This is a genomic window from Aurantimonas marianensis (assembly GCF_024195285.1).
Taxonomy (GTDB): Bacteria; Pseudomonadota; Alphaproteobacteria; order Rhizobiales; family Rhizobiaceae; genus Aurantimonas; species Aurantimonas marianensis.
Genome location: NZ_JALHBS010000069.1, coordinates 1 through 57671, shown reverse-complemented (window position 1 = coordinate 57671; position 57671 = coordinate 1). Strand labels below are relative to the sequence as shown.

Annotated in this window: 51 protein-coding genes and 2 pseudogenes (1 of these 53 running past the window's edge); 26 read left to right on the top strand and 27 right to left on the bottom strand. The window is 61.7% G+C overall.

All coding sequences use genetic code 11. The features are described from left to right. From MJ956_RS11800 to MJ956_RS11765, 8 genes are all read left to right on the top strand, one after another. On the top strand, nucleotides 1-374 hold the final stretch of the coding sequence (locus MJ956_RS11800; RefSeq protein WP_253964654.1) for a LacI family DNA-binding transcriptional regulator. Its footprint begins 652 nt before the window's first position; only the last 374 of its 1026 coding nucleotides appear in the window; its start codon lies beyond the left edge, outside the window; its stop codon occupies nucleotides 372-374. A gap of 130 nt (nucleotides 375-504) precedes the next feature. After that, nucleotides 505-1809 carry an ABC transporter substrate-binding protein gene (locus MJ956_RS11795; protein WP_253964653.1) on the top strand — a complete coding sequence of 435 codons (1305 nt, stop codon included), beginning with the start codon at nucleotides 505-507 and terminating at the stop codon, nucleotides 1807-1809. A 131-nt stretch (nucleotides 1810-1940) separates the two neighbouring features. Then, a complete protein-coding gene (locus MJ956_RS11790) occupies nucleotides 1941-2807 on the top strand; it encodes a carbohydrate ABC transporter permease (protein WP_253964652.1) in 867 nt (288 codons plus the stop codon). Between the two features lie 14 nt (nucleotides 2808-2821). Then, nucleotides 2822-3652 (top strand): carbohydrate ABC transporter permease, encoded by an 831-nt coding sequence (locus MJ956_RS11785; protein ID WP_206456278.1) that lies wholly within the window; start codon nucleotides 2822-2824, stop codon nucleotides 3650-3652. 9 nt (nucleotides 3653-3661) lie between these two features. After that, on the top strand, nucleotides 3662-4666 hold the full coding sequence (locus MJ956_RS11780) for an ABC transporter ATP-binding protein (RefSeq protein WP_253964651.1): 1005 nt from the start codon (nucleotides 3662-3664) through the stop codon (nucleotides 4664-4666). Further along, the gene (locus MJ956_RS11775; protein ID WP_253964650.1) at nucleotides 4663-5436 is read left to right on the top strand and encodes an L-iditol 2-dehydrogenase; all 774 of its coding nucleotides are present in this window, start codon (nucleotides 4663-4665) and stop codon (nucleotides 5434-5436) included. The genes MJ956_RS11780 and MJ956_RS11775 overlap by 4 nt, the downstream gene beginning before the upstream one ends. Nucleotides 5437-5493: 57 nt before the next feature. After that, nucleotides 5494-6978, top strand: coding sequence for a mannitol dehydrogenase family protein (locus MJ956_RS11770; protein WP_253964697.1), 1485 nt, complete (start codon nucleotides 5494-5496; stop codon nucleotides 6976-6978). Nucleotides 6979-6980: 2 nt separating this feature from the next. Further along, entirely contained in the window at nucleotides 6981-7979 is a 999-nt protein-coding gene (locus tag MJ956_RS11765; RefSeq protein ID WP_253964649.1) for a zinc-dependent alcohol dehydrogenase family protein, read from the top strand. Between the two features lie 231 nt (nucleotides 7980-8210). Here the strand turns inward: MJ956_RS11765 and MJ956_RS11760 are convergent, their stop codons facing one another. The 6 genes from MJ956_RS11760 to MJ956_RS11735 form a co-directional block, all read right to left on the bottom strand. Continuing rightward, the gene (locus MJ956_RS11760) at nucleotides 8211-9536 is read right to left on the bottom strand and encodes a TRAP transporter large permease (protein ID WP_253964648.1); all 1326 of its coding nucleotides are present in this window, start codon (nucleotides 9534-9536) and stop codon (nucleotides 8211-8213) included. After that, complete coding sequence (locus MJ956_RS11755; RefSeq protein ID WP_253964647.1) at nucleotides 9533-10087, bottom strand: TRAP transporter small permease subunit; 555 nt, start codon at nucleotides 10085-10087, stop codon at nucleotides 9533-9535. Before MJ956_RS11755 ends, MJ956_RS11760 begins: the two co-directional genes overlap by 4 nt. A gap of 142 nt (nucleotides 10088-10229) precedes the next feature. Continuing rightward, nucleotides 10230-11297 (bottom strand): C4-dicarboxylate TRAP transporter substrate-binding protein, encoded by a 1068-nt coding sequence (locus MJ956_RS11750; protein ID WP_253964646.1) that lies wholly within the window; start codon nucleotides 11295-11297, stop codon nucleotides 10230-10232. A 44-nt stretch (nucleotides 11298-11341) separates the two neighbouring features. After that, a complete protein-coding gene (locus tag MJ956_RS11745; RefSeq protein ID WP_253964645.1) occupies nucleotides 11342-13729 on the bottom strand; it encodes a xanthine dehydrogenase family protein molybdopterin-binding subunit in 2388 nt (795 codons plus the stop codon). Then, entirely contained in the window at nucleotides 13726-14241 is a 516-nt protein-coding gene (locus MJ956_RS11740) for a (2Fe-2S)-binding protein (RefSeq protein WP_253964696.1), read from the bottom strand. Before MJ956_RS11740 ends, MJ956_RS11745 begins: the two co-directional genes overlap by 4 nt. Nucleotides 14242-14246: 5 nt before the next feature. Continuing rightward, nucleotides 14247-15098, bottom strand: coding sequence for an FAD binding domain-containing protein (locus tag MJ956_RS11735; RefSeq protein ID WP_253964644.1), 852 nt, complete (start codon nucleotides 15096-15098; stop codon nucleotides 14247-14249). Between the two features lie 195 nt (nucleotides 15099-15293). Here MJ956_RS11735 and MJ956_RS11730 point away from each other — a divergent pair, with 195 nt between their 5' ends. The 7 genes from MJ956_RS11730 (at nucleotide 15294) to MJ956_RS11700 (ending at nucleotide 22555) form a co-directional block, all read left to right on the top strand. Then, nucleotides 15294-15908 (top strand): TetR/AcrR family transcriptional regulator, encoded by a 615-nt coding sequence (locus MJ956_RS11730; protein WP_253964643.1) that lies wholly within the window; start codon nucleotides 15294-15296, stop codon nucleotides 15906-15908. 345 nt (nucleotides 15909-16253) lie between these two features. Further along, nucleotides 16254-16637: a hypothetical protein gene (locus tag MJ956_RS11725; protein ID WP_253964642.1), complete on the top strand. Its 384-nt coding sequence runs from the start codon at nucleotides 16254-16256 to the stop codon at nucleotides 16635-16637. 447 nt (nucleotides 16638-17084) lie between these two features. Beyond that, a complete protein-coding gene (locus MJ956_RS11720) occupies nucleotides 17085-18542 on the top strand; it encodes a TolC family protein (RefSeq protein ID WP_253964641.1) in 1458 nt (485 codons plus the stop codon). Nucleotides 18543-18560: 18 nt separating this feature from the next. Then, nucleotides 18561-19949, top strand: coding sequence for a multicopper oxidase family protein (locus MJ956_RS11715; RefSeq protein ID WP_253964640.1), 1389 nt, complete (start codon nucleotides 18561-18563; stop codon nucleotides 19947-19949). A 51-nt stretch (nucleotides 19950-20000) separates the two neighbouring features. After that, nucleotides 20001-20489, top strand: a complete 489-nt coding sequence (locus tag MJ956_RS11710; RefSeq protein ID WP_253964639.1) for a cupredoxin domain-containing protein — start codon at nucleotides 20001-20003, stop codon at nucleotides 20487-20489. Nucleotides 20490-20536: 47 nt separating this feature from the next. Continuing rightward, entirely contained in the window at nucleotides 20537-20821 is a 285-nt protein-coding gene (locus MJ956_RS11705) for a copper-binding protein (protein ID WP_253964638.1), read from the top strand. A 459-nt stretch (nucleotides 20822-21280) separates the two neighbouring features. Then, the gene (locus MJ956_RS11700; RefSeq protein ID WP_253964637.1) at nucleotides 21281-22555 is read left to right on the top strand and encodes an adenylate/guanylate cyclase domain-containing protein; all 1275 of its coding nucleotides are present in this window, start codon (nucleotides 21281-21283) and stop codon (nucleotides 22553-22555) included. Nucleotides 22556-22613: 58 nt separating this feature from the next. Here the strand turns inward: MJ956_RS11700 and MJ956_RS11695 are convergent, their stop codons facing one another. The 8 genes from MJ956_RS11695 to MJ956_RS11660 all read right to left on the bottom strand — a co-directional run bounded on the left by MJ956_RS11695 (nucleotide 22614) and on the right by MJ956_RS11660 (nucleotide 30964). Then, nucleotides 22614-24023, bottom strand: a complete 1410-nt coding sequence (locus tag MJ956_RS11695) for an NADH-quinone oxidoreductase subunit N (RefSeq protein WP_253964636.1) — start codon at nucleotides 24021-24023, stop codon at nucleotides 22614-22616. Nucleotide 24024: 1 nt separating this feature from the next. Beyond that, on the bottom strand, nucleotides 24025-25521 hold the full coding sequence (locus tag MJ956_RS11690) for a complex I subunit 4 family protein (protein WP_253964635.1): 1497 nt from the start codon (nucleotides 25519-25521) through the stop codon (nucleotides 24025-24027). A gap of 3 nt (nucleotides 25522-25524) precedes the next feature. Further along, nucleotides 25525-27450 (bottom strand): NADH-quinone oxidoreductase subunit 5 family protein, encoded by a 1926-nt coding sequence (locus MJ956_RS11685; RefSeq protein WP_253964634.1) that lies wholly within the window; start codon nucleotides 27448-27450, stop codon nucleotides 25525-25527. Then, nucleotides 27450-27755: an NADH-quinone oxidoreductase subunit NuoK gene (nuoK, locus tag MJ956_RS11680; protein WP_187389396.1), complete on the bottom strand. Its 306-nt coding sequence runs from the start codon at nucleotides 27753-27755 to the stop codon at nucleotides 27450-27452. The genes MJ956_RS11685 and nuoK overlap by 1 nt, the downstream gene beginning before the upstream one ends. Continuing rightward, complete coding sequence (locus MJ956_RS11675) at nucleotides 27752-28513, bottom strand: NADH-quinone oxidoreductase subunit J family protein (protein WP_253964633.1); 762 nt, start codon at nucleotides 28511-28513, stop codon at nucleotides 27752-27754. The genes nuoK and MJ956_RS11675 overlap by 4 nt, the downstream gene beginning before the upstream one ends. Further along, nucleotides 28504-29427: an NADH-quinone oxidoreductase subunit H gene (locus tag MJ956_RS11670; RefSeq protein ID WP_253964632.1), complete on the bottom strand. Its 924-nt coding sequence runs from the start codon at nucleotides 29425-29427 to the stop codon at nucleotides 28504-28506. Before MJ956_RS11670 ends, MJ956_RS11675 begins: the two co-directional genes overlap by 10 nt. Then, complete coding sequence (locus MJ956_RS11665) at nucleotides 29424-30491, bottom strand: hypothetical protein (protein WP_253964631.1); 1068 nt, start codon at nucleotides 30489-30491, stop codon at nucleotides 29424-29426. Before MJ956_RS11665 ends, MJ956_RS11670 begins: the two co-directional genes overlap by 4 nt. A gap of 62 nt (nucleotides 30492-30553) precedes the next feature. Then, on the bottom strand, nucleotides 30554-30964 hold the full coding sequence (locus tag MJ956_RS11660) for an NADH-quinone oxidoreductase subunit A (protein WP_253964630.1): 411 nt from the start codon (nucleotides 30962-30964) through the stop codon (nucleotides 30554-30556). Nucleotides 30965-31199: 235 nt separating this feature from the next. Here MJ956_RS11660 and MJ956_RS19005 point away from each other — a divergent pair, with 235 nt between their 5' ends. The 5 genes and pseudogenes from MJ956_RS19005 (at nucleotide 31200) to MJ956_RS11635 (ending at nucleotide 37030) form a co-directional block, all read left to right on the top strand. Continuing rightward, nucleotides 31200-31466: a transposase gene (locus MJ956_RS19005; RefSeq protein WP_423724847.1), complete on the top strand. Its 267-nt coding sequence runs from the start codon at nucleotides 31200-31202 to the stop codon at nucleotides 31464-31466. Nucleotides 31467-31591: 125 nt separating this feature from the next. Further along, a pseudogene (locus MJ956_RS11650) lies at nucleotides 31592-31786 on the top strand (integrase core domain-containing protein); the annotation flags it as partial. Between the two features lie 467 nt (nucleotides 31787-32253). Continuing rightward, on the top strand, nucleotides 32254-32598 hold the full coding sequence (locus tag MJ956_RS11645) for a hypothetical protein (RefSeq protein ID WP_253964629.1): 345 nt from the start codon (nucleotides 32254-32256) through the stop codon (nucleotides 32596-32598). Then, nucleotides 32595-33899 (top strand): efflux RND transporter periplasmic adaptor subunit, encoded by a 1305-nt coding sequence (locus MJ956_RS11640; RefSeq protein ID WP_253964628.1) that lies wholly within the window; start codon nucleotides 32595-32597, stop codon nucleotides 33897-33899. Before MJ956_RS11645 ends, MJ956_RS11640 begins: the two co-directional genes overlap by 4 nt. Further along, nucleotides 33896-37030: an efflux RND transporter permease subunit gene (locus tag MJ956_RS11635; RefSeq protein WP_253964627.1), complete on the top strand. Its 3135-nt coding sequence runs from the start codon at nucleotides 33896-33898 to the stop codon at nucleotides 37028-37030. Before MJ956_RS11640 ends, MJ956_RS11635 begins: the two co-directional genes overlap by 4 nt. A 195-nt stretch (nucleotides 37031-37225) precedes the next feature. Here the strand turns inward: MJ956_RS11635 and MJ956_RS11630 are convergent, their stop codons facing one another. Then, nucleotides 37226-37687, bottom strand: coding sequence for a poly-beta-hydroxybutyrate polymerase N-terminal domain-containing protein (locus MJ956_RS11630; RefSeq protein ID WP_253964626.1), 462 nt, complete (start codon nucleotides 37685-37687; stop codon nucleotides 37226-37228). A gap of 155 nt (nucleotides 37688-37842) precedes the next feature. On the opposite strand from MJ956_RS11630, the gene MJ956_RS11625 reads away from it, so the two are divergent. Genes MJ956_RS11625 through MJ956_RS11605 form a run of 5 tightly spaced genes read left to right on the top strand, consistent with a single transcriptional unit; the run spans nucleotide 37843 to nucleotide 40590 of the window. Continuing rightward, on the top strand, nucleotides 37843-38250 hold the full coding sequence (locus MJ956_RS11625) for a hypothetical protein (protein ID WP_253964625.1): 408 nt from the start codon (nucleotides 37843-37845) through the stop codon (nucleotides 38248-38250). Beyond that, nucleotides 38247-38876, top strand: coding sequence for a TetR/AcrR family transcriptional regulator (locus tag MJ956_RS11620; RefSeq protein WP_253964624.1), 630 nt, complete (start codon nucleotides 38247-38249; stop codon nucleotides 38874-38876). The genes MJ956_RS11625 and MJ956_RS11620 overlap by 4 nt, the downstream gene beginning before the upstream one ends. Before the next feature lies 1 nt (nucleotide 38877). After that, a complete protein-coding gene (locus tag MJ956_RS11615) occupies nucleotides 38878-39804 on the top strand; it encodes an integrator complex subunit 9 (protein ID WP_253964623.1) in 927 nt (308 codons plus the stop codon). Between the two features lie 37 nt (nucleotides 39805-39841). Next, complete coding sequence (locus MJ956_RS11610; RefSeq protein WP_253964695.1) at nucleotides 39842-40051, top strand: hypervirulence associated TUDOR domain-containing protein; 210 nt, start codon at nucleotides 39842-39844, stop codon at nucleotides 40049-40051. Beyond that, nucleotides 40051-40590 carry a DUF488 domain-containing protein gene (locus MJ956_RS11605; RefSeq protein WP_253964622.1) on the top strand — a complete coding sequence of 180 codons (540 nt, stop codon included), beginning with the start codon at nucleotides 40051-40053 and terminating at the stop codon, nucleotides 40588-40590. The genes MJ956_RS11610 and MJ956_RS11605 overlap by 1 nt, the downstream gene beginning before the upstream one ends. Before the next feature lie 116 nt (nucleotides 40591-40706). Here the strand turns inward: MJ956_RS11605 and MJ956_RS11600 are convergent. Next, nucleotides 40707-40987: pseudogene (locus tag MJ956_RS11600) on the bottom strand (pirin-like C-terminal cupin domain-containing protein); the annotation flags it as partial. Nucleotides 40988-41528: 541 nt separating this feature from the next. Between MJ956_RS11600 and MJ956_RS11595 the strand changes: the two are divergent. Next, on the top strand, nucleotides 41529-42851 hold the full coding sequence (locus tag MJ956_RS11595) for a tyrosine-type recombinase/integrase (RefSeq protein ID WP_253964621.1): 1323 nt from the start codon (nucleotides 41529-41531) through the stop codon (nucleotides 42849-42851). Between the two features lie 30 nt (nucleotides 42852-42881). Here the strand turns inward: MJ956_RS11595 and MJ956_RS11590 are convergent, their stop codons facing one another. The 11 genes from MJ956_RS11590 to MJ956_RS11540 form a co-directional block, all read right to left on the bottom strand. Then, the gene (locus MJ956_RS11590) at nucleotides 42882-44279 is read right to left on the bottom strand and encodes a hypothetical protein (RefSeq protein ID WP_253964620.1); all 1398 of its coding nucleotides are present in this window, start codon (nucleotides 44277-44279) and stop codon (nucleotides 42882-42884) included. 14 nt (nucleotides 44280-44293) lie between these two features. Further along, nucleotides 44294-44815, bottom strand: a complete 522-nt coding sequence (locus tag MJ956_RS11585) for a hypothetical protein (protein ID WP_253964619.1) — start codon at nucleotides 44813-44815, stop codon at nucleotides 44294-44296. Beyond that, complete coding sequence (locus tag MJ956_RS11580) at nucleotides 44763-45236, bottom strand: DUF7665 family protein (protein ID WP_253964618.1); 474 nt, start codon at nucleotides 45234-45236, stop codon at nucleotides 44763-44765. The genes MJ956_RS11585 and MJ956_RS11580 overlap by 53 nt, the downstream gene beginning before the upstream one ends. Beyond that, nucleotides 45233-45742, bottom strand: a complete 510-nt coding sequence (locus tag MJ956_RS11575; protein WP_253964617.1) for a hypothetical protein — start codon at nucleotides 45740-45742, stop codon at nucleotides 45233-45235. The genes MJ956_RS11580 and MJ956_RS11575 overlap by 4 nt, the downstream gene beginning before the upstream one ends. 108 nt (nucleotides 45743-45850) lie before the next feature. Next, nucleotides 45851-49285 carry a UvrD-helicase domain-containing protein gene (locus MJ956_RS11570; RefSeq protein WP_253964616.1) on the bottom strand — a complete coding sequence of 1145 codons (3435 nt, stop codon included), beginning with the start codon at nucleotides 49283-49285 and terminating at the stop codon, nucleotides 45851-45853. 4 nt (nucleotides 49286-49289) lie between these two features. Continuing rightward, nucleotides 49290-49946 (bottom strand): hypothetical protein, encoded by a 657-nt coding sequence (locus tag MJ956_RS11565; RefSeq protein ID WP_253964615.1) that lies wholly within the window; start codon nucleotides 49944-49946, stop codon nucleotides 49290-49292. Further along, entirely contained in the window at nucleotides 49943-50722 is a 780-nt protein-coding gene (locus MJ956_RS11560; RefSeq protein ID WP_253964614.1) for a hypothetical protein, read from the bottom strand. The genes MJ956_RS11565 and MJ956_RS11560 overlap by 4 nt, the downstream gene beginning before the upstream one ends. A gap of 449 nt (nucleotides 50723-51171) precedes the next feature. Continuing rightward, a complete protein-coding gene (locus MJ956_RS11555; protein WP_253964613.1) occupies nucleotides 51172-51927 on the bottom strand; it encodes an HNH endonuclease in 756 nt (251 codons plus the stop codon). A gap of 13 nt (nucleotides 51928-51940) precedes the next feature. Then, entirely contained in the window at nucleotides 51941-52309 is a 369-nt protein-coding gene (locus MJ956_RS11550) for a DUF2326 domain-containing protein (RefSeq protein WP_253964612.1), read from the bottom strand. After that, the gene (locus tag MJ956_RS11545; protein ID WP_253964611.1) at nucleotides 52300-53916 is read right to left on the bottom strand and encodes a chromosome segregation protein SMC; all 1617 of its coding nucleotides are present in this window, start codon (nucleotides 53914-53916) and stop codon (nucleotides 52300-52302) included. The genes MJ956_RS11550 and MJ956_RS11545 overlap by 10 nt, the downstream gene beginning before the upstream one ends. After that, the coding region (locus MJ956_RS11540; RefSeq protein ID WP_253964610.1) for an Eco57I restriction-modification methylase domain-containing protein at nucleotides 53900-57671 on the bottom strand (3772 nt) is incomplete at its 5' end. The genes MJ956_RS11540 and MJ956_RS11545, both read right to left, overlap by 17 nt.

The window sequence follows — 57671 nt, the reverse complement described above, 5'->3', positions numbered from 1 at the left end:
TCGGGGAACATGGATGGGAGTTTGAGCAGGTCGGCCTGAATGAAGGAAAGCGGCTGATTTCCGAGCGCAAACTCCCGTCGAACACCGTGCTGTGCAGTAACGATCGGATCGCAATCGGCCTTTTGGCCGCCGCATATGAAATGGGGTTGCGCGTCGGGCGCGGATCAGGGTGCGCGATGCGGGTGGCCGGTCATGACGACCATCCCTGGTCGCGCTTTACTTGCCCGGCGCTGACAACCGTGTCGCAGGATTACTCGGCGATCGTCGACACCAGTGTGGAGAAATTGTTCGAAATCATGCATTCGGGCAGCAAGCAGGATTCACGTGAAGAGACGCTCTTCGAGGGCAAATTGATTCTGCGCTCGTCGGCCTAGCTGCCGGAATCCGGTGCATGACCGACGGTTCTCGAGAAAAGTTTACGCGCGATAAGTTTCTTGTTGACTCGCGACCGCGAAGATTTAGTGTTTCTGTTGCAGCTCGCAAAATTCAAGGGAGGAATCTGGGATGAAACTAGCTAAAAATCTGTTCGCGGCGACCGCGCTCTCGCTCGTGGCCGTTCCGGCCGTGTCTGCCGAGGAAATCACCATCGCGACCGTGAATAACGGCGACATGATCACCATGCAGGGTCTGATGGGTGACTTCAACGCCAAGCACCCTGACATCACCGTTGAGTGGGTGACGCTGGAAGAAAACGTCCTGCGGCAGAATGTGACGACCGACATCTCGACCGGCGGCGGCGCCTACGACATCCTGACAATCGGGACATACGAAGTGCCGATCTGGGGCAAGAACGGCTGGCTCGTGTCCTTGAACGATCTGCCCGCTGACTACCAGGTTGACGACCTGATCCCCGCGATCCGTGGTGGTCTGTCGGTCGATGGCGAGCTTTACGCCGCTCCGTTTTACGCCGAGTCTTCCTTCACCATGTACCGCAAGGACTTGATGGAAAAAGCCGGTCTGGAAATGCCCGAAGCGCCGACGTGGGAATTCATTCGCGAAGCGGCGAAGAAAATGACCGACCGTGCCAATGACATCAACGGCATCTGCCTGCGCGGCAAGGCCGGTTGGGGCGAGAACATGGCGCTTATTACCGCTATGTCCAACTCGTTCGGCGCACGCTGGTTCGATGAAGAGTGGAATGCACAGTTCGACACTGAGCCATGGTCCGACACGCTCAACTTCTACCTTGGGATGATGGAAGAATCGGGCCCGGCCGGTGCGGCCAACAACGGCTTCAACGAAAACCTCACGCTGTTCCAGCAGGGCAAGTGCGGTATCTGGATCGACGCGACATCCGCCGGCCAGTTCGTGGTGAACGACGACTCGACGGTTGCCGATCAGGTCGGCTTTGCGCTGGCACCCGACACGGGTCTGGGCAAACGCGGCAATTGGCTATGGGCGTGGTCCTTGGCGATCCCGACTTCTTCCGAGAAGCAGGAGGCCGCCAAGACCTTCATCAACTGGGCGACTGGCCCCGAATATTCCGCGCTCGTCGCTGAAAGCAAGGGCTGGGTCGCGGTTCCTCCGGGCACACGCACGTCGCTCTACGAGAACGAAGACTACCTGAATGCGGCGCCGTTCGCTGCGATGACCAAGGTGTCGATGGGCACAGCCGATCCGACCAACCCGACGGTTGATCCGGTTCCCTATACCGGCGTCCAGTTCGTTGCGATCCCCGAGTTTGCCGGCATCGCCACGCAGGTTGGTCAGCAATTCGCCTCGGCTCTGGCCGGTCAGCAATCTGCTGAAGAGGCTCTCTCCAGGTCGCAAGAAATAACCACCGAGGAAATGGAAGCCGCAGGTTACTGAGTCTGGACTTCGAAGGGCGGACCGATCGGTCCGCCCTTCACGGTTCCGGTCCGCGTCCCGATCTTGCGCAGACCCTGGCAGGGTTTTCGCAAGCTCAGGTCCGCATTCCAACCGCTGACAGGAGGTTCGTTGTGGCAACTCAGCAATCAAAAGCCGCTGCCCGCATCATGATCGCGCCCGCCGTGTTCGTCCTGCTGGTGTGGATGCTGGTCCCGCTCTGCATGACGCTGTACTTCTCGTTCGCCGACTACCGCCCCCTGCGCGGTGTGTTCGACGCCTGGATCGGCTTCAGGAACTACGAATCCTTCGTGACATCGTCGTCTTTCCTGAGTGCGGTGGGCACGACGCTGTGGATGGTCGCCGGCATCCTGTTGATCACCCTCGTGGGAGGCATTCTCCTTGCCTTGCTGCTGGACCAGCCGATGTTCGGGCAAGGGATTGTGCGCATCCTGGTGATCGCGCCGTTCTTCATCATGCCGACCGTGTCGGCGCTGGTCTGGAAGAACATGTTTTTCAACGTGGACAACGGACTTTTCTCTTATCTCTACAAATTTCTGGGCCTGCAGCCTTATGACTTCCTCAGTCAATCGTCGCTGTTCTCGATTATCGTGATCGTGGCCTGGCAATGGCTGCCTTTCGCCACGCTGATCCTGCTGACCGCGGTCCAGTCCTTGTCGAGCGAACAGCTTGAGGCCGCGGAGATGGACGGAGCGCCCGCGCTTAGCCGTTTCTGGTACATCATCCTGCCGCATCTCAGCCGCGCCATCACGGTTGTGATCCTGATCCAGACGATCTTTCTGCTATCGATCTTCGCCGAGATCTTCGTGACCACCAACGGCGCCTTCGGCACCCGAACGCTGACCTACCTTGTGTATCAGCGCGTGCTGGAAAGCCAGAACATCGGTCTGGGGTCCGCGGGCGGCATCATCGCCGTCATCCTTGCCAACATCGTCGCGATCTTCCTGATGCGGATCGTCGGCAAGAACCTGGATAAATAGAGGAGGATCGGAACATGGCTCGCGCAGTTACTCCTCGCAAGAAAATCATGTGGACGGCCTTGGCCTGGAGCCTGGGGCTACTGATCTTCTTTCCGATCATGTGGACATTCCTGACCAGCTTCAAGTCAGAGGCGACGGCGATTTCGGATCCGCCGGTGTGGTTCTTCTTCAACTGGACCACGGAGAATTACAGCGCGGTGCTGGAGCGGTCGAACTATCCGCTGGCATTGACGAACTCGATCATCATCGCCGTGGGGTCTACCCTTCTCGGCATCCTGATTGCCGTCCCGGCCGCCTGGGCCATGGCCTTCGTTCCCGGAAAACGAACCAAGGACGTCCTGCTGTGGATGCTGTCGACCAAGATGCTGCCCGCTGTCGGTGTGCTTTATCCGCTGGTGCTGATCGCAAAATGGCTGGGTGTGATGGACAGTCGGATCCTGCTGATCGTGGTGCTGATGCTGATCAATCTGCCGATCATCGTCTGGATGCTGTACACTTACTTCCGCGAGATTCCCGGCGAGATCCTCGAAGCCGCGCGCATGGATGGCGCCTCGCTGAAGTCCGAAATCCTGTATGTGCTGACGCCCATGGCCTTGCCCGGCATCGCGTCGACGATCCTGCTGAACATTATCCTGGCCTGGAACGAGGCGTTCTGGACCATCCTGCTGACGACTGTGGACGCGGCGCCGCTGACAAAGTTCATCTCCAGTTTTTCAGCGCCCGAGGGCCTGTTTTACGCCAAGCTCAGCGCCGCTTCGGTTATGGCCATTGCGCCAATTCTGATCATGGGCTGGTTCAGCCAGAAGCAACTTGTCCGGGGTCTGACCTTCGGCGCTGTGAAGTGAGGAGTTGATATGGGACGCATACGGCTAAAGCAGGTCAAGAAATCCTTCGGCGACATCACGGTCATCCCGCCGCTGGACTTGGAAATTGATGACGGCGAATTCGTGGTCTTTGTCGGCCCATCGGGCTGTGGCAAGTCCACCCTGCTGCGGTTGATCGCGGGGCTTGAGGACACCACCGCCGGCAATATCGAGATCGACGGCAAGGACGCCACCGGCCTGCCGCCGGCCAAGCGCGGGCTGGCGATGGTGTTCCAGTCCTATGCGCTGTACCCGCATATGACCGTCAGGAAGAACATCGCCTTCCCGATGAAGATGGCCGGGATGGAGCAGGCCGAGCAGGACAAGCGCATCGCCCAGGCGGCAGCCGCGCTGAACCTGACCGATTATCTCGACCGTCGCCCCGGGCAGCTTTCGGGCGGGCAGCGGCAGCGTGTCGCCATCGGCCGCGCTATTGTGCGCGAACCCGCCGCCTTCCTGTTCGACGAGCCGCTGTCCAATCTTGACGCCGCCCTGCGGGTCGGCATGCGGATGGAGATCTCGGAACTGCACAAGAAGCTCGACACCACGATGGTCTACGTAACCCACGACCAGGTCGAGGCGATGACCATGGCCGACAAGATCGTCGTGCTACAGGCCGGCGTGATCGAGCAGGTGGGCAGCCCGCTGGAGCTGTATCGCACGCCGCGCAACAAGTTCGTCGCCGGCTTCATCGGCTCGCCCAAGATGAACCAGCTGGACGGACCGGAAGCCGCCAAGCATGGCGTGCATACGATCGGCATCCGGCCCGAGCATATCGACATCTCCAAGACCGAAGGCACCTGGCAGGGCACGGTTGGCGTCGCGGAACATCTTGGTTCGGACACCTTCATGCATATCCACGGCATTCCCGGTTGCGATCCCTTGACGGTGCGCGCCGGCGGCGAGGGTGACGTGAAGCATGGCGACACCGTCTACCTGACGCCGCAGATGGAACACCTTCACAAATTCGACACTCAAGGACTTCGCGTCGCGTGAAACGCCTTGAAGGAAAATCCGCTCTCATCACCGGCTCCGCGCGCGGTATTGGCCGAGGCTTCGCCGAAGCCTACGTCCGCGAAGGCGCAATTGTTGCCATCGCCGACATCAACCTAGATGCAGCGAAGAAAACCGCGGCAGAAATCGGCGATGCGGCCTATGCCGTACAGATCGACGTGAGCAACCAGGACAGCATCGACGCGGCCATCGCCGCCGTCGTGGCGAAGGCCGGCAAGCTCGATATCCTGATCAACAACGCCGCGCTGTTCGATGCTGCCGAAACCGTGGACATCACCCGCGCCAGCTACGACAAGCTATATGCCGTCAATGTCGGCGGCACCCTTTTCACCATGCAGGCTGCCGCCAGGCAAATGATCAAGCAGGGTCATGGCGGCAAGATCATCAACATGGCGTCGCAGGCCGGGCGACGCGGCGAGAGCCTTGTGCTGATCTATTGCTCGACCAAAGCGGCTGTCATATCGATGACCCAGTCGGCGGGGCTGAACCTGATCAAGCATGGCATCAACGTCAACGCCATCGCCCCGGGGGTCGTCGATGGCGAACACTGGGCGCATGTGGATGCGATGTTCGCCAAGCTGGAAGGCAAGAAGCCTGGCCAGAAGAAAGCCGAAGTTGCGGCTGGCGTGCCTGCCGGCCGCTTTGCCACTCCTGACGATCTGACCGGCATGGCGATCTTTCTCGCCTCGTCCGAAGCCGACTACATCTTGTCGCAAACCTACAATGTCGATGGCGGCCAGTGGATGAGCTGAGGGCACAAACGCTCTTCCTGCGCCGACGCGAGCGAGTAACATGGATCGAGAGTGGCGATGGCGACGAAATTGTCTCTAGAGAACCTGGACGAGATCGGCGCGAGGGTGGCAATACCGTCCTATTCCCGCGAACAGCTTTCGCCCGGGATCGTCCATATCGGCATCGGCAACTTTCACCGGGCGCATCAGGCGACATATCTTGACCGGCTATTCTCCATGGGCCTGGGCCATGATTGGGCGATTGTCGGCGCGGGCGTGCTGGAGGGCGACCGACGCGCGCGCGAGGTCCTGCGCGCGCAGGACTGGTTGACCACCATTGTCGAACAGGAGGCCGATCGCAGCGATGCGCATGTCATCGGCTCGATGATAGACTATATCGAGCCGGCCAATCCGGACGCGATCATCGCCGGTCTCGCCGATCCCAGGACCCGCATTGTTTCTCTGACGATCACCGAGGGTGGTTATTTCCTGGATGCGAACGACAATTTCGATCCGAGCCATCCGGCAATCGTGGCGGATGCGGAAAACCCCGCCTCGCCGAGGACCGTTTTCGGCCTTGCCATAGCTGGCCTGAAAAAGCGTCGTGATGCAGGAACTCCGCCCTTTACGGTCATGTGTTGCGATAACATTCCCCACAATGGCAAGGTGACCCGCAACACGCTTTGCAGCCTTGCCGCCATGTCTGATCAGGCGATGTCCGACTGGATTGCGGAAAACGTCGCATTCCCCAATTCCATGGTCGACCGCATCACGCCGGCAACGTCCCACCGCGAGCGTGAAATCTGCCGGGACGAACACGGCATTGACGACGGCTGGCCCGTCTTTTGTGAGGGGTTCACCCAATGGGTCATGGAAGACAATTTTCCTCTCGGCCGCCCGCCGTTGGAAGAAGTCGGCGTTCAGTTCGTCTCCGATGTCATGCCTTTCGAGCTGATGAAGCTTCGCATGCTCAATGGCGGCCACGCGATCATCGCCTATCCTGCCGGGCTCATGGACATCCGTTTCGTCCACGAGGCGATGGAGCATCCGGTTATCCGCGCATATCTGCGCAGGGTCGAAGAGACCGAGGTCGTGCCGCGGGTGCCGCCGGTTCCCGGTACTGATCCGTTCGAATATTTTGACCTTATCGAGCGACGTTTCTCCAACCCGAAGATCGCCGACACCGTGCAGCGCCTTTGCCTTGACGGCTATAACCGCCAGCCGAAATTCGTCGTGCCCGTTCTGCGCGAGGCCTTGAAGCTGGGCGGCAAGTTCGATGGGCTGGCGCTCGAATGTGCGCTGTGGTGCCGCTATTGTTACGGCGTCACGGAGAGCGGCGCCGAAATTGCGCCGAACGATTCCCATTGGGACCGCCTCGTGGCGCTGTCGCGAAAGGCAAAAGAAAATCCGGCCGAATGGCTGACGCTTTCAGACGTCTATGGCGATGTCGCGGGCAATGAAGATTTCCGCGCACGGTTCACCTACTGGCTCAACATGCTTTGGCAGAACGGGACATCAAATACGCTGGAGGCCTATTTATCGGCGGGCCAACGGAGGAACTGAATATGGATGCGGTTACCTACGAGGCTTTGGACAAGGCAGAATATGCAAGCATCGCGGATCCCGAGCCCGCCGCAGACGATCTGATCATTCGTATGAAAGCCAGTGGTATATGCCACACGGATATCGACATCCTTCATGGCAGATACGGCAGCTCCAGATTTCCGCTCGTTCCCGGTCATGAATATGCCGGCGAGATCGTCGCAAAGGGCGTCGCCGTAGACGGGTTTGCGATTGGCGATCACGTGGTGGTCGATCCGAATTTTCACTGCGGAACCTGCCGGCCATGCCGAAAAGGCCTGACCAATCTCTGCGAAAATCTCGGCGCCTATGGGGTCACCAGAAATGGTGGATTCGCCGATTACAGCGCTGTCAATCAGAAAAATATCGTTGGGATCGGGAGCCTTTCTTTCGAGGTCGCCGCCCTGGCGGAGCCGGTTGGCTGCGTTCTCAACGGGCTTGGTGCAGTCGACATCGACAGAATAGAGAACACGTTGATATTCGGCGCGGGCCCGATCGGACTGTTGATGGCACTGACGCTGCGAACCCGCGGGATTGCCGACATTACGATGGTCGATCTCGATGAAAGCCGACTTGCGCTGGCCGAGACATTTCAGTTGAACGCGATCGCTGCGGGATCGCGTGATCTGGAGAAGTATTCGCGGTCGATGGATTTGGTCGTTGACGCTACAGGTGTGATCGCCGTGGCTCAGGGAATGATTGATTACGCCGCGAACGGCGGGAATGTTTTATTTTTTGGCGTTTGTCCGCCCGGTAAGACCATACAGGTCTCGCCCCAGGAAATCTTTCGTCGTCAGCTGCGGTTGGCAGGGGCACATTCCCTCAATCACAACATCCCCGAGGCTCTCGAAACTATCGCTGCCATCGGACCTGGGATTTCCCGACTGATTTCGCATCGGCTGCCTTTGCGCGATATCGTTCCGTTTCTCGGTCACGAACGCCCATCCGGGTCACTCAAAGTCATGGCGGTCAATGACGAATGACTTATGCGCGCGAGGAGTTCGGAGCAGACTTGCCCTGTATGGTAAGAATTCTCTCCGAACGTCCTCTTGTGCAAGCGGCAATCGACGGTGATCGCCTCCGAGGCGGTCGAGGACCAGCAGGCCCGCGCCTCGATGCGTCTTGCCAATGCAGCCGACGCTCCCGCACCGTTGCCGACCTTCCGCAAAGTCGGCCGCAATGATCCATACCCCTTCGAGCGTGAAGGGCGTGGTTCAGACGAGAGCGAGCGTCAGGGCAGGCACGGTCGCAACCGAAAGAAGCGTCAACAGCATGACAACAATATAGGGCATGGCGCCAAGGAAGATGGTCTCGACGCCGACATCCGGGTCGTCGAGTGTCGTGTGGACCGTAAAGACGGATATCCCGAAAGGTGGTGTCAGAAGACCGATCTCAACCGCGAGCACCGTCACCACACCGAACTGGATCAGGTCGAAACCGAAGGTTTTCGCGATCGGCGCCGCGATCGGAACCAGGATCAAGAGGATAGAGGTCGAATCGAGGATCATCCCCATCAGGAGGACGATGATGACGTAGAGCAGAATGAAGCCCCAGGCGCCAAGACCGCCAGCTGCGACAAGCTCGCCGATAGCATTGGGGATGCCGGCAACGGCGAGCATGCGGCTGTAGAAGCCGGCGGCGATCAGCAAGACGAGGATCGACACGGAAACAACGCCGGTCTGCTTCAACACCTGCCACATCTTGGCGCGGTCCAGCTTGCGGCGGACAAGCGCGATGACGAGCGCGCCGAAGGCGCCGACGCCACCCGCTTCGGTCGGCGTGAAGAAGCCCGTGTAAAGACCGCCGAGGACGAGAACCACAAGGGCGAGAATCGGCACGAGCTTCAACGTCATCTCGCCAATGGTGAGCACAGTCTCGGCCTCGCCGCGCCGCTCCTTCGCGTGGGCCGGATCGGTAAAGACGCTCGCGGGCCGGAATCTCGCCATCAACAAGATCGCGGCGACGAAGCCGAGCGCGAGGACGATGCCAGGAATGATGCCGGCGATGAACATCGCGCCGATCGACACCTCGGCGAGCACGCCGTAGATGATCATCAAGAGGCTCGGCGGGATCAGCATTCCAAGAATTGACGAACCCGCGACGGTGCCGGCGGAAAAGCCCGCAGTATAGCCGTGTCGCCGCATCTCGGGGACCGCGATCTTGGTGAAGACGGCGGCCGAGGCAATCGATACGCCGGTAACGGCGGCGAAGACCGTGTTGGCCGCGACCGTCGCGATGCCAAGGCCGCCGAGCAGGCGCCGCAGAAGCGTTTCGGCGACTTGGAAAGTATCCTTGCCGACATCGGAGACGCTGACGATCAGTCCCATCAGAACGAAGAGCGGAATCGTGGCGAACAGGAAATCGGAGACACCACTATAGGCGGCGAGCGATAACAGCCGCATCGCCAGTTCGAAATTCTCGCGGATGATCCAGATGCCCGCGAAACCGGCGGCGAAAAGCGCGATCGCGATCTCCATGCCGAGAAGTACCAGCAGAACCAGCGCGCCGATAAGCAGGAAGCCGATGGTGAGGGTGGTCATGCGGCACCGGCCGGCGCCCGGCGCATTTCCATGAGGGCGACCTTCAGGTAAGCGATCAAGGTGATCGCCGATCCCGCGACGATCAGCGCCCAGAATGGGAAAGTCGGCAGCGTGAAGACACCCTGAACACCGAAAAACTCGTCATTTTGCCAAGCGCGCACCATCCCTGGCCAAGTCGCATAGATGATCGCGCCGAAAATTGCCGCGCCGGTCAGCGCAAAGAGCGTGTCGATCCCCTTCACCAGCTCAGGCGAGCGTGTGCGCAGCATGCGGGAAAGGAAGTCCGCCCGGGTCATGCGGCGCGCCAGAACCGCGGCTGACATCTGCAGGAAGACGATCGCAACCACCGAATGGGCGGAGAACTCCGCGACGCCGGTAATCGGATGATTGAAGAAGTTGCGGCCGAGCACGTCGGCGACGACGAGCAGCATTAAACCGAAGATCCAGAGTGTGCCGATCGCGGCGAAGACCGAGACGATCAATCCCAAAAGCCCTCTGTCGCTCCGACGGGTCTCTGCTATCGGCGGTTCCGGCCGCGTTTCGTCCGTCACGCTTTTCTCCAACGGCATGGTTGAAAATTGATTGCGCGCACAGGGCCCCCGGCGGCGTGACGCGGGCCGAGAATGTCACATACGTGACCCTGGCGGCGATGGCATGACCGCCGCCGGGGCGACCGCGGATGTCCGGCCTGGCTCAGCGGTCGGCGTCCCAGTCGCGCAACGGCTTGGCTCCGCGTTCGCGAAGCGCGTCGAAATAGGCTTTCAGCACGGTCTTGCCCGCTTCGCCGGTCTGGTCGAGCCAAGGCTGGACGATATCGGGAAGCTTTTCCACCCAGGCTGTCTTCTCGGCGTCCGGCAATTCGGTGATCGCAAGGCCCGCCTTCTGCATTTCGTCGATCGCGGTCGTGGCTTTCTCGGTGACGTATTCGCCGTGGCGCTTCGAGGTGATCTTGCCGGCCTCGCGAAATGCCGCCTGGACCGCTTCCGGCTGGCTGTCGAAGAAGTCCTTGTTGACCGCGATGCCCCCGAAATACATCGATCCGATGCCGACGCGGGTCAGCTTCGGCGCGACTTCGTAGACGCGGGTCGGCAGGATGCCGCTGGCAAAGGACAGGGCGCCTTCCGAGACGCCGGTCTGTATGTCGGTGTAGTAAGTCGTCAGCGCGCCATCGAGCGGCGTCGCTCCGGTATCGGCGAGCCAATTCGCCGAGGTGCCCGGCGCGTTGATGCGATGATTGGCGAGATCGGCGAGCGTGTCGATCTCGAAATTGGCGTAGACGTCGTAGCTGTCGGTAATCAGCGAGGAGAGGTGAACCATGTTTTGGGCCGCCCAGCTGTCGCGCAGTTCGGGCAGCTCATCGGAGAGCTTGTCGAAGATGTCGATGATCATCGTGTGATCGGACGTGGCGAAGGGCGTGAAGTAGGTCACGTTCTGGAGCGGCATTTCCGAGCCCTCCCAGACCGTGCCGACCATGCCGACATCGACGATACCGTCGCGCACCGCCTCGCGGGTGTCGGTGTATTTATAAAGGGTACCGCCGTAATTCTCGACCCAGTCGACCTGATATTCGTTGCCGCCCTCCTTCAGGATGCGATTCACCTCGGGCTGGAAGACGTTCTTCATCGCCCAGACCCAGATGTTGGCCTCCGGATGACTGGAGCCGATATTGGCGGTGATCATCTCCTGCGCGCCGACCGGCGAAGCGAGCATGGAACCGGCTAGAAGCGCTACGGCGGCGACGTGGCATGTGAAGTGTTTCATGTGTTCCTCCCAGAACGTTGGTCTCGTTTGTTGCGTGGCATTGCTTATCGTCCGTCCGCCATCGCGCCGATCGCCGTCAGCACCCGTTCGGGCGTCATCGGCATCTCGGTGATCCTGCCGCCGAAGGGGAGGATGGCATCGTTGATGGCATTCATGATCGCAGCCGGCGCCCCGGCCGTTCCGGCCTCGCCCGCGCCCTTGGCGCCGAGCTCGCTTTCGGCGGTCGGGGTTTCGACATGGCCGATGACGATATCCGGCATTTCCGCCGACATGGGTACGAGATAGTCGGCCATGGTGGCGTTGGTCAGCTGACCGCTCGCGTCATAAAGGCTCTCTTCATACAGCGCGTCGCCGATACCTTGCACGATGCCACCGCGGATCTGCTCATCGACCAGTTGCGGGTTGATCACCCGGCCGCAATCCTCGACGCACCAATGGCCGAGCAGCTTGACGAAGCCGGTTTCGGTATCGACCTCGACATAGCTCGCCTGAACACCGTTGGTGAAGGCGAAGGGATATTCGCTCGTGATGTAGTGGCGCGTGACGACGAGTTCGCGCGGCAAGTCTTTCGGCAGCGTGTCGCCGCGGAAATAGACGACGCGGCCAAGCTCGGCGAGCGTCATTCGCTCGGCTCCGCTTGCCGCATCAACGATCTGACCAGAGCGTATGTCGAGATCGTCGGGCGTCGCTTGGAGCATCACCGCCGCGACGCCGAGGATGTTCTGCCTGAGCGCACGTCCGGCCTGCAAGGCTGCTTCGCCGCCGATGCCGGTGCCGCGCGACGCCCATGTTCCGCCACCGAACGGGGTTGTACGCGTATCGCCGGTGACGATTTTGATCTGACCGATCGCGACGCCGACGGATTCGGCGACGATTTGGGCGAGCATCGTCTCGGTGCCCTGGCCCTGTTCGGTGACGCCGGATAGCGCAACGACACTGCCGTCCGGGTCCATGCGGACGGTACAGCCGTCTTGCGCGGAAATGCGCGCCCCACCGATGCCGTACATGAAGGGGCTGGGATTTGTCAGCTCGATGAAGCTGGCGATGCCGATGCCGCGATGGATGCTCTTGCTACGGTGCGCCCATTGGTCGGCCCGAAGGCCGTCGTAGTCCATCAGTTCGATGATCTTATCGAGGCTTTGATGGTGGGACAGCCCTTCGAACCGTAGATTTGCGACGGAGGTGACGGGGTAGGCGTCGTCGCGGTAGAGATTGCGTCGGCGGATTTCGATCGGGTCCATGCCGATCGCCTCGGCGGCCATATCGACGAGCCCTTCGGTGACCGTCACTGCGATCGGGTGGCCGACCGCCCGGTACTGGCAGGTCGGGGTCTTGTTTTGCAGGACGACCGTGGTGCGGGCGCGGTAGTTCGCGAAGTCGTAGGGTCCGCCGCAGAGGTTGACGACTTGATTGCCCTCGATCGCGCTGGTGCGCGGATAGACCGAATAGGGGCCGATGCCGGTATAGTCGTCGACATCGATGGCGAGGATCTTGCCGTCACTGGATACCGCGATCCTGGCGTCGATCTCGTGATCGCGGGCATGGATATCGGTGGAAAAGCTCTCGACCCGGTCGGCGATGAATTTCACCGGCCGCCCCATTGTCTTGGCAATCGCGGCGGTCGCGACCTCATCCGGATAGACATGGACCTTGATGCCGAAGGAACCACCGACATCGCCGCACTGAACCCGCACATGGGATTCAGGCAGGCCGAGTTGTTCGGCAAGCACTACCTGGATCATGTGTGGCACCTGGGTCGAATGGTGCACCGTCAACTGGTTTTCGGAAGGGTCGTAATCCGCCAGGATCGACCGCGGCTCGAGCGTCACGCCAGTGTGACGACCGGTCTTGAAGCTTGCCGAGACGATGGTGGCGTCGGAGCTGAAGACGGCATCCACATCGCCGGCCTCGTGCAGGCGGCGAAAGGTGAGATTGTCGCCGAGGCTTTCGTGCAGCACAGGTGTCGATGGATCGAGTGCCGTGCGCATATCGACCAGCGGGTCGAGCGGCGCGTAATCGACGTCGATGAGAGCGATCGCATCCTCGGCGGCTAGCCGCGTATCGGCAACGACCGCGACGACTGCTTCGCCGACCCAAGTCGCGCGATCGACAGCCAGCGCATGCTGCGGTGCCGACTTCATACCTTTCAGGTGTTGGAGCACGCCAACCCATGGCCTGCAGAGCGGCACCAGATCCCGGCCGGTAAAAACGCGCTTTACGCCCTTGGCCTTGTCGGCGCCGTTCAGCGCAATGGCGTTGATCTTCGCATGGGCATGCGGGCTGCGCAAAAAGACGACGTGCAGCATGCGCGGCAGGACGAGATCGTCCACATAACGGCCGCGTCCTTCCACCAGCCGGCGAGCATTGGGGCGGGGCACGGTGCGACCGATATAACTGTTCGGCCGGTCGGGATTGCCGAAACGGATGTTCATGCGGCGTCTCCCGGGGTTGGAGATTTGGCGCGCGCTTCGGCGACCGTCTGGATTGCGTCGATGATCGCTTCGTAACCTGTGCAGCGGCAGTAATTGCCACCGAGATATTCACGGATCATGGCGCGATCCGGCGAGGGAGATTCATCGAGCAGCGCTTTTGCCGCGATCAGCATTCCGGGTGTGCAAAAGCCGCACTGCAAGGCATTGCGGGCAACGAAAGCGTCTTGGAGATCGCGAATGGCTTTCGTCTCCGACGCGCCTTCGATCGTCCAGACATCGGCGCCGTCGAGTTGCGCGGCAAGCATCAGACAGCCGCGCACGAGGATGCCATCGACCTCCAGCGTGCAGGCGCCGCACACGCCATGTTCGCAGCCAGCATGGGAACCGGTCAGCCCGAGATCGAGGCGCAGGAAATCGACGAGGTGACGGCCGGCTTCGACACGTGCCTCGACGCGCTCGCCGTTTACGGTCAGCGCGATCTCAACGGTGCGCGCGATGCTCTTCGCCACCATCTGGCTCATGCTGCCATTCCCACATGCGATCCGGACGACAATTCTGCGACCATCCGCCGCAAAAGAACCGCGGCAAGATGCATGCGATAGCGCGCGCTGCCATTGGCGTCGGAAGGCGGATCAAGATCATTCGAAAGCGCCGCCACCGCCGCGTCGAGGGTTGCTCCCGCGTCGAGCGCCTTCATCGCATTCGTGGCGAGAATCGGCGTGTCGCCCGCGCCGAAATACGCCAGGCGAGTCGATTGCCCGCGCCGCACCCCGGCCAGACCGACGATCGCAAAGTCCCCCGAGCGCCGGGCGAGTTCCAGGATCCGCTGGCGTTCCCCGGGTTCGGCCTTCCTCACGATGATCGCGCTGATGAGTTCGCCGGGCCGAAGGGCGGTGTCGAACAAACCGGTAAAGAACCGCGAGGCGGGGATGCGCCGCTCGCCGGCCCGGCTCGTCGCGACGATCTCGGCGTCGAGCGCTACGACGCATGCGGCGAGTTCCGCGGCTGGGTCCGCATTGGCGAGAGAGCCGCCGATCGTGCCTCGGCAGCGAATGGCCGCATGTGCAATCAGCGGCACGGCTTGGTGAAGCAGCGGAGCGTGCTCAGCGATGAGCGTCGACGCGCCGAGGTCGACATGACGGGTGAGCGCGCCGATCCGCAAGGCGTCGTCCCGGTCCGCAATTCCGGAAAGTTCCTGAATGCGATTGATGTCGATCAGCGCGACATCCTCGTCGAGGCGCAGATTGAGCGCGGCGACAAGACTTTGTCCGCCCGCCAGAATCCGGGCTCGCTCTCCGGCCTCGTCCATGAGGCCGAAGACGTCGTCGAGCGTCTCGGCACGCCCATATGCGACCTTCGAAGCCTTCATGGACTGAGTCCCTCCCGTTTTGATCGGCCGGCAGTTCAACCTGCTGAACCAATCGGATTTCGCCTCCACAAAATCCGACTTAATTGATCAAATGATCTATAATACCGGCGACGAATGCAAGCGGTATTCGATCGTGTTCGCTGGCGGATGGAAAATCGCTTGTCCTGCGGGCTTTCCGCGGGGATAGAGGGTGCGATGGATCATCGAACGCAACACCCAGCCGGACGCAAGCGGCTATCGCCAGACGAGAGACGGCGGCAAATTCTCGATGGCGCGGTCGCCTATTTCGCTGAGGTCGGGCTCGGCGGTAACACCCGTGAGTTGTCGGCGCGGCTCGGGGTCACGCAATCGCTCATCTTCAACTATTTCAACTCCAAGTCCGAACTGATCGAGGCGGTCTACAACGAGGTCTATCTCAACCGCGTCTCGCCGAAATGGGCCCCCCGACTCGCCGATCGCTCGCATCCGCTTCAAACACGGTTGACCTCGTTCTACAAGGAATATGCAGCGGCGATCTTCACTTACGAATGGATGCGGATATTCGTTTCAGCAGGTCTTGCCGGCGCCGATCTCAACGCAAGATATCTGAACCATATCTCGGAACTGTTTTTCGAGCCATTGCTTGCGGAATTGAACGATCGTGCGTCGACCGGCGTTACTGTCTCCTTGGAAGATATCTGGCTTCTTCATGGCAGCATTGTTTATCTGGGTATTCGAAAGTTCGTCTATCGGGTGCGCGTCCCGGACGATGTCGATGCCATCATCGAGCAGGCGATCGCGAATTTCCTGACCGTTTATGGTCTGGACTGACAGAAGGGGTCGTTGCGGTTGCCGCTGGCAAGGCGCCAGTAGATCGTCCAGCCAAATTCAGGGCCGCCTTGCGCCCATTTCCGCCGTCCGGCAACGGGAAGAAGTTGCGTGAATGCACACGCTCGTGGGGCCTTGCGATCGAACGCGCAATCCCGGGGCAAGGTTGAGAACCAATTTAGCGGCGTTCGCCCGAGTTCGGACATATTACGATGGGATCGAACGCCGTCGACAATGCTCACTGCTCTGCGATTCGGAGAATTTGCAGTGCGACGCTTTCTAGCCGATGACGTCGACGTGAACATTTCAGGGTGGACGGATTCACGCGAATCCCCTAGGCGGATGCTGATGACGATCTCGAAGTACCCCTCGCAAGCGATAGGCAGGCTGTTCGCCGCAGCGCTTTTCTGCGTGGCGGTGCTGTCTTCTCAGATGGCGCATGCGCTGCCCGATGTGGGTGACCGAGCGTTTGCAGCTTCCATCGTCGATCCATCGGTTGCTCAAAATGCCGGGGATCATGTCACTTCGGTTGCCGACAAGACCGCCTACGACGCCGAGCACTCTTCCGGTGCGACCGGCGACGAACACAACGATCACTGTCCGCCTGCTTCAATGGCGGAACTGATGGTTGAATACCATCTGGACTGGCCCGCGACTTGGGGTCTCCGTTGGCACGTCGTCGAATTGGTGGGAAGCCAGGTTCCCGCCGGCGAAAGACCCCCGCGAACCTGATCTGACGGCGCCGCCGCGCGCCCTATGATGTTCGCATGCCGTTCCTGACGGACCGGACATCGCCTCGGATGAGTCCGCCTCACGCCCAAGGCGTCTGGTGTTCTCGCGTCTCCACATTTTTGAACTTCATCGTATCGACCGGCCCGTGAATGGCTGGCGAACGGTAAAGTTCGCCCGTTAGGTCCTTATAATGATCCGCTTCATGACTGTCGGCTTGTCCGGCCTGCTTCTGGCTGGCTGCACGACAAGCGAACCCTTGGGCTTGCCGCAAGTTCTCACATACCCCTCGCCGGAAGATCCCTCCGCTGCGGTCCGGAGCGCCGATTACCGCTCCGTGATCGGCGGTTATTCCAGGCGCAGTCCGGCCGAGCCAACCGGATGGCGCCGGTCCGGCGTCGAAATCGCGCCGGTCGGCGAAGCTGCCGAGACCGGGGAGGAGACGTCCAAATGATCCGTCTTCTTCGCAAGGCGGCCATTGCCGTCGTGCCGCTCGTCATCTCGGGTTGCGTTGCCATCACCGAGGACTTCGATCCGAAGCTCGGCTTTGCGATCGTGCAGAATCAGACCGCGGCGACCCTCGGCAAGGAAACTGCCTGGGTCCAGAATCAGGCCGAGGCGGCTGCCGTCAACAAGCGCGTCAGCCAGCTCCTGGCGAACAAGACCGTCGGGGTCGAAACGGCCGTGCAGGTCGCGCTCTTGAACAACAAGAGCCTGCAGGCCGCCTATGCCGACATCGGCATGTCGGTTGCCGATCTCTGGCAGGAGAGCCTGCCGGTCAATCCCAACCTGTCGGTCAGTTACGCAGGCATCGGCGCGCTGCGTACCGTCGAGGGGCTGATTGCGGCCAACGTCATCCGGCTGATGACGCGTGAACGGCGACTGGACGTCTCCGAGGGTCGCGTTCTTCAGGCGCGGCTGCGTGCTGTCGAGAGCACGCTCGCATTGGCCGCGCAGACGCGGGCCGCGTGGATCGAAGCGGTCGGCGCCTGGGAAACCGTGGCCTACATGAACCGGGCGAAGGTAGCCGCCGATGCGGCCGCCGAACTTGCCACCGAACTTGGCAAGACGGGCGCATTTCCAAAGATCGATCAGGCGCGCGAGCAGGTGTTCTATGCGGAGTTGACCGGCCAGACCGCCGAGGCGCGACTGGCCGCGCAGCTCGCCAAGGAGCGGCTGATCCGGCTGATGGGGGTCTGGGGAGCAAACCTGTCCTTTGAGGTGCCGAACGCGCTGCCAAGCCTGCCGCGCAAAATCCAGACCCGCAACGCCATCGAGGCGGAGGCACTGCGCGGCCGCGTCGACCTGCAGGTCGCCAAGCTCGAGCTTGATGCACTGGCGCGATCCTACGGTCTGACGAAGGCCACGCGCTACGTCTCCGATCTCGAACTGGTCGCCGGCCTCGAGCTCGAAGAGGAAGTCGAAGAGGGCGAGGACGGCAGCGAAAAAAGCACCAACGAGCTTTCGGGGATCCTCGAGGTCGGCCTGGAGATTCCGATTTTCGACAGTGGTCAGGCGCGTCTTCGCAAGGCCGAGTTCGCGTATCTGCGGGCGGCGAATGTTATGGCGGCAAAGGCTGTCGACATCCGCTCGGAAGCGCGCTCTGCTTACAAGGCCTATCGTTCCCGATACGATATCGCCAGGCACTATAGGTCGAACGTCGTTCCGCTGCGCACGACGATCGAGAAGGAAGCGATCCTCACCTATAACGGCATGATTTCGAACACGTTCGACCTTCTGGCCGACACGCGGGCGAAGCTCTCCTCGATCATCCTCTCCGTCAACGCCAAGCGCGCCTTCTATCTCGCCGATGCTGGGCTGGCCTCCGCCGTCTATGGCGGCGGCGAGATCGAATCGGGTGGTGGTGTCGAGATGGCGGCCGGCGACGGCGACGGCGACGGCGATTGAACGGAAGGAACCAGACAGATGTTTTCCAGAAGACAATTCATCGGCGCCGGTGCGGCGCTCGCCGGAGCCACCGTATGGTCGAAGACCTCGGCCATGGGCTTGCCGGAAGCTCCGATCATGGAAGAGGCCGCGACGCAGCCGCCGCTGATGCCGACGGCGGGGCCGGACTACAATCCCGTGGTGACTCTGAACGGCTGGTCGCTACCCTTTCGCATGAACAACGGGGTCAAGGAGTTCCATCTCGTCGCCGAACCGGTCGAGCGGGAGATGGCGGATGGCATGACCGCCTATCTGTGGGGCTATAATGGTCAGTCGCCGGGCCCGACGATCGAGTGCGTCGAGGGCGACCGGGTTCGCATCTTCGTCTCCAACAAGCTTCCCGAGCATACCACCGTGCACTGGCACGGGCTGATACTGCCCAACGGCATGGATGGCGTTGCCGGTTTGACGCAGCCGCCGATCCCATCGGGCAAGACCTTCGTCTACGAGTTCGACGCCGTGAAGAGCGGCACCTTCATGTACCACCCGCATGGCGACGAGATGGTGCAGATGGCGATGGGGATGATGGGCTTCTTCGTCATCCACCCGAAGGACCCGACCTTCATGCCCGTCGACCGCGACTTCGTGTTCCTGCTGTCGTCCTATGACATCGATCCGGGCTCCTACCTGCCGAAGGTCATGGAGATGACCGACTTCAACATGTGGACGATCAACAGCCGGATTTTTCCGGACGTCGCTCCGCTTATCGTCGCCAAGGACGATCGGGTGCGCGTTCGGGTCGGCAATCTGACAATGACCAACCACCCGATCCACATGCACGGCTATGATTTTGAGGTCACCTGCACGGACGGCGGTTGGGTGCGCTCGGAGGCACGCTGGCCGGAGGTCACCATCGACATTCCGGTCGGCGCCATGCGGGCCTACGAGTTCGATGCCGTCCATCCGGGCGACTGGGCCCTGCATTGCCACAAGTCGCATCACACCATGAACGCGATGGGGCACGACGTACCGACCTTCATCGGAGCCGACAAGACCAACGTTGCCCGCAAGATCCGCGCGGTCCAGCCGGAATACATGCCGATGGGCACCAAGGGCATGGCGGACATGGCGGAAATGTCGATGCCGATCCCGGACAACACCATCCCGATGATGGCCGGCTGGGGCCAGTTCGGCTCGCTCGAAATGGGCGGCATGTTCACGGTCGTAAAGGTCCGCGAGGGGCTTGAAGCCGGCGATTACGAAGACCCGGGCGACTACGAAAATCCCCCGGGGACCGTGGCCTACGAATGGACCGGATCGCTGCCCGACGCGGCATCGGCTCCCGCCTCCAGCGCCCATGGCAGCGCGCTGCCATCGAAACCCAAGCGGCAAATGATGCCCGGCGGGGGAACCCATTCCGGCATGTAGCAAGGCCGGGAAAGCAAGGGACGCAAACATCAAATGGAACGAGGATCATTTATGCAGAAACGACTGTTCATCGCGACGGCATTTGCAGCCGGGCTCATCGCCACATCGGCGTTGGCTGCCGGTAAACATGGCGGCGGTCATGCCGACGAAATGGCGATCGGCAGTGCCGGCAAGCCGGCGGCGGTCGATCGGACCATCGCGATCACCATGCTGGAGACCGAGGACGGCGACATGCTGTTCGAGCCCTCCAGGATCGAGGTCAAGGAAGGCGAGACGATCCGTTTCGTCATCGCTAATGACGGCGTGCTCGAGCACGAGTTCGTCATGGATACTCCGGAAGCGGTCCAGGAACACAAGACGCTCATGGAGAAGTTCCCGGAGATGGAACATGCCGATCCGAATGCGATCCGGCTGGCCGCCAATGATGCAGGCGACATCGTCTGGACCTTTTCCAAGGCCGGCAATTTCGAGTTCGCGTGTCTGATCCCTGGACACTACGAAATGGGCATGCACGGCCCATTGACCGTCGCGTTGCGTTGAACGCGACAAGACCACTTCCCCCCAAACCCACGACCAGGAGCTATATTATGAGAAACTTCAGCAAGCTCGCCGCCCTCGCGATTGTCTCGTTCGCACTGGCCGGCCCGGCCCTCGCGGTCGAGTACACCAAGGGACAAATCACCAAGGTTGATGCCAAGCAGCAGAAGCTGACGATCAAGCACGAAGCCCTGAAGAACCTGGACATGCCGGCCATGACGATGGTCTTCAAGGTCGCTGACGAGGCGATGCTCGCCAAGGCGAAGGAGGGCAAGACTATCCAGTTCGTCGCCGATCGCGTCAAAGGCAAGCTCACCGTCGTCGAGATGAAATAGGGCTCGTCACGCATGGCTCGGGGCGACCTGGAGGTCGCCCCGAGCCGGTCCGCGACAATGCTGGTCGCGGACCGGCCGAGAGCGACGCCAGCAACTGGATTCGCTGTTCAGTTAATGCAATGAAGAAGTCAATTATTTATTATAAAATAGGCAAACATGACTGTCATGATAATAACATAATTCAATATATATTATAAACATGTATATATAAATAACATATGGATGCATGCATCCTCTGTGTTCATTCGGATAAATACCGCCATCGCGTTCCGCCGATAAGACATGTTCGGGGATAGCGTCCGCTGATTGGATCGATTGCGATCTCCGGCGCGGGACAGCGCTCCCTCCATTGCAACCCGGGACGCGAGGCAGGCGCGAGAGCGCGTGCTCCTGCCGTCATGCGCGCCGTCAATGTCGACGGCGACATCAAGCAATCAAAATGCCGAGGCATTCACCCCAATGGTAGCAATCGACTCGGGCCGCAACGACATCGACGGAATGATCTTGGAGGTCGAGCGGCGTAACGAGCTGAGGACCGTCATCTGGCGCTTCCTCGCGCTTCTCGTCTTCGCCATCTCGGTGGCTCTCGAGCCGGACGTTATCAACCACCAGACGCATCTCACGCTGTTGATCGCGTATGCCGCGACGTCGGTTCTGGCCGTGGCTCTCGTGGTGTCCGGGTTGTTCCGCTCGTGGCTGAATTGGCCCTACATCTGCATCGATGCCGCCTTGGTCGTCTATCTCGCGGCCGAGCACATGTTTATTCCCGGCTCATCCTTCGTGGAAGCGCTGGCAACGCCCAGTCTGGCGATCGCGTTTGTCCTTCTCTCCCACGCCAGCATGCGGATGCGCGCCGGTCCGGTGGCGGTTTTCGCTACTCTCGTGACTCTGGGATCCGCCGCCGTAGCGGCGCTGTCCCTGTTCGACGACCCGTTCCAGATCGGGATGTCGTCGGAGGAACTGCAAGCGGCGAGCGTGCGCCTTCTCGCCTTCGCGGCTGTCGCGGCCATCCAGGTCATGTTGGTGGTCGACATCAGGCGGCTCGTCCGCTTCGCCGTGTCGACGTCAAGCGAACGCGCCAATCTTTCCCGATTTTTCTCTCCGACGACGGCAGTGTTGCTGGCATCGGGTGGGGCACATGTCGCACTTCAGCGAAACGAGGCGGCCGTCGTCTTTATCGACATCCGCGGCTTCACGGGGTTGTCGGAGCAAATGGCGCTGGAAGATGTCGCGTCGCTGCTGTCGGAATACCGTCAACGGGTGGTGGAGACGGTTTCGGAATGGGACGGACGGGTGGACAAGTTCATGGGCGACGGCGTCATGGCGGTGTTCGGCTTCCCCCATCCCGATGCCACGGACGCCGTGCGTGCGTTCGACTGCGCATGCGACCTGATCCATCGCCTCGAGACATGGAGCGACATGAGGACCAATAACGGCAAGATTCCGCTCCAGTTCGGCGTCGGGATCCACCACGGCCATGTCATTGGCGGGGTTGTCCTCGGCGGTCGGCACAGCGAGTACACGGTACTCGGGGATGCGGTGAACCTTGCGCATCGCCTGCAGGAAATGTCGAAGACGCTTGGGGCCAAGATCGTCATTTCGCGGGAGATCCTGCGGCGATTGCCGTCAGGACGGCTCGGATTGAGCTGGCGATGGAGTCAAAACGTTCAGGTGCCAGGCCGACTCGAAGCCGCGGATGTCTTTTATCTTCCGATTGAACAGATGCCGAGCTGATCGCCGCGTGATCTCCGCCGTTGCGGACCCCCAGGCGGAATGACGCAGGCCAAAATCATCAGGGCAGCAGCTCGATCCCGATGAGCGGCGCCAGGATGACGTTCACCAACAGACCGAGCAAGACGACGGCAATGGGTCCGGTGACCATGGCGACACCGGACCATGGGCCGAGCGTTGCCGGCTCGCTCGATGATTTGGCGAAGATCATCGGCGCGATGAAGCGCAGGTAATAAAACAGCGAGGCGACGGTGTTGGCCACAGCGGCCACCGCGAGCCAGGCGTATCCGCCCTCGATCGTAGCGAGGAACAGTTCGAGCTTGCCGACAAAGCCGATTAGCGGCGGGATGCCGACCAGGGATAAGAGCCCGATAATGATGGCGGTCGCTTCCAGTGGCCTGCTGCTGGCGAGGCCGGAGAAACCGGCGCGGTCGGTGCGGCCACGCAGATGCGTGATCGCGGCGAAGGTCGCAAGGTTGGCGGTGCCATAGCCGAGAAGGAAGATGATCAGGGCCGGTATCGCGGCGGGGCTGAGCCCGACCACGGTGACCGCCATCAGCGCGTAGCCCGATTGCGACACCGACGACCAGCCGAGCATCCGGCGCAGATCATCCTGCCACAGCGCGGCCAAATTGCCGAGCGTCATGGTGACCAGCGCCAAGGCCGCGACCAGGGGCCGGACGGCGGCCGCGTCGATGGGAAACAGCGAGACAAGGCGGGCCAGCACGATCGCGGCTCCAATCTTCGGAACAACTGTGAGGAAGGCGGCGGCTGGAGCCGGGGCGCCTTCGGCGACATCGGGCATCCAGGCGTGAGCAGGCGCGGCGCCGAGCTTGTAGCTCAGGCCGACCAGGACGAGGACAGTCCCCAGGAGCAGGACCGGCGACGATTCACCGGAGGCCAGCGTCGCGCTCATCCCTGTGAACCCCGTATCGCCCAGCATACCGACCATCATGATGGCGCCGAGCATCAGGCTGGTATTGGCCAGCGCACCGATCAGAAAGAACTTCATGCCGGCCTCGACCGACAAGGCCCAGTCGCGATGATAGGCGGCCAGGACATAGCCGGTCGCCGAGGAGAGCAGAGCGCCGATGACAAGCTGGAGGATATCGGCGGCGCCGGCCATCGCCATCGCGCCGAGCGCTGAGAACAGGAGGATGGCGTAGTATTCGCCATGCCGGCGGTCCCGGTCGAACCAATCGGGCGACATGACGACGACGAAGGCCGTCGCGCCGAGGATGAGCAGCCGCCCCCAAATACTGGCTGCGTCGAGCGCCCAGCTTCCCGAGAAGGTCAGCCGCTCCGAGCCGATCTGAAGTCCGCAAAGGAAGGCGGCAACGCCCAGCCCACACAGGGCGAGAGGCGCGCCGATCCACTGCAGCCGTCGTGGGGCGAAAGACGCGAACAGAAGGATGGCGACCGCCGCCAGGATGACGGTGATCTCCGGGAGAATATCTCCAAGCGGCATCATGTCAGCCTTCGGTCCCCTGGAGAGGCAGGAAAGCCGACCCGGTTTCGATCATGGCAAGCAGCCAGCCGGGATAGATGCCGATCAGCACGACCAGGGCGAGAAGGAGCGCAAGGAACCCGGCCTCGGTCCTGTTGAGATCGGCAAAGCTCTGACGCTGATCTGGAAGCTCGCCGAAGAAGATCTGCTGCAGCATCGACAGGAACAATGCCGCCGTTATGAGGATGCCGATCAGGCCGATCGCGGCGAGCCACGGATAGATGGCGAACGTGCCAGCGAAGATCTGAAACTCCGCCACGAATCCGGCCAGCGCGGGCAAGCCAAAACTGGCGAAGGCTGCCAGGAAAAATCCGATCATCAGCTTCGGCGCAACGCGGGCAAGCCCGCCATAGGCCGAAAGCTCATAGGTTCCGGATCGCTGCCAGAAGGAGCCGGCCATCAAGAACAGCGAGCCGGTGATGAGGCCATGCGCGACCATCTCGGTAATCGCGCCGTTGAGCGCCAGGCTTCGCGCCGCGTCGCCGCCGATCGCCGCGCCGGCCGCGGCAATGCCGAGGACCGTGTAGCCCATGTGATTGACCGAGGTGTAGGCGATCCGCCGTTTCAGATTGGTCTGGCCGAGGGCAACGATCGCGCCCCACAGTATCGAGATGACGGCGACGATCGCCAAGGGGAAAGCGTATGCGGAGAAGGTTTCGCGCATCATCGAAAAGGGAATCCGCACGATTCCGTAGGTGCCCATCTTGAGCAGTACGCCAGCGAGGATCGCCGAGGCCGGCCCCGGCGCTTCGACATGGGCGAGCGGCAACCAGGTGTGGAACGGCACGAGGGGTGTCTTGATCGCGAAGCCGACCAGAAATCCAAGAAGCACGAGGCTCGAGCGGACGTCCGCTCCTTGCAGGGGTTGCGCGGCGATCAATTCGCGCATGTCGAAGGTCAGCGTGTCGTTCGCCAGGACGAGACCGAGGATCGCCAGCAGGATCGCCAGCGATCCCGCCAGCGTATAGATGAAGAATTTGAGCGCCGCGTATTCCGCGTCGCCGTGGCCCCAGCGACCGATCAGAAAATACATGCCGACCAGGCTGAGGTCGAAGAAGACATAAAAGACGAGCAGATCGAGGGTCAGGAACAGACCCAGCGAGACCCCCTGCAGGAACAGGAACCAGGCATAGTATTGCCGCGCCCTGCCTTTGTAATCCGCCGGCCACGCGATGGCACAGAGAAACAGGAGCCCGCTCATCAGGGAGATGGCGAGCGCCATGCCGTCGACGCCCACGCGCCAGGCGACGCCGAGCGTCGGGATCCATTGGAGCTCGCCCACGGCCTGAAACGCCGGCGCGTCCGCGCCGGAATCGAAGCCGATCCAAACGAGGACCAGCAGTAGCAACGACGAACCCGACGCCGCCATCGCGATCAGGCGCGCCATCGTCTCGCTCCACGCTGCCCGCACGGCGAGAGCAAGGGATGCGATCAGCGGGAGCAGGATGGACAGTGTCAGCATGGCTCAGGAAACAACCAGGAGGAACAGGAAGGCGAGGATCGCGCCGCCGGTGGCCAGGGCGTAGTAATGATGGGACATGCCAGTCTGGAGGCGCCGGGTATCGCGGCCGCTTTGCCCGACGATCAGCGCGGTGCCCTCGGCGAGGCCATCGATCAACCATTCGCCCGTGCGGTCGCTCGCAGAGGCGAGCCAGTGGACGGCGTCAGCGGTGGCCGCAACGCCGCGGTCGAGGACGCGATCGTCTTTCCGACCGCCAAGCCGCGCGGCGCGAGCGCCACTATTGGCGATCAGCCGAACGCCGGCATCGATCACCCGATCGTCCACCGCCGCGGCTGCCACTGCCAAGCGTGTTACGGGGCGGGTGACGATCCGTTCGATCAGGTCCGGCAGGCCAAGCCAGTCCGCCGTCTCCGAAGATCGTCCCGTAAGACCGATCTCCGGAAAGCGGCGGACCAGGAGAATGCCGATCAGGATACCCAGAGCGACGGCGACGGTCGACAAGACGAATGTCGCGAGGCTCGCCTCGAGGAGCTCGATTTCGAGTGCGCGACCAAGCGCCTCGCGCACCGACGGAATCCAGACGAGCGATGTTGCCAGCGTCAGCAGGGCGAGCGCCACGACGGCGCCGGTTTCGGCCCGGCCGGGCTCGGCTTTAGGACGATCCTGCTCCTGGCGTTCGACGAGCCCGAAAGCTGAAAGTTGAAACCGGGTCGCGTAGGCCGCACTGAGCGCGCCTGCGAGGATCACGCCCGCCGCGACCCCCAAACTGCCATGTTCCGCGGCCGTGACGATGGCTTCCTTGGTCCAGGCGCCGCCAAGGGGCGGCATGCCGGCTAGCGACAGGGCGCCGATGGCGGTCATGGCCGCGACGAGGGGCAGTGCCCGGCCAAATCCCATGAGATGCTGGCCATAGCTTCCCGCGCGTTCCCCCGCGATGCCGGCGGTCAGGAACAAGAGCGCCTTGAAGGCGGCGTGAGCGATGAGATGCAGGAAGGCGATGCCGGGATATCCGGACCCGACCGCGACGAACATCAGGCCATAGTGAGCCGACGTCGACGCGGCGAGCAGCTTCTTGGCGTGGTTCTGGAGGATTGCCACGAGCCCGCCCGACAGAGCCGTCGCCAGTCCGATCGCTACAATCGTCTCAGGAACGCCCGGCACCGTCGCCAGGAACGGTTCGAGGCGGATGAGGATATAGGCGCCCGCCGCGACCATCGTTGCCGCGTGGAGGAGCGCGGAGACGGATGTCGGTCCCGCCATGGCGCGGAACAGCCACGGCGAAAACGGGACCTGGCCGGATTTCGAGGCCGCCGAAAGCAGCAGACCGAACGCGACGACGGCGGCGAGCGGGCCGGAGATTCCGCTTAGACTGTCGTAGGAAAACGCGCCCGTCGCGGCGTAGGCCGCCATCGCCGCCGCGAACAGTCCGAGATCGCCGAAGCGCGTCATCAGGAAGGCGTAGAGGCCGGAGGCGGGGTTGTCGCTATCACGCCAGTCATGGGCAATGAGAAGATAGGAGCAGGCACCGACCAGTTCCCAGCCGATCAGAAGAGTCAGGAGGTCGTCGGCGATGACCAGAAGCTCCATTCCGGCAACGAACAAGAGCAGGATTGCGACGAGCCGCCCGAGACCGATCTCGTCTTCGTGGAAGGCGGCATAGGCAAGGATCGGCAGCGCGATCACGGGCGCAAGCATCGCCATGGCGCTGGCGACTGGGGTCAGCGCCGCGGTCAGGCGGAGGGGGCCCGACCAGACGATGGTTCCGGTCCAGCCGCCCGCGGCGGCCAGCAACGCCAGAAGAAGCGTGAGCCCGAGACCGGCCATCGCAACGACCATCAGCAGACGACGGCTGGGGGCGCCGGCGAGCCGGACCGCCAACGGAATGCCGAGAGCGGCAAGGGCAGGCAGGAGGGCGACCAGGAACAGCATCAGTGCTTCATCGTCCCGAGACTTTCGGTCGTGTCGGCCTGTCGTTTTCGATAGACGGCGGTAACGAGCGCGAAGCCGACCGCCATGTCGACGGCCATCACGGCCATGACGATGATCGCGAGAAGTTGCCCCTCCGGTGCTCCGCCGAGGCTGAACGACCAGAACCCGATCACCGCGAGGAGGCCGCCATTGAGCATGAGTTCCAGTCCCATCATCAGCATGACGAAGGACTGCTGGGACAGAGCGCCGTACAGGCCGATGCCGATCAGGGCGCTGGCGACGATCAGGACGCTGACGAGACTCACGAGGTCGCCTCCTTTTTCGACGTCATCGTTCGGTCCCCGGCCGACCAATCGCTGTGCAGCGGCCGCCGCCCGCTTTCCCCGTCATCATCATGGTCACCATCGGCATCCGGATGTCCCTCCGCGTGCTCAGCGTCCTCGTGCCCGCCATGGGAATCGTGCATGTGATGATGGCCGTGGCCGCTTGCCTTTTCGACCCGACGGCCGGCCGGCTCTCCGCCTACCTCCAGTCCCGGCGGGCGGGAGCCCGCGTCCGAGGGGCCGAAACGCCCGGTTCGCGCCGACAGAACGACCGCGCCCACCATCGCGGCGAGAAGCGTGACGCCCGCGGTCTCGAAGATGAGCATCGACGGGCCGAGCATCTCCAGGCCCAGGTCGCGGATGACCTGCCGGCCTGGATCGACAGGGTCGGTCGGGAATTCCGTTGTGAGGACGGCGGCGCTCAGCCCCAGAAAGGCAACGATGCCGGCGCCGATCGCAAAGCGGTTCTGGTGAACCATCATCATGGGATTGAGCCCGGCGGGGTTCATCATGAACATTACCATGAAGAGGGCCATCACCATCATCTCCACCGCCATCATGAAGATGGTCGCGATGCCGATATAGGGCGCCGCCAGCAACAGGATGATCAGCCCGACGGCCGTGAACGACAACAGCAGAAGAAACGATGCGCGCACCATGGAATCGGTCGCGAACACGCGCCAGCCGGAGACGATCGCGATCGCGGAGAGCGCCAGGAAGGCGAGATCGATCAGCCCCATAGCAGCAGCTCCACGCCGACGGCGACCAGCATGAGAAACGACAGCGGCAACAGCGCCAGCCAGATCACGTTCATCATCCGGTCCGGCGGCAGCCGGGCGAAGATTTCGCCGGCGCCAGCGAGGACGACGAGAACGAGACCTGTCTTCAGGACCAGCCAGACGAAGCCGGGGAGGATCGGGCCGAGATACCCGCCGAGGAAGACCGTTGCCGTCATCGCCGAAACCGAGACGAGCATGGCCAGCCGCGCCAGCCACCATGTCAGGCGGGCCGTCCCGGAGATTTCGGCCGTCGTTCCGCCAGCCAGATCGTAGGGATCGGCATAATCGAAGGGGCCGCGCAGACTGAGCGAAAGACCGAGCATCAGAAAGAGGACGAACCCGGCCGGCTGGCGCACGATGTTCCAGACGCTGCGTTGCGCTTCGACGATGTCCGTGACGGCCAGTGACTGTGCCGGAAGCGCGGCTGCGATCAGCACGAACATGGACAGGAGCATGGCCGGAAGTCCGATCGCGACGTAGCGATAGGCGCCGATCAGCGGAAGCGGCGAGTTGGCCGACCAGCCGTGCAGGAAGACCGCGACGACCGTCAGCGACTCGCACGCGCCCCACAGGACGATTCCGGCATCGAGATCCGCGGCGACGACGCCCGGCGCGAAGGGAACGACGCTCAAACCGATGGCGGCCAGCGTGAAATACAGGATGGGAGCGAGAAACCAGTTGACCCGGTCGGGATGCTCCGTCCCGCCGGTCTGCGTCAGGGCCAAGGATGCGGTCACCGAGAGCGGGCCAGCAACACTTGGTGTCAAGGAGCGACCGGCGACGAGGGCAGGGACCACCCGGTCGAGCATTGCGGCTGCGACGATGCCGGCCAAAAGAAACAGAGGCAGAACCAGGATCGCGAGCACTTGAGTCATGCGCCCGGCCCTCCGTGGGCGTGCCCACCATGGGGGGCCTCTCTCTCCATCTCCCCGCCTTCGGCTTCGCCCCCATGTTGATCTTCTGCTTCGTCATCCTCGGCTGCGACAGGCGCGAGGGAGATCAGCGTGTCGGTATCGAAGCTGTTGGCGATGAGAATGGCCTCGCTCCACTCGCGCCCGCGCAGCAGGTCGACGAGACGAGCAGATTTGAGGGGAGACCTCATCGCGGAATCATCGGACGTCCCGGGCTGACTTTCGTCCAGCACGGCCAGCCATCGCTCGACCCGCGTCCGGACGTCGGCACCCCCGACCACGCCGATACCGGGAGGGATGGCGGCAAGCGCACCGGACCAGCGAAGCAGCTGTCGGATTTTCGCGAGCTCTATGGGTTTGCCGGCGCTCAAGGATCGAGCGGCATCGAGACAGCGGACAGCGTGTGCCTCGAGGCCGAGGATCGGCAGGAAACGCGCAAGAGCCCGTAAGGCATGGACCCTCCCGTCGGCGGATCTCGCCTGGGGAAGGGGCGGTCGCAAAAGCTTTGCGGTCTGAATGACGTCGCCCTGCAACGTCGCCGACAGCTTCAAGCCCGGCGCGAGCATCGGCAGGAACGGGCCGAACGGCGCGGTATAGGCGTCGAGCGCCAATCCGTCGCGCAGATCATCGTCGGTCATCGCCATCGGCCGGCCATAAGGGGTGCCGCCCATCATCCCTTCGCCGCCCTGGCCGTAATCTCCCTTGCCGCGCCAGGGATTGGGTGGTTCGTTTGGCAGGATGTCCGGTTCGCTGTCCCTTGCCCCTTCGATCAGCGCGCGGTGGATCGCTTCTATAGCCGCCACCGGGTCATCCTCGTCCGACATCGTCGGTTCAGCGAAGCCCGCTCCAGGATTCGACTTCCACCATAGCGCCGCGCGCGGATGTGGCATCTGATCATGCAGGCGGTGGAGATCGTCCTGATCGGCCTCCCGTACCGGCCCCGCGACAAGCAGAATTCGGGCATGGCGGATGCTGTTGGCGCGCATGAGCCGGCTGTCGAGAAAAAGCTCGTCTGCCGCGATACGCATTTCGGCGCCGATGGCCGCGAAAACAGGGACGGGTGCCGCGCCCGCGAGGCGGCGAAGAAAGTCTACTGCCAACGGAAGATGCCCTCCCGCCACCCATAGACGATCCCGACAGACAGGATGGCGAGGAACATCCCCATTTCCATCATCGCCTTGCCGCCCTCTTCGACAAAAACGACGGCCCAGGGATACATGAACATCATCTCCATCTCGAAGGCGATGAAGAGCAGCGTCATCGGGTAATAGCGGACGTGGTAGCGCTGCCAGGCATGGGTGTCCGGCGCCCCGCCGCCCAGGAAAGGGGTCTTTTGAGGTTCGGTCAGTGAGGCGGCAAAACCGGCGGGCGCGAACCGGACCACGGCGGCGATCGACGCCGCGAAAAACGCGATGATCATGGCGCCGGCCAAGCCTTCCAAAGCGATCTCCTCTCCCGTCCCGGTCTCGCTTTGAGCTGTGTCGGTCCTGGCGATCGTCAACCCGATCGGCAGAATCTTTAAGCCCGATTCAAGCCCTCTGATCAGGGTTCCGAATCCAGATGGACGGGCTTTCCACGGCGCTCGACTGTTCGGCGAGAGGAAACACGCCGATCGTCAGTGCCGCCCAGCGCGGCATGTGACCGGCAAATGCAGCTGATCTGCTCCCGCAAAACTGGATCGTTCTGAACTGGAGTTTTCCGCGGTAACATTTCCTGGCCGGGAGGAGCGGAGAACGATGAAGGCATCGAAGTTTTCGGACGCGCAGAAGGCGTTTATCCTGAAGCAGGGAGGCGACGGGATCCCGGTTGCGGAGATCTGTCGGCGAGCCGGGATCAGCCAGGCAACCTATTTCAATTGGAAGAAGAAATATGACGGCCTTTTGCCGACGGAGATGAAGCGGCTGAAGCAGTTGGAGGACGAGAACGGCAAGCTGCGCAAGCTGGTTGCGGATCTGGCCTTGGATAAGGAGATGCTGCAGCACGTCATCCGCCGAAAACTGTAAGGCCTGGTCGCAAACGCGAGCTGGTGGCTGAGGCCTGCAAGGAGTGGAACGTATCGATCCGGCGAGCCTGCCAGGTTCTGGAATTCGACACGTCGACGTATCACTACAGGTCCCGCCGCCCCGATCCCGGCGGTCTCAAGGGACAGATGGAGGCCTTCGTCGAGCATTATAATCACCAGCGCTACCACGAGAGCCTGGGCAACGTGACACCCGTCGACGCCCACTTCGGCAGGGCCGACGCCATCATCAAGCAGCGCGAAAGAATCAAGCGACAAACCCTCGAACAGCGGCGCTTGCAGCACCGCAGGTTCGCCGCATAACATCAACCTCCAGACGAGGCCCGTCTCTCCTCAATTCGACGCCGAAATCTGCGCCAAATGTTCTGACGACGGACATTGCGCTGAACCTGCCGGACCGGTCCGCCGATTTCGAGCCGGATTTTAGCGTCATTCCTGAACACTATTGCATCAGGGCAAATTAGATAGTAACTATTCACTATCTCTAGAGGCAATCAGATGACTACTGCCAGGAAACCAGCGGCTGAACATCAACAGGAAATCGTGAAAACGACCCTTCGTTTGCTGTCCGAACTGGGTGAAGGTGGTTTGTCTACTCAGACGATTGCCGATCATATTGGCATAACCCAGACCGGCCTTTTCGGGCACTTCCCACCAAGAATGACCCCTGGATTGCAGTTCTGTCGGAAATTGAGCGACTTGCCCGCAACTCCTGGAAACATGCGAGCCGGGAAGGCGGCCCTGCAGTTGTCCGAGTCCACAAGATTCTGTTGGCACAACTCAAACGGGTCGAAGATTTTCCGACGGTCCCGGCACTGCTGTTTTCAACTGGACGTCTCGACGCCGAAGAAGTCGTCCATCCGATACATGTCCATATCATGACGGCGCTCCGATTGCGCATCACGGAAGAACTCCTCGCGGCGGTGGGGGAATGCGACCGACACATTCCGATCGAGACGCTCGATATGGGATCCTTGCTGCTCGGAGTGGTTCAGGATTGCGTACTGCGCTGGTCGCTGACCGGACGCCAATACGATCTGGTGGCTGAAGACGATCGGCTGATCGATCTGCAGCTTCGCCTGTACGGACTGGAAAACGGGGGAGACCGGTCGTGAGGGTTCCCGTCCTGTTGAAACTTCTTCCGCCTATCGCTCTCGGACTCGGAGTCGCTGCATGGCTGATCTCGACTGCTGAACCCCCGACGCGGATCGAAGAATCCGAGCGCAGCGTTGTCGCGCGCACCATGACGGCTGAGGTGACGAGCTTGCGAACCGCCGTGCGGGGCTATGGCAATGTGCAGGCGGCACGTAACTGGGAAGCGGTTGCCGAAGTTGCCGGAACGGTCGTCTGGCGTCATCCCGATCTGGATACCGGCAATATTGTCACCGAAGGGACCACGGTTTTACGGGTCGACCCGACAGCCTATGAATTGGCTATTGCCCAGGCCGAGTCCGATCTGGCCGCTTTGCAGGCGGACGTCGCGCAATTGGCGGTCGACGAAGCAAATACCGGCCGTCTTCTGACGCTGGAGGAAGAGCGGCTGACGCTGGCCGAGTCGGAATTGGCGCGGACCCGCGACCTAGCCGAGCGTGGAGTCGCGGCCCGGTCGACACTCGACACCCAGGAACGCACCACGTTGCAGGTGCGGCGCGGCGTGGAAGAATTGCGCAATGCCAACGCCCTGATCCCCTCACGCCGCGCCCGGCTCGATGCGCAGGTGGCGCGTACGAACGCGGTTCTGGACCGCGCACGTCGCGACCTCGCCAAGACCGAGATCGTGGCGCCGTTTGATCTCAGGGTCAGCAAGGTCCATGTCGAGCGGCACCAATTCGTCGGAACCGGCCAGACACTCGTTTCCGCCGATGACATCGGCCGCGTCGAGATCATTGCGCAGATCCCTGTGGAATCGTTCCGCCGCCTGCTGGGAACGGCCGTGAACGGTACCCGGATGACCCCCGCGAACATGTCCGAACGCTTCGAGACCGTTACGGCCGAAGTGCGGCTTGTCTCGGACCCGTCGCAAATCTGGGCGGGTCGGCTGGTGCGGGTGGAAAGCGCACTCGACCCACAGGCGCGGTCGGTTCCGGCCGTCGTGGCTGTGGATGATCCCTATGCCGGGGCGAACCCGCCGCTGCGCCTGCCGCTGGTGCCGAACATGTATGTCGAGGTCGTCCTCACTGGGCCCGAACGTGGTTCACAGGTGATCGTGCCCGACAGTGCGGTTCACGAGGGCAATATCGTCTATATCCGAGATGACGAGGGCCGACTGGAACTGCGCACGGTGTCGGTCGACTGGCGACAGGCGGGGATGGCGGCTCTGAAAGACGGCGTCGCGGCGGGTGAAGAGGTCATCCTCGACGATCTGATGCCGGCGATCCCGGGCATGATCGTCCGACCGGTGGAGGGCTCGGAATGATCCGCTGGTTCGCAGGGCATCCCACAGCCGCCAACCTATTGCTCGTGCTCATTTTCGCCGCCGGTCTCATGGCCGCGCCGACACTGAAGCGCGAGACATTTCCTGATTTCAGACCTGTCGAGACCGAAATCAGCGTCGTCTACCGCGGCGCCACGGCGGAAGAGGTCGAAGACGCCATCTGCCGGCGCATCTGGGATGCAGTGGAAAGCGTCGAGAACCTTGAGGAATTGAGCTGCACCGCGCAAGGCGGCGTTGCGCGCGCCATCGCCACAATGACTTCGTCTGGCGACAGCGCCCGGTTTGTCAACGACCTCCGCACCGAGGTGACCGCGGTCGACGATTTCCCCGATCAGGCCGATCCTGCCATCGTCCGTGAGCTTCACCGCACCGACAACGTCACTTCGGTCGCTGTGGCGGGCGATCTGCCGCCCGCCCATCTGGAGCGCTACGCCGCGGAACTGCAGGACAAGTTGTCGGCCCTTCCCGGGGTGGCAAAGGTGACGATCTCGGGCTTTGGCGAGCGGCAGTTTCGTGTCACCGTCCCTCGCGCGGTGTTGGAACAGCACAGCCTGACCGTCACGCAACTTGCCGCGACGATTGGCGCACAAAGCATCGACAGGCCGCTCGGCACGCTTGAGACCCGTACCCGCGAGATCAGCCTCCGTTTCACCGATGAGCGGCGCAGCGCAGCCGGCCTTGCCAACCTTGTCGTCCTGTCCCGGCCGAACGGCGCCGAGCTCACCCTGGGACAGGTCGCCACCATTTCTGAGCAGTACGCACCGGACGAGGAGCGCGCCTTTCTTGACGGACAGCGCGCGGTCTTCCTGCAGGTGGACAAGGCGCTCGGGGCCGACGCGCTCGAGGTCTTCGACCGCGTGGAAGAACTCGTGGCGGCAGAGCGCGCCGCCTTGCCCGGCACCCTCAGGCTGGAGGTCGTCAAGGACATGACCAGCATCGTGCGCGACCGGCTGACGATGCTGGTGGAAAACGGTGTTCTGGGACTGATCCTGGTTGTCGCGGTGATGAGCCTCTTCTTCCGCCCCGGCTTCGCGATCTGGGCGGCGATGGGCCTGCCGGTGGCCTTCATGGGCGCGTTCGCCGCGATGGCACTGCAGGGCCTGTCGCTGAACATGATGACGCTGGTTGCGTTGTTGATGGCCATCGGGATCGTGATGGATGATTCGATCGTCATTTCCGATGCCATCGCCGAAGCCGCGGCGGACGGCGCCTCGCGCACCGAGGCAGCAGTGAAAGGCACAATGGCAGTGATGCCGGGGGTGCTCTCGTCCTTCGCCACCACCATCGCGGTCTTCGGCCCGCTGGCCTTCTTAGTGGGCGAATTGGGCGCCATCCTCGAGGGAATCCCCATGGTGCTGATCGCGGCATTGGCGGCGAGTCTCGCCGAGGCGTTCTGGCTGCTGCCGCATCACCTCAGCCATGGTCTGAAGGGCGCGGACAAGCCGCCGTCACGTTTCCGCGCCGGTTTCGATGCGCGATTCGAGCTGTTCCGCGAGCGGCGCATCGGCGGGTTGGCCGACATGGCGATCCGTCGAAGATATCTCGTCACGGGCGCGACAATCGCGGCATTGATCGTGACCGTGGGGCTTCTGGGTGGCGGGTATCTCAAGCGCGAGGCGATCCCGGCGATCGACGGCGACGTTCTGGAGGCACGCATACTCATGCCGCAGGGCACGCCATTTGCGCGCACCGCAGACGTAGTCGATCGGGTGAGCGCCGCATTGGGCCGGGTGAATGCCGCCTTGGCGCCCGACCAGCCGGACGGCGCAGCGCTGGTGAAGTCCGTCCAGACGCGCTTCAATTACAATCCCACCGCCGGCGAATCCGGCCCGCATGTCGCCACGATCAGCGCCGATCTGCTGGGCGCCGAGACACGCACCGTGACGCTGGATGAGATCGTGACGCTTTGGCGCGAGGAGATCGGCGATGTGCCCGGTGCCCTGGCGATCCTGCTCATGGAACCGAGCATCGGCCCACAAGGGATCGCCATCGAGATCCGGCTGTCGGCACCGGATTTGGAGGAATTAGCGATGGCCGGCAATCGCCTTCTGGCCGAGGTCCAGACCTATTCCGGGGTGTTCAATGCCACCCATGACCTGCGCCCCGGCAAGCCGGAGCTTCGGCTGCGACTCGCCGAGGGCGCGACCGGGCTGGGACTGACCGCGCAAGATGTGGCCGATCAGATCGGCGCCGCCTATCTGGGCCGCGTGATAACAACCGTGCAGCAAGGCGACATCGCCCATGAGATCGAACTTGAGCAAGCCGTGGAAGATCGGGACTCCTACGACGATCTGCGCGACTTCACCATTACCCTGCCGGACGGTTCCACTGTGCCGCTATCGACCGTAGCACTCGTTGATGAGGCGCGGGGCTGGTCTTCCATCACGCATGTCGACGGACAGCGCACCGTAACGGTGCAGGCTGATGTCGACACGCGCATTGGCAATGCCGACGCCATCGTATCCGAATTGTCGAACAGCTTCCTGCCGCGGCTTGCGGGTGAATTCCCGGGCCTTGGTTTCGAAATTGCCGGACAGAGCGCCAATTCGGCGGAAACGGTCGCTTCGATCCTGCGCGGTTTCCTGATTGGGCTGATCGGTATTTACGTTGTGCTGTCCTTCCAGTTCCGCAGCTATGTGGAACCTTTGATCGTCATGCTGTCGATACCGCTCGCCTTCATCGGCGTGGTGCTGGGGCATCTGATAATGGGCTACAATATTTCGATGCCTTCGCTGATCGGCGCCGCTTCGCTGGCCGGCATCGTGGTCAACAACGCGATCCTTCTGGTTCAGGTCATCAAGGCGCGCGCCGCCGAAGGCATGGAACTGGCCCGCGCTGCCGGCCAGGCCAGCCGCGCTCGGTTTCGCCCGATCCTGATGTCGGTTTCGACCACGATGATGGGGCTTGTGCCGCTGCTGCTTGAGACCAGCACTCAGGCCCAAACCTTGAAGCCGCTGGTGATCTCGGTCGTCTTTGGCCTGCTCTCCGCGACCGTTCTCGTCCTGATCGTCCTGCCTGCCTTCTACGCCATTCTCGGCGATCTTGGCCTCGCGCAGGCGCAGGACAACGAAAACCCGGTTGCGCCAGACGAGAAGGAGGCGACGTCCCCATGAGCAACGTACCGCGGTTCGGCACTCGCATGTCTCAATGGCAAGCCAGAGAAATCACGAGGCCGACAACGACGCCCCAGACGACGGTCCGCAGGCTCATGGCCCAGACCGTCCGCATCTCATGGGGGACCTTGAGCCGACCCTCGGCGAGGTCGTTGTTACCATTGCTGCTGCATCAGAAAACCTTGCTGAATCAGATTAAAGGGGGGGCATTTTCCAGGCTTCGCCACAAAACCGGTTGTCTTGCGGCAGCGGATCAATGCAGGGCGTCACCGCGTTGGTCGAACCTGTGCACGCCATTGCATAACGCATGTACCGACCGAACTTTTCTCCAGACTTTTCTGCGATTTCCAACTGTTTTCCCGGAGCCGCGACCATATGCGTCGCCCAATCGAACCATGCGTTCATCAGCGCGGCGGGCGACAATCCATGCGTGAAGCGCGAAAGCCAAACCTGCGCCACATGGTCGAATACTTCGTGACGGGTATCGTGTGTATCCGGACGATCATCGGTATCAGATGTCGTCACCGCATCCCGTTCCGGCCCGGCCTTAGCTTCTGAGATGTCGCGTGTAGAGCGGTCAGGCACCGCTCGCGCTGTCCCCCGCTTTCCTTGCGCATCACGCAGTTTTACCACCTGGTCCGACATTTGCGGCTCCATCGATGTTCCTTGATGTCCGTGCGGCGATTTCGAGACGATGGTCAACGGCACCGCTGGACGATCACGATTCAAGATAGTAATTGATTACTATATTTATTCAAGCCATGATGCACGGCAAGGCAGGTAAGTGCCGCGATTGACCGAGGAGGAAACCCATGCTGACAGGCAAGACGAATGTCGTGACGGGCTTCGCGTTCCTGGCGCTCTTCATGCTGTACGGGTTCGTGCTGATCTTCTTGCGCGATTTCGCGCCCGGCAAGGAGCAGTGGGTCGCCGACTATGCGGTGGGTACGCATTTCGAATCGCGGCTTGCGCATGTTCACGGCAACCTGTTCGCGCTCATCAATATCGCGGTCGGACTCGCCCTGTTGCGTGCCCCAGGCACCCGGACCGAGCGCTGGATATCCGCATTGGCATTGCTCGGGCTGCTGATGCCGCTAGGCATTCTGGCAGAGGTGCTTTTTGGTGCTCCGCCAATCCTCGTTATGGCCGGCGGCATTTCGATGGTTGCCGCGATGATGTGGACGGCTGCACATGTATGGCGAACGGAGACGTTTCATTGACCAAGACGAGACCAAAAAAGGTCCCGGCGGAAGAGCGCCGCAACATCACCGTCGAAGCGGTCATCGACCTGGCCGGCTCTTCTAACCCGGACAGCATCACGACCGCAGCCATTGCCAAGCACATGAAGCTGACACAGGGCGCGATCTTTCGCCACTTTCCGAACAAGGACGCGATCTGGAAAGCGGTCATGAACTGGGTGGCCAAGAACCTGATGGCCCGGATCGATCGGACGGCCAAAGACATAACATCGCCTACAGGAAAGATGGAGGCGATGTTTCTCGCCCACATCGCATTTGTCGCCGATCACCCGGGCGCACCACGCATGCTGTTCGGAGAGCTTCAGGGCGCTCGACAGACGCCGGCCAAGCGCCTCGCGCAGAGCATGATGAAACAATACGCGGCACGCCTTCGCGACATGATTACCAGTGGCAAGCAATGCGGCGAATTGCGCGACAATCTCGATGTCGAGGCGGCGGCCACGCTATTCATCGGCACCATTCAGGGCCTCGTGATGCAATCCCTGATCGCCGGCGACATGGGTAAAATGCGTGCCGATGCGCCACGTGTTTTTGCCATTTATCTACACGGTGTTTCAAAGGCGCGTGACACCGAGGAGCAGGAGTGACATGGCGCCCAAGATCAACTTTCTGGGCGCGGCGCGCGAAGTCACCGGCTCCTGCTTCGATCTCCATCGGCTAACCTGCGAAGGACGACTTCGCGACTTGATGATTTTTGTGGATTCGCCGATGGCGACCGGAGCCACAAGGATCACCCGTCGACATCTGGAATTGTTCGACGAACAGGCGAAGAACCTGGCGGGATGGCACAAGGTGGGCGCGGACCTCCCCTATCTCGAGTTCACATCGAGCCTCGACGGGGCGAAGGCACTCAACCAGATCAGCGCAGGAGCGATAATCATCTCGGCCAGCGGCATGTGTGATGCCGGGCGCGTCCGACACCATCTGCGACAGAACCTACCCCGACCCGACGCCGTCGTGATGATCACCGGGTTCCAGGCCAAAGGCTCGCTGGGTCAATGGGCTGTCCGCGCACGCGGCCCGCAAGGGGCTCTTGGTTTGGGCGGATGGTTTCAGAGCGCCACCGCATCAATCGCGCTTGTTCTCGCTGTTCTTGCGGGATTCGTGGGTTATGCCCTTGGTCGATCTTCTTGGCACCAAGCGGTCTGCCACCCGAGGGGTTCGCGCGGGGCAACGGCCGGGTCGAAGCCGATCTCGTCGATGACTCGACCCGTCTCACGGGGCGTGTGGCCACGATCGCGGTGCGGGAGGAGCCGGCCCGGTATAGCCAGCGCCAAGAATACGGCAACGGCATTGGCCATTGGGCGCTCGGTCCACATCGTCGACATGGCTGATCTCCGCACCCTATTCAAGCTGCCGCCCTTGAAGGCGCAGGCTCCGGCGGCACTGGCAGTTGACGGTGACCGAGATCGCAGCGCACCTGATTGCGGAGGGCGCGCCGACGGTTCGCCCTCTTCGCATTGGAGCAACCTGTTTATCGGCAGGAACAAGTCAGAAACAGAAGCATTCGCATAAAAGACAGGAGGAGACCATGGAAAGACAGGAGGAGGCTATGGCGACGTTTTCGGTCGGTGATCACGTCAGCTGGAATTCCGAAGCCGGTCGGGTCAGCGGCAAGATCATCAAGATCCATCCCAAAGATTTCGATTACAAGGGTCATCGGCGCCGTGCGTCGAAGGAGGATCCTCAATACGAAATCCAGAGCGACAAGACCGACCACATCGCCGCCCACAAGGGGGGCGCACTGACAAGGATCGACTGATGGTGGCGCAGTTCGCCACCGTTGGCCATTCTAACCGCAGTCTAGACGAATTTCTGCAGATCCTGCGGGAGGCCCAGGTCGGCGTGCTGATCGACGTCCGGTCATTTCCGCGATCACGTACCAACCCGGCCTTCAACATCGAGCGGCTGCCGGGCGATCTTGCGCAGGTGCAGATCGGCTATCGGCATTGTCCGGTTTTGGGAGGGCGAAGGAAGAAGCAATCCAGTATCGATGACGCTCTCAATGCACATTGGCGCGTCCAGAGTTTCCACAACTACGCCGATTACGCATTGGGTGACGAATTTGCCGCCGCGTTCGATGAATTGGTCCATCTCGGTCGTGACCAACGCTTGGCACTGATGTGTTCGGAAGCGGTCTGGTGGCGGTGCCATCGCCGCATCATTACCGACTACCTCCTGCTGAATGGCCATGCGGTCGATCATTTGATGGCCTCTGGGCGGATCGACCCTGCCGTGCCGACGCCAGGCGCACAAAGAACAGCGCAGAACAAGGTCATCTATCCCGCTGCTGGCGTATAGTGGCAGCCGGTTGCAGGCTGAAGCGGTGTCGGCCGACAATCTCCATTCCGGCGAAGCCGACCTGGGTGGGCTTATCGGCGGCAAGGACAGGCAAGCCGAGGCGTGAAGGCGAGGGCTCACGGGTAGTGAACCCCGCCTTTGGCGCGCATAACCTGGCGTGCGTTTTCGGGCAAGGGGATGAACTCCTCCTCGTCACCCGGCACCGTCGCGACGCGGCCCCAGCACCATTCTTCCTTGGCCTGCTCGATACGCTCGGGACGCGAGGCACCAAGTTCCACCAGATGTAACCCGGACCGTTCATTGGCGCGCCGCCAAAAAGCATGAAGCGGGCATGATCGTCGGTGCCGTTGGCTTTTGCCGAAACCACGATCTCGTCGTCTGTTGGTCGAAGCGTCAGATCCGGAACTCGGGGTGAAGCTCACAGCGGCACAGAAAGACCGTGACATTGCCGCTGCTGGGATTGAGCGTGTCCGGCGCCGGATCGGACCGGCACTTGGGCTGGAGCCCCGAAAGGATCGTGGCATTCTCGAACTACATGAAAGACCGAGTTCGCCACGGCGATATCCCCTTTCGGAAGGCGTACATCCGATCGATTATCGACCACATCGTTATCGGCGACAAACAGGCGACGCTGTCCGGCCGACGGGCTGGGCTTAGAGCGCTCCTCGCTACTCACAATGGAGGTGGACAGGCAATGCCCACTGGTGTTCAGGAATGGTGCACCCGACAGGATTCGAACCTGTGACCTCTGCCTTCGGAGCTGGTCTAATACCCCATCCGAATTGCGCGATAGAGTACGCCAGAGCACGATAAGCATCTGAAAAACATTGCTTTTCAGGATCGACGCTCCGAAGTCTCTATCCGAGAACACGCCCGAATTTGCCGCCAAGTGCTTACGTGGTGCTTACGCGAGAATCGGGTCCGGCAGGGACTGGGCTATGGCGAGGATCACCAAACGGGTCGTCGATACGGCCGAAACGGGCAGCAAGGATTACCTCATCTGGGACGATGAGCTCCCGGGGTTTGGCCTTCGCGTCTTCGCTTCCGGAAAGCGGAGTTACGTCATCCAATACCGATCGAGGGGCCGGTCCCGGCGCTACACCATCGGTCTTCATGGCGTGTGGACGCCGGAAAGTGCGCGTCGTGAGGCCAAAGCGCAACTCGGCCGGGTCGCTCACGGCGACGATCCTGCGGAAGAGCGCGAGGAAGAGCGCAAGGCGCTCACCATCAAGCAGCTCTGCGAGCAGTACATTGCCGATATGGAAGCCGGCCTCGTCCTGGGAAAAGGCGGGAGACCGAAGAAGGATACCACCATTGCCACCGATGTCGGACGTATCCGCAGGCACATCATCCCCCTTTTGGGCACACGACGCGTGCGAGACATCACCAAGCCGGACATGAACAATCTGATGAAAGACATCATCGCCGGGAAGACCCGCGTGACGGTGAAGACCGAAAAGCTTCGCGGCAAGGCGATTGTTCGCGGCGGCCGCGGGACCGCAATCCGGACGATGGGACTGCTTGGTGGAATCTTCTCATATGCGGTCGAGGCCGGGATTATCGAGCACAATCCAACGCACGGCCTTCGCAAGCCGAAATACCAGGTTCGAGACCGCCGGCTCAGCGAAGCCGAATACCGGATTCTCGGCAACATTCTTCGAGAGGCACAGCGAAGCGATCACTACAGGATACACGCCGAAATCCTCAGGCTGATCGCGCTGACGGGCTGTCGGCGCGGCGAAATCGTCAACCTCAAATGGAGCGCCGTCGATCTTGACGGAAGTTGCTTGCGGTTGGCCGACAGCAAGGAGGGTGCCTCGGTTCGCCCTGTCGGATTACCTGTGGTGGAATATCTGGAACGGGAACGACTGCAGAGAACCGGAACCTGCGTCTTTCCCGGCCAGGGCATCGACAACGCGGTCGGAAATTTCCCGCAGAGTTGGAAGAAGCTGTTCAAGGACACCGCGCTCTGGGATGTCACGCCTCACGTGCTGCGGCATAGTTTCGCGAGCATAGCCAATGATCTGGGGTTCACCGAAATCACGATCGCTGCGCTGATTGGGCATGCAAAAGGGTCGGTCACCAGCAAGTACGTTCACACCCTCGATTCCACCTTGATCATGGCTGCGGACACTGTGTCTGGCTACGTGAGGGCCTTACTTGAAGGGGTAGAGTTTAGGCGAAACACCTACACGCTGGATCGGCAATCCCGGCAGAGCGCTATCGATCAAATGCTGACTGAATCGAGGCCGAGCGTTTAGTTCAACTCCAACTCTCATCGGATCGCCACGTCACGAGTTGCCCATGTCCGAAGACCACGCGTCCGCCGCCATTAGGAAACCCGGGTTAAGATCAGCAAAATCATTGGAATGCCGAGAGACGAGCCGCTGATCGAGGCTAAGGAGATCGATATCGATAAGCTGGTGCGCTGTACCCCCGTGCAGTAACCGCAGCACCTCCGACAACGCTAACGCCGCCGCGATCGAGCCCACGAACGGCGCGCCGACGGCCTTGCCGGCAAGCAGCGTCATGCCGCAGCGATCGAGCACACCGTCGGTAAGAAGCTTGGCATAGGCCGGACGGTCCTCGACCATTTCGCCTTGGCGCGCCTGCTTCCAGATATCGGCGGCAGCACGCCGTCCCGGTAAGACATGAAGCCGCATGGTACGGAAATCGCGGTGCCCGCGTCCAAGACCAGCTTCAACGATAAGATCGAACCCAACCTGGTCCAGGGCCCGCCGGCCTGCGCCATTGTCGAGCCCGCAGAGCGCGACTGCCGGCTCATCCGCCTGCCGCTTGAAATCCGCAGTGAACAGGCGCTCCTGAAGAGAGGTCGCAAAGCCGCGCCGCTCCGTCCACATCGCCATCGCCCGTGTCTTCTTCTCACCCACCATGGTGGCATCGGTCAGAATCGAGGTGCTCTCCGTCGAGTCGGTGATGACGTCGATGTCCTGCAGGACCAGCGCCACCTTGGCGGGATCCCGATAGGGCAACAGGCCGAGGCCCCACAGATATGCCTGGCCCAGATGGCCAAGACCGATCAGCCACAGACGCGATGGCAGATAGGTCAGCGCCGGCTCGCTTTCGTCAGCCTGCAACCAGTCGATTTCCACGTCAGGACGCCATAGCGAAAGCCCCACTGCCCGACGTCCGGCCGCAGGCATACCGCCATTCACAAAAAGGAACGCCTCGTTGACGGCCAATCCCGCCGCAAGCATTCCGCTTAGCGGCATGGCACTCCCTCCGTCAGCCTCCAGCTCTGAATGGATCGGCAGGATGCCGCCCCTCCAGCCCGCCACAATCGTGCGCACGCAGAAGCCTTTGCGCCGCTCGCGCGCACCACCGCCGATCACAATCGTAGGCGCATCGGAGACTGTCTCGCCAAGCACCCCGCCCAGCGCCTGAACCGCCTCGGCCAACGTCCGCCCGAACGGCATGGCCAGCTTCAACGGCGCCTCAAGGGGTCCGGTGATTGTCACACCGCCAAGGAACACCCGCCGGCCAAGGGCGACGGTCGTCAACAGTGCGGCCTGCTGCACCGGATCGGCGGTGGCGGCGCCATCGATCTCTACGGTCAATCGGTAACCTCGAAAAAGCGCTTCTGCCTCGGCAATGCTCGCGGCAACCCCGCTGTCGATGGCGTGCTTGACCAAGCGATGAAGGGCGTCTGGCGAAGTCTGCGCGGTCATGGCTTGTCACTCCTCTAGAACAGACTGATGTGAAAGAATTGGCGGCGCCCGGACGGCTGCACTACGTCCCACTGCTTGCGGCCCAGATAGCGATAGATGCCGATGTCGTGCCGGGGCAGACGGCCAGTCGCGAAACGCGGCAGGATCAGCGCGATATGGCCGGCGCGCGAGATCATGGGGTGATCGCGGTCCGAATCGCTCTGACCGCATCCGCCCGGATGCACGTGAATATCGGCCACAACGGCCAGGCCACTTGATTTGCAGATCGCCCAGAGGTCGCTGAAGTAGCGCCCGTCGAACCGGACGATGCCGCTGTCGAGGGCGTGCGGATCGAGATCATCGTAGAGCACAAAGTCGACGATCCTGGCGCTGCCCCCTTCGCGATGGCCGAGCAGGAACGCTCCGCTCTCGCGGCTGCGGTGGCGACCGCGTTCCCGCAGCTTGGTCTTCAAACGGCGCCACAGGTACCACGAGCAGGACAGCTCATGCCGCGGAGCGAAGAGGCGGCGCATAGTCTCGGGACTGAAGAAGTTCATGGACGAGCTCCAGGTACTGGACGATCCCCTCGGCGGGGCGCCAGATCTTCGACGGCATCTCACGACGCCAGTTGTCGTGACCGGCGAGGCTCTCGCGATCACAGGGCATGTAGAGGGCGGCGCCGTTCTTCCAGTCGGTGCGGAAAACTGCCGACACGCGCTCGCCCTGACCGCGCGGCCAGAGATCGAATGCGAGGACCTTGTCAGACTTCATGTCCCAGGGCCCGCCCGTCGGCGCCACCTGCGGGTAACCAGCACAGTTCAGGCGAAGCACATATTCCCGACCGTCCTTGGCGACCACGCCAAAGAAGGCGAAGGGCCAAGCCATGCTGATCAGCCGCCAGCGCCCCTCCGCCTGACCGAGGCGGAACGCGGCCTTCGCCGCGTCCGCCTCGAAGGCGCGCTGGTCAGGGCCGATCACGCGACACCCCCGGCCGCGCCGTTGACCCGCTCGTCGGGGACGAGATCGAAGGCCAAGCTGCAGACCTTGCCGTCGGTCAGCGAGCCGATGTGCGTCCCAGGCGCCGGCCTGTCATGCGTACCCGCGATCTGCAGCACGTGCTCGCCGGCCTCCTCCTCGGACATGCCGAACTTCTTTTCGGCAGCCCAGCGCTTCACCCGCGCAACCGTCGCGCTCGGCGGAAAGCGGCGCTCCACCGTTTCGCCGTTGAACATCACCGTCACCTCGACATGGCGGCAGCGGTGGAAATGGACCTTCAGCCCTTTGGCGGTTGCCCGTTCCTTCACGAGGACGCCCTCGTCGATCGGCTCGTCCTCGTCCTCGATGAACAGCAGCGCATCGGCCGGGATTTGGTGCTTCTCGGCGAGGCGGGTCTTGAGGGTGGCGAAGGTCGCGTCGGGCTCGAGCTCGATATGCGCGATCTCGCCGACATCCTCGCCCTGATAGAAAAGGTCAATGGACTTCATCGTTTTGCACTCCGCGGGATCGAAGCGCGAGGCAGGATTGCCCGGCTTCGTCCCTTACCGGCTTGATCGCCAGCGGAGCAGCAACCCGGAAAGGCTAGCCGCCAGAATTCAGTCGAGCTGAAGCGACCCGTTCGGTGCCGAAGGGCATATGAAGAAGTGAGGGCACCGGGGGCAGGTCACCGCGTCCACCTCCGGCGGAAACTCGCCGGAAGCGATGCCGCCCAACATACTGTCGCTCTTCTTCTGACGGTTTCCGAGCTTGGTCGGGCTGATCACGACGGGCTCATGCGTCTCGTCGGTTAAATGAAGCGCCTGAACAACCGCGCCGCTACCAAACTGCCTGCGGGCCGCAAGGTGGTAAAGAGTGTATTCCAGCCGATCATACTCATCGCTCCGCTTGTAGCCCGTGCGAACCCGCCGAATAACGACGGTGCCATCGGGCAGCTCGGCCAGTTCATTAGGCTCGACCAGCACACGCCCGTTTGGAAAGTCGATGGCAAGGGGTTCAGCGTCGCGGAATCGATGTCCAGCCCCGGCATTGAGCAGCGCCGCAATCAGACGGGAAGCGAGCTTGCGGTAGTCGGCAGCGAAGGCGTGATCTGCCGGCCCGCGCGCCCTCCAGATTTCCTCGAAGGCGGCCTCAGCTTCGTGCAGCTCGGGATCGCCGCTGCGGCGGGTATCTGCGAGCCAGCGCAGCAAGTCGTAGAGGCAATCGTGCGTGCGGGAAAACGCCGTCGGCTTGCGTGCGCCGCCAAGGCCCAGAACGTGCGTATAGAAGAAGCGGCGCGGACACTTCTCGTACGAACCCAGACGATTGTCTGTCACCGCCCAGTCCGGTGGCCAGGTGATCGTGATCGGTTGCGGCTCCGGCACACCCGGCGGAAGCGCCAGCCTGGGCGGATCTGGAATCTCTCGGACCATACCGGGAGGGAGCCACTTGAGAAACGGCGACGGCGAGCGCCCGTTTCCGTTTCGTTGTTTTCGCGCGTGATAAAGACGAAGGTGCGTCCGGGCACGCGAGAGAGCGACGAAAAACAGACACTCCTCCTCGTCACTATGGGAACGCTTCGCTTCGTCTGCCGGCGAAATATCACCGAGACCCTCGATCATACCCTCGGGTGGCGGACAACGCTGGCCGCGGTTGGAACTCGGGAAACTCGCCACCGTCAAGCCCGGCACATGCACGACCTCGAATTCGAGGCCTTTGCTGCCATGCACCGTCATAAGCCGAACTGCGTCTAGATGCAGCGCCGAAGCCGGGACTTGCCGCAGATCGCGCTCTTCGGCCAGCAAGACCAACTGACGTACCCGATCAAGCGTGCGTTGGATCGGAATCCCCCTCCCCACCGGACTCTGATCGCGCACAAAGTTCAAGAACTGCCAGACCGCCACAGCGCGCATGCGCTCTGTGACTGACGCCGCATTACCCAATTGCTTGGCCATATCCGTACGATCGAGAAGAAAGACGGCGAGAAACTCCCAGGCGTTGGCGCTCGAGCTGATGCCCTTGAGATCCGCCGCGAGGCGTTCGATGCCTTCGCGTCCCGAAGTAGACAAGCCTGGCGCCGTCGCCGCAGCCGCGAGACCCGTCAGGGCTGGCTTCTCAAGCGACCGCAGATATCGGCTCACGCAATGCACATCCTGCAGCGACAGATCGTATCGCGGCATCGCGCCGACGCGCACCAGCGCGTCGCCGAAAGGATCAACGGCGAGGCTAAGCAGCGCCAGCAAGTCGCGGACCTCTTCGCGCTCAAACAGGCTGCCAAGGTGCAGTACAGGAATACCGCGCGCCTCAAGCGCCGACGCGATTTCGTTCAGCCTGCCATTGGTTCGGCACAGAACAGCCTGGTCTCGGAGCTGCACACCCCCCGTCTCAAGCTCGCGAATGCTCGCCGCGACGCCCTCGGCTTCGTAATCCAGCGTCTCGAAGCTTCGAATCTCTGGACGACCTGGACCTTTTCCGCGGTCAGCCTCCAGTTTCAGCTTCAGCATGCCCTCAGAAGCACCCATATGCGGCGCGACTGCGACGAAGCTGTCCACGATCTGCTCGGTCGAACGATAGTTGACACCGAGCTGATCGATCACGGCCTCATTGTAGTCGGACGTGAAGCGGACCATGTTTTCGGAAGAAGCGCCTCGAAAGCGATAGATCGATTGTCGCGCATCGCCGACGACCCAGAGCCGTTCCCCATCGCCCGCTACCATCTTCAGCAGGCGAGCGCTTGCCCGATTCACGTCCTGATATTCATCGACAAGCACGTGCCGGTGGCGGAATTGCACACCGATACGCACCGCCTCATCCTCTTTCAGCAGACGCGCTGGGCGCATAATGAGGTCGCCGAAGTCGACGCCGCCATGTCGACGTAGCGCGGCTTCATAAAGATCGTAAATATCTGCGATCTCAAGGCACTTGGCGGCCGCGATCCGCGCATCCTCATCAAGAGCGTCCGCTTTCGCCCGCATCGCGTTCGCGAGCTCTCGGTATCGTTCGGGCCCGACCATTTCATCCTTGGCGCGCGAGACCGCACCGACAATGTCGCGCAGTACCATCGCCGGATCCCAGAGGTTCCGGTAATGAACCAGCGGCAGTATCGGCAAAATGTCCTCGAGGACTTCGATCGCGTCGCTGCGGTCAAATAGCGACGGATTTGGCGTGAGTTGAAGCCTGTCGTGATAGCGCCTCACAAGATCGAGGCCGAACGCGTGAAAAGTTCCGATCCAAAGCTTTGGCGCAGCCTCAGGCGCAGCCGCCGTCAATCGCTCCGATAATTCGCCGGCAGCGCGATTGGAGAATGTCAGGATGAGGATCGCTGCCGGATCGATGCCCTCAGCCAACAGCGAAAGCACGCGCTTCACCAGCGTTCTCGTCTTGCCGGTCCCCGGTCCAGCTTGCAACTGAAAGGGCTTGGCACGCTGCTCGGCAGCGCGATCCTGGGATGGATCGGGCTTGCGGGTGGATGAAGGTTGGGGCGCGGGTTCCGCTTCAATTACCATCGGCGGCAGCAGCAACGCGTCGAACAGCTGCTGCCGAACCAGCGCTACGGGCAGTTTCGTCCGCTCGCAGATTGCTACGGCCGCCCGATCTTGTTCGAGGTGCAACGCGCGCGCAAAGGCACGCGGCAGCACGAGTTCGCGCGCATACACATTGGCCTGTAATTCGCGACGCTCACGGGCGCCATAATCCTCAACGCGCTGGAGACCGACCGGCGCCGTTTCCATGCTCCGCGACGGATCGATATCGGATTTGCTGCACGTCGCAGAGCCAGCATGGAGTTCGGAATGCCCGAGCTCGTGCGCGACGAGGAGCGCGCGAGTAACCGGGTCACCGTCCTCCTCGCAGCAGATCGTTCCACCCTGATCATCGTATAGCGCTCTCGCGCCTTTCAATGCTGGATCATCTTTGGGCAGCCATACGAGATCCAGATCGCGCCGCGCCACGGCCGCTTGAACAAGCGCAAGTGGATCGAACGGGTCCTCCCGCTCCGAGAGCAACTCGTCATGAAGTGCAGCGGCCCTGGAACGGATTGGTTCGAAGGGGTCCACGTGATCAGAGCTCCAACAAGAACTTCTGCTGAGCCTCACTCAGACCCGAGCTTCTCACCGACTCTTCGAAGCTTTGCTGTATGCCGGTAGCAGGCTTGCCTTCGGCCTTGAAAAACTGCCCTGTCGGCGCTGCCTGCCGAGCGGCGAAATGGGCCACCACTACATCAAGGGGCGCCTTCAGCTCCTCTGCCACCCGAGACTGAAACCCTGGTGTCATGGTAGCTGGGTCAATTTGTCGGTCACGCAGCTTACCAACGAAAACTGCATTCGCGTGCAGGCGCGCGGCGAAAGCACGGTATTCGCTCCGCTGCAAAGCTGAGAAAGGATTTGGGGCATCGGCGATGCTCACACGGGTGCTTTTCACCCGGGCCGCATCCGTCGCTACAGCGTGCAGCCGGTTCTGGAAATGGCTCATCGCGCGGCTGACAGCCGGGCTGACTACGGTCGGGTCAATAGCCGCCTCGGCAGCTTCGACGGCGCGACCACCACGCAGTGCGTCAACCGCGATTGCGATCGCGAAATCCGTCAGTTCCTGCCCAAACTGGGGATACCGGCGAACAATGTCATCCAGCAGCCTTGCGTCCGGCACGTCCTGGGCCGTGGACAGAACATAGAAGGCTTCCCGCAATGCGCGCGGGGTCGCGTCGGTGGTCTGGCTCATAATTCCTCCTTAAAACGGGAAAGCTTCGCAGCCGCCCGCGTGAGGCGGTTGCGAATTGTTCGTCCCGTGCAGTTGCACCGTGTCGCGGCCGTTTCCTCGTCTGGATCCTCGGACTCTTCCTTGTACCCGAGGACATGAACGAGGATGACGGCTTCGCGCTCATCGGCCGGCAAAGCTTCGATCGCTTTCATGAACGGCTCCCGGAAAACATCCCATTCCTGCGTCGGCAGAACCCTGAAGCTTTCCGAAACCCTGGCGAAAGCGTCTTCGTAAGCGCCTGGCTCGCCTGCGCCTTCTGATGGCGGCAGGTTGACCATGGCGATGCTGCGTTTGCGCCGCCGCGCATCCCGGCGAACCGCATCGATGCGTAGCGCCCTGAACGCCTTGTTGAACCGGCACTCGTAAAAGTCGAGCTCGTCAGGGAAGTCGCCCGTCCCGTCTGCCACGAAAAGGTCCGTCAGGTTTTCCAGGATCTCCTGGCGAAGGCTCGCGGCGTCCGGCACACCACCGTCCGGGACCTTAACCAGCAGATTCGCTTCGCATCGTCCCAGCAAGACCGGCAAAACGGCACTAATCAGTTGTTGGTCACCAGCCCGCCGCCCTTCTCGGACGAGATGGACAAAACTCTCCGAGCACAGATAGCCAGGATCGTTGCAATCGGTAATCAAGAGGCGAGCCTGCAGATCGGACCTTGACAGGCGGACGGCCCTATCGATCTGAGCCTCGACCGCCAGCGGACGCTCATACAAAGCGCCGTCCGATTCGGTATTCGTCAACGGTCGGGCCATTTCACCCCCTTTCGCGGCGCTGCGGCGTTTCGCGAGCGAACGTTTGTGACGCTCATCCCCTTGATCGCGCCAAGACGGGAAACCCGGAAAGGGCCTTCAAGATATTTTTGACTCGCCCCGCCGATTCCGCCTTTCGGCGACGCGATCACGCGCAAAGGAAGTAGCCGGAGGTGGTCGGTCTCGAGTGTCCCAATCCCTTCTCTCGTTAGACTGGCACGAACGCAATAAAATCTCTGCAGTTTTATGCTTTAGGCAAGGAACTGCCACGTATTGATCGACCCGATACTCTCTGTTCGTGTTTGCGACGCTCTGCTTTTCTCAGCTCGGGCGGGTGTCGATGATGCGGCCTTACGTCGAAGCGATGGTCGTCGATGGCGCATGATATCCGCAATATCGGCGCCTCGGTGCGCGCCTGGTCTGTCCGCCATGCCCAAAAGCTACGACCTAACTCGTATCCGCTCACGATGGCGTCCAAGCCTGCCGCGATGGCCATTCGTTAAGGCAATTGGCGAACTCCAGCGCAGTTCCTCGCGCGCTTGTTCACTCAGGTCAGGCGAGAATTCCGGTTTCCCATCATCATCGAAGGTCACGAGCGCGCGGTCGAATGCGGCGTCCCAAAGCGCCGACAAGAGCAAGCCGTTATGCACGTCGAGCCGCTCGGCGTCGCTTTCGCACTCGCTCCAGGGAATGATGTGCGAGGCACGCAGCAGGGCAGTATCGGATATTCCGGTGAGCGGGCAGCGGCCCTGCCAATAGTCCATTAGGCGCGCGCGAAAGATGTCCTGCCCGATCCTCTGCACGACCAATCGCTCGGCCTCCGTTGTGCGGGGCATATCCGCGATGCGCCGCTCGAACTCCCGCAGCGGTGCATCGGGCAAGCTGGTACCCAGCTCATAGACGCGATGCAGCACTGCATAGAGAACACCGAGCGTGTCGAAGGCAAAGCGGGCGCGACCAGGACCGGAAACATCGGCTACGGGAAAGTTCAGCTCCTGTATGACTCCGGGATGGTCAAGCGCGAGGAACCATGAGCCAGCCGGAGCTTCGGCAGCCAGCCAGATCGTTCCCTGCGCAGTCGTCGACTGGAACGCCGCCCACCCATCGGTCTCACCAAGCCGCCGCCGAAAGCCATGCTGCTCAGCGGCCTTGCTGCACTCGGTTGAGACAATGAAGGATTGAGGGCTTTCGATCATTCCATATCAATCCTCAAAGGTCACACCTCAACAGCCGCTCACTGCCAGGCGCTCCGCGCAAAACCTCACGACGCCAAGGCGCTTTGTTGAAGTCCTGCGGCGGTTTGGTTGTCGTTGTGATCACATATTGAAAAGTTCCGCCCGCCAGTTCTTCTTCGAGTACTCGCAAAAGCCGGAAATGCTCATAATAGATCGTTTGTCCCAAATCGGCCTCGCGCGGACTGTCATGGATCAGAAACGCGGGAATGCGCGTTCGACCTTCTATACTCAGGCAAAGGCAAGCCAGATCGAAGGCAAGAACTTTCAAAGACTGAATTGCGGCTGTTCGCCTGTCGCCCCCGGCTTCCACGCTAATCTCAAGGCCTTTGCCGGTCAGACGCACAATACCCTTGGCGTCGTCCCCGAGCAGGCGCCGAATGATGGCTGAGAATTTCTGCGATATCGTACCGATTGCCCTTGCCTGCTTATCCTCGAACCCCCGAAGCTGTTCGCGGACGCGTTGCAGATCCTCATCCAGCTTTCTGATCGCAGACTCTGCATACGCAAGTTCATCGACCAGTTCTGCGGAACGCTGAACATCTTCAACATGCGGGTTGCAGTGCGCCAGCTTGTGTTTCGAGCGTCAGCAGCCTTTTCAAGGCGATCCACGCGTTCTTCCGCCTGCTGAGCCTTCTGGCGGGCCAAAGCGATTTCGGGCTTTAGGGCAGCGATCTCAGCCTTAAAGCTCGCTATCGCTTGTTGCTGGGCATCGACTTCCTGACGTTTTGCTTCCCATCGAGCACGACACTGCGCTTGATCAGGCAATTTTTGAGACAGCTTGCAGCCTTCCGCGAGCGCTGTGTCGATTGGCACCTCGCAGATGGGGCAGATCGGACTAGCCGCAGATTGAGCGGCTGCCGAAAGTCCCGGGATTTCACTGCTAATCTGTGTGAGTAGCTTTTCTTCAAGGGGCAATTTCGCATCGAGCCCGGCTGCCTTCAGTTCAGCGTCGCGCAATGCAGTGCGAGCATTCTGAGAGGTGCGCCGAGCTTCATCGAGTTCGGCGCGAACTCCTGATGGAAGCTTCGCAGCAGCCGCGAGCTTCCCCGCCGCAACCGACTTCAGCGAATCCAAAAGAAGCGGCATGTCCGGCAGCGATGCATCGCTAAGACCGAGATCGCGAACGAGGCGTTCGACGCGCCGCCCTTGATCCCATTCGAGAAACGACCTTTGCCGTTTTGCTTGATCGAGCTGGCTTGCAAGGTCCTGCTCCTGGCGCCGTGCGGCTTGCTCTTCTTCCGTTATAGCGTTCAGAAACGCCCGCATCGCGAGCAGACGAGGCCCCTTGGCATCACCACTTGCGGGTTGCGGCGCATCCGATCCTGATGCCGACGAGCGCCAGTCGAGGACGTCGTCGAAACGGCATTCCTGATCGCGCGCCGCCCACGCGAGAGCAACCGGCCAGGCCCGCTGTCCAGCCGAAAGTCTCGCCAATTGGGAAGTCCCTTCGCCGAGGATCTTGGCCTCGATTGCGTCGATGAGCGGCTCTATGCTGGTCGACGTGCCCTCCATTTTCGCAACAACATCAAGGTTACCGCCCTCAATCGCGAAGTGCTTGCGGCCAATGCCGAGTGGTCTCGTTACCGCCCAGCACACTCCGTCAAGCATCACTTCAGCGCCGACGACGCCGTTCAGAAATGTCGTGGAGATGGCATCGCGCTGGACCTCATCGGCAAAGCGGGACTCGCCGAGGCAATAGCGAAGCAAACGGCAGAACAGCGTCTTCCCGCTGCCATGGCCGATTGCCCGCACGCTCCACTCCGGATCGTCATCTCCGTCAGGCGACCAGATGATGTTGAGCCCGGGCCGCAACTCGATGTCTCGAATGACCTCGCTGTCCGGCTCTTTCCAGATTTTCAGCCGCCGCACCCAAAGCCTCGGCTCCGTGAGGTCTTTCGGGACCTCAACGCTTAGTGGCGGAACCGGAAAGAGATCATCCTGCTGCGGCATTCGCGATCCAGTCCCGAACCTCGTCGGGGGCAGCGTTCATGGTTGCGTCGATGTCCAGGTTTCGCAGTGCGTTGATGACGAACCCGGCGCGCCCTTCTGGCCAGCCCGCCGTGTCAAAGGCATCTAGACCTGTGCCCGGCGCCCAGGTTCCGGCTGCAAGGTCCTCGATCAGTCGGTCATTGCCACGATGGTTCGTGATGGCGGCATTCCATCCCGGCGTAGTTCGGGCGGCGAAGCCGACGACATTCCCGGAGTGCGGCTCTGCCTCCTGGCCCACCAACCGTCGCCATTGGGTCTGATCCTTAGGCGGAAGAAGGGGCGTCAAAAGGTGGGGTTCAAGCATGATCGCCGCGGTCAGACGGACGGTGCGGATTGGCGTTGGACCATCCAACGCTTTCAGAATTGCCGCGAGTGCCGCCGACGGATCGTGCTGCGGAGACGGCGCCGCGCGAGCCCAAGCAGCGTCGGGAAGTTGCTCAAGCGGCGGAAGCTGGATCGGCTGCTGCACGATTGCAGAAGTAGCGTCTGCCATGCCAAGAGCGGCAAACGTTCCGTTTTGCTCCATGCGGTCCCAGGATTCGAGGACGAGGCGGCGGGTGCGGTACTCGCCGTGTTGGCGGATTTCCCTTTCCTTCAGGACGCGGAAAGTTTCCGAGGGGTAGTCGGGGCCTTTCACGTCGGCGGGGTCGAGGATGTAGCGCAGCTCGTCGCGGGTCAGGCCGTAGGCGCGGGCGTAGAAGGCGTCGAGCTCGGCGCGGAGGACCGCGCGGCGGTCCTCGTCCCAGGCGAAGGGCGGGCCGTCATGGCCCAGATCGCGTGCGAACGGGGCGAGGCTGTGCGACGTGTAGGTGAGTTCCAGCACCTTCGGGGTGACGAAGGCGAGGCGGGGTTCGGTGTAGAAGTCTGGGTTCAAAAATGGAAATTGTCGCAGGAAAAAGTAGGCTAAATTTGTGCCGCCAACCTTTTGTCTGGCCACGAAGTCGAGAACCAAAGTGTTGAAATTTCCCAAAAGACAGGCGTGCTCTCGAACGCCAGACTCCGTGAAGATCAATGGCATCTTGTGATTGGCTGCACTGGCAGCGAATGTAGTGGCAATCACAGTTCTTTCGTTAGTGGCGTTTGTAATATCACGCCAACCCATCAACCAGGACCGCTTCCATTCCTTGGTTGCTAGGCGTGCCTGCACTTCGTTTGCAGGAACCCAATATCGCGGAGTGATCTCGAATTTAGGGTCTGCTAGGGCCTCATTCCCAGGCGAAGGAATTTCTCGATAATCTGCATCGCCTTTAACTTTTGCTAGCGCAAAGTCACCACGCCGATGGTCGAATTGATGAACCATCTTTCCTTCGTAGAGAGGCACATATCGCCTTGGGCCTCGAGGCCCACCGCCCTCAAGAGCTAGATCATTATTGCTGCTACCCTCGACAGGCATAACGGATTGCGCAGGTCGGACTCCTTCTGCCACCCAGTCAATGCCGTCGCGGTGGTACCCAGCCGCCTCCAATTCGGCAGCGCTCCGAAATATTCCACTGTCGTTAGACATGTGAAACATAGTCATGAAGTTGGCGCCCCAAGGATTTCCTTGCCGCCCTTCGCTCTCATTGATCAGTACCGGAACATGTGAATATATTTTGGCGGTCAATTCGGCGTCCCAACGCGAGCGAAACACTGGAGCAGTGCGGGTATTTGGATTAATTGCGGCGATTTGCTCTGGTGAGAGGGAGAAGTTTCGCTCAATCTCGGCCAATTGGGCTGGCTGTGTGAGAAAAAACGCAAACTGCGCTGCCGTTTCGCGACTTCCAAGTGTAAGCAGACAAAATTTCACGCGGAAATAAACACCGGGGAAAATGCGCTCTCGGTTTTCGAAATCTACCAGCTTTGCTAGACGCTGCGTTTCTACCAAGTGTGCGAAAAAAGGGGCTGTTGTGGCATCGGTTGCAATGCCAGTGGGCACGATCACTCCGGCACGTCCACGGCCCCCCGAAAGCATCGAAAATAGCTCGGCAAATAAGGCGTACGTGTTCACATCACCTGTACCAGTTAGCGGGAAACGCCCTCCATCCGCTCCGTCCACTCGAACGAATGTTGAAGTTGCCTCACTGAGGTGCTTCTCAGCCTCAAACTCCTCGAAAAGCCTGCGCTGTGGTGTGCCTGGGTCCGCGTTGCGCAAAGACTTGATCAGCCGGTCACGAACCGCTTTGTTGGTTGCGGTAGCGATCTCCGTATCGCGTGCGGCAAAAAATTCTTTCTCCTGAAGTTTGATCCGCTCCCACGGCGGGTTGCCCAGCACCACATCAAACCCGCCGCGCTGCATCACATCCGGGAATTCCAACGGCCAGTGAAAGGCGCGGGCACGGCGGGCGGCATTGGGCTCGTCCACCATCCCCTGCCGCATCTTGCCCTGATTGAGGGCCATCCAAAGCTCCTCGGTCGTCGGCACGGTGCGGGCCGAGGCCCCCGCCGGTGCGCCCCCCACCTTTGGCAGCAGGAAGGCCGCGACATAAAGGTTCGCAGCCGCCGTCGCCCGGACAAAGGCCTGGCCCTTACGTAGCTCGTTGAACCGCGCGGCCTTGGCCCCGATCTGCTCCACCGTATCCTCGGGCAGGTCTCGGAAGCCCGAGAAATCCAGCGCCAGCGGCTTCATCTCGGGCATGGCGACCTGGCCAGTGCCGAAGTCGAACCCGCCCTGGCCCTTCTTCGTGTCCCTGTTCGCCTGCAAATAGTATCTCGCGGCGTCGTTGTCGTCGCCGGTCAGCGGCTTGTAGGCGGCGTCGGGGATGCCATCCTCCAGCACCTTGAGGTCGAACACTCCGAGCAGCGCATCGCCGCAGCGGATCTGCGCGTCGAAGAAGCCGAGAGGAAGGCCGGGGTCCACCGTCTCGATCCACAGCGCGACCTTTGTCAGCTCCACCGCCATCGGGTTGCGGTCCACCCCGTGCAGGCAGGACCGCGCGACATCGCGCAGGGCATGGCGGAAATCGGCGAGCGCGGGCGTGCCCTCGGCCCGGTGCCGCGCCAGCCGCGTGGCGATGCGGCGGGCGGCGGCCAGAAGGAAGTGGCCGGAACCGCAGGCGGGGTCGATGACCGAGAGCTTCAGGAGTGCGCGGGTCGGATCATCCGATTCGGCCTCGGTCTTGTCCAGCACAGGGTCTAGCGCGGTGTCGAGCAGCGCCTGAACGAGGCTGTCGGGCGTGTAGTAGGAGCCCGTGGTCTTGCGTTGATTGCCCTTCTGCTCGGCGGCATCCGATGCGAAAACCAGCGTCCGCCCTTCATCGCCCAGTTGGGGCTGAAGTTCGAGGAGAGATTCATAAACCGATCCCAGCTCCTCCGTCTCCATCGCCCGCCAGTTGACGGGGACCATGCCGGTTTTGTCGGAAAGCCAGGAGAGGCGGTAGAGCGCCTCCATGAAGGCGCGGTTCCGCAGGCGGGCGGTTTCAAGGTGGGGCAGCTTGTCTGTGGAGAAGAGGCCGCCAAGTGCCGGAAGCGCCAATGCCTCTTGCCCATTGGCCAGCGCGTGGAAGACGATTTTGACGCCTTCATAGCGGTCGTGGTGCTTGTCCCATGAGGCGACGCGGTAAGATTGAGCGCGCAGGGCAGTGAGGCTGTAGCCTTCAGCATACAGCTTGCGGGCGTCGGGCTTGCCCTTTTCGGGGTGCAGTAGGTTCCGATCCTCGGCCACCATCAGGAAGATCAGGCGATAGACGAGGCGGAGGAGCTCGTTGAACCATTCGGTCAGGTTGACCTCGCCCGATTTC

Bases quoted from the DNA above. Each gene is read 5' to 3' on its own strand.
- MJ956_RS11795 (WP_253964653.1), top strand. From the start codon at position 505: ATGAAACTAGCTAAAAATCTGTTCGCGGCGACCGCGCTCTCGCTCGTG.
- MJ956_RS11785 (WP_206456278.1), top strand. From the start codon at position 2,822: ATGGCTCGCGCAGTTACTCCTCGCAAGAAAATCATGTGGACGGCCTTG.
- MJ956_RS11780 (WP_253964651.1), top strand. From the start codon at position 3,662: ATGGGACGCATACGGCTAAAGCAGGTCAAGAAATCCTTCGGCGACATC.
- MJ956_RS11770 (WP_253964697.1), top strand. From the start codon at position 5,494: ATGGCGACGAAATTGTCTCTAGAGAACCTGGACGAGATCGGCGCGAGG.
- MJ956_RS11765 (WP_253964649.1), top strand. From the start codon at position 6,981: ATGGATGCGGTTACCTACGAGGCTTTGGACAAGGCAGAATATGCAAGC.
- MJ956_RS11760 (WP_253964648.1), bottom strand. From the start codon at position 9,536: ATGACCACCCTCACCATCGGCTTCCTGCTTATCGGCGCGCTGGTTCTG.
- MJ956_RS11750 (WP_253964646.1), bottom strand. From the start codon at position 11,297: ATGAAACACTTCACATGCCACGTCGCCGCCGTAGCGCTTCTAGCCGGT.
- MJ956_RS11745 (WP_253964645.1), bottom strand. From the start codon at position 13,729: ATGAACATCCGTTTCGGCAATCCCGACCGGCCGAACAGTTATATCGGT.
- MJ956_RS11740 (WP_253964696.1), bottom strand. From the start codon at position 14,241: ATGGTGGCGAAGAGCATCGCGCGCACCGTTGAGATCGCGCTGACCGTA.
- MJ956_RS11735 (WP_253964644.1), bottom strand. From the start codon at position 15,098: ATGAAGGCTTCGAAGGTCGCATATGGGCGTGCCGAGACGCTCGACGAC.
- MJ956_RS11730 (WP_253964643.1), top strand. From the start codon at position 15,294: ATGGATCATCGAACGCAACACCCAGCCGGACGCAAGCGGCTATCGCCA.
- MJ956_RS11725 (WP_253964642.1), top strand. From the start codon at position 16,254: ATGACGATCTCGAAGTACCCCTCGCAAGCGATAGGCAGGCTGTTCGCC.
- MJ956_RS11720 (WP_253964641.1), top strand. From the start codon at position 17,085: ATGATCCGTCTTCTTCGCAAGGCGGCCATTGCCGTCGTGCCGCTCGTC.
- MJ956_RS11715 (WP_253964640.1), top strand. From the start codon at position 18,561: ATGTTTTCCAGAAGACAATTCATCGGCGCCGGTGCGGCGCTCGCCGGA.
- MJ956_RS11710 (WP_253964639.1), top strand. From the start codon at position 20,001: ATGCAGAAACGACTGTTCATCGCGACGGCATTTGCAGCCGGGCTCATC.
- MJ956_RS11705 (WP_253964638.1), top strand. From the start codon at position 20,537: ATGAGAAACTTCAGCAAGCTCGCCGCCCTCGCGATTGTCTCGTTCGCA.
- MJ956_RS11700 (WP_253964637.1), top strand. From the start codon at position 21,281: ATGGTAGCAATCGACTCGGGCCGCAACGACATCGACGGAATGATCTTG.
- MJ956_RS11695 (WP_253964636.1), bottom strand. From the start codon at position 24,023: ATGATGCCGCTTGGAGATATTCTCCCGGAGATCACCGTCATCCTGGCG.
- MJ956_RS11690 (WP_253964635.1), bottom strand. From the start codon at position 25,521: ATGCTGACACTGTCCATCCTGCTCCCGCTGATCGCATCCCTTGCTCTC.
- MJ956_RS11685 (WP_253964634.1), bottom strand. From the start codon at position 27,450: ATGCTGTTCCTGGTCGCCCTCCTGCCTGCCCTTGCCGCTCTCGGCATT.
- MJ956_RS11675 (WP_253964633.1), bottom strand. From the start codon at position 28,513: ATGGGGCTGATCGATCTCGCCTTCCTGGCGCTCTCCGCGATCGCGATC.
- MJ956_RS11670 (WP_253964632.1), bottom strand. From the start codon at position 29,427: ATGACTCAAGTGCTCGCGATCCTGGTTCTGCCTCTGTTTCTTTTGGCC.
- MJ956_RS11665 (WP_253964631.1), bottom strand. From the start codon at position 30,491: ATGCGTATCGCGGCAGACGAGCTTTTTCTCGACAGCCGGCTCATGCGC.
- MJ956_RS19005 (WP_423724847.1), top strand. From the start codon at position 31,200: ATGAAGGCATCGAAGTTTTCGGACGCGCAGAAGGCGTTTATCCTGAAG.
- MJ956_RS11635 (WP_253964627.1), top strand. From the start codon at position 33,896: ATGATCCGCTGGTTCGCAGGGCATCCCACAGCCGCCAACCTATTGCTC.
- MJ956_RS11630 (WP_253964626.1), bottom strand. From the start codon at position 37,687: ATGGAGCCGCAAATGTCGGACCAGGTGGTAAAACTGCGTGATGCGCAA.
- MJ956_RS11625 (WP_253964625.1), top strand. From the start codon at position 37,843: ATGCTGACAGGCAAGACGAATGTCGTGACGGGCTTCGCGTTCCTGGCG.
- MJ956_RS11615 (WP_253964623.1), top strand. From the start codon at position 38,878: ATGGCGCCCAAGATCAACTTTCTGGGCGCGGCGCGCGAAGTCACCGGC.
- MJ956_RS11610 (WP_253964695.1), top strand. From the start codon at position 39,842: ATGGCGACGTTTTCGGTCGGTGATCACGTCAGCTGGAATTCCGAAGCC.
- MJ956_RS11605 (WP_253964622.1), top strand. From the start codon at position 40,051: ATGGTGGCGCAGTTCGCCACCGTTGGCCATTCTAACCGCAGTCTAGAC.
- MJ956_RS11595 (WP_253964621.1), top strand. From the start codon at position 41,529: ATGGCGAGGATCACCAAACGGGTCGTCGATACGGCCGAAACGGGCAGC.
- MJ956_RS11590 (WP_253964620.1), bottom strand. From the start codon at position 44,279: ATGACCGCGCAGACTTCGCCAGACGCCCTTCATCGCTTGGTCAAGCAC.
- MJ956_RS11585 (WP_253964619.1), bottom strand. From the start codon at position 44,815: ATGAACTTCTTCAGTCCCGAGACTATGCGCCGCCTCTTCGCTCCGCGG.
- MJ956_RS11575 (WP_253964617.1), bottom strand. From the start codon at position 45,742: ATGAAGTCCATTGACCTTTTCTATCAGGGCGAGGATGTCGGCGAGATC.
- MJ956_RS11565 (WP_253964615.1), bottom strand. From the start codon at position 49,946: ATGAGCCAGACCACCGACGCGACCCCGCGCGCATTGCGGGAAGCCTTC.
- MJ956_RS11555 (WP_253964613.1), bottom strand. From the start codon at position 51,927: ATGATCGAAAGCCCTCAATCCTTCATTGTCTCAACCGAGTGCAGCAAG.
- MJ956_RS11545 (WP_253964611.1), bottom strand. From the start codon at position 53,916: ATGCCGCAGCAGGATGATCTCTTTCCGGTTCCGCCACTAAGCGTTGAG.